This is a genomic window from Bacteroides luti, assembly GCF_900128905.1.
GTDB lineage: Bacteria > Bacteroidota > Bacteroidia > Bacteroidales > Bacteroidaceae > Bacteroides > Bacteroides luti.
Genome location: NZ_FQTV01000012.1, coordinates 1 through 57671 on the forward strand (window position 1 = coordinate 1; position 57671 = coordinate 57671).

Annotated in this window: 49 protein-coding genes and 1 CRISPR repeat array (1 of these 50 running past the window's edge); of the genes, 23 read left to right on the plus strand and 26 right to left on the minus strand. The window is 37.3% G+C overall.

The features are described from left to right. The 7 genes from BUC21_RS11485 to BUC21_RS11515 all read left to right on the plus strand — a co-directional run. The coding region (locus BUC21_RS11485) for a GH92 family glycosyl hydrolase (protein ID WP_073402535.1) at positions 1–1842 on the plus strand (1842 nt) is incomplete at its 5' end. 17 nt (positions 1843–1859) lie between these two features. Beyond that, entirely contained in the window at positions 1860–5018 is a 3159-nt protein-coding gene (locus BUC21_RS11490; protein ID WP_073402538.1) for an alpha-mannosidase, read from the plus strand. A 323-nt stretch (positions 5019–5341) separates the two neighbouring features. Next, positions 5342–5905 (plus strand): hypothetical protein, encoded by a 564-nt coding sequence (locus BUC21_RS11495; protein ID WP_073402540.1) that lies wholly within the window; start codon positions 5342–5344, stop codon positions 5903–5905. A gap of 222 nt (positions 5906–6127) precedes the next feature. Beyond that, positions 6128–6340, plus strand: a complete 213-nt coding sequence (locus BUC21_RS11500) for a DUF2442 domain-containing protein (RefSeq protein ID WP_073402713.1) — start codon at positions 6128–6130, stop codon at positions 6338–6340. Between the two features lie 249 nt (positions 6341–6589). Beyond that, a complete protein-coding gene (locus BUC21_RS11505) occupies positions 6590–8011 on the plus strand; it encodes a hypothetical protein (RefSeq protein WP_073402542.1) in 1422 nt (473 codons plus the stop codon). A 200-nt stretch (positions 8012–8211) separates the two neighbouring features. After that, a complete protein-coding gene (locus tag BUC21_RS11510) occupies positions 8212–9156 on the plus strand; it encodes an AlbA family DNA-binding domain-containing protein (RefSeq protein WP_073402544.1) in 945 nt (314 codons plus the stop codon). 11 nt (positions 9157–9167) lie between these two features. Beyond that, positions 9168–9500, plus strand: a complete 333-nt coding sequence (locus BUC21_RS11515) for a hypothetical protein (protein ID WP_139261420.1) — start codon at positions 9168–9170, stop codon at positions 9498–9500. 98 nt (positions 9501–9598) lie between these two features. Here BUC21_RS11515 and BUC21_RS11520 read toward each other — a convergent pair whose 3' ends face one another. The 4 genes from BUC21_RS11520 to BUC21_RS11535 form a co-directional block, all read right to left on the minus strand. Further along, positions 9599–10045 carry an N-acetylmuramoyl-L-alanine amidase gene (locus BUC21_RS11520; protein WP_073402548.1) on the minus strand — a complete coding sequence of 149 codons (447 nt, stop codon included), beginning with the start codon at positions 10043–10045 and terminating at the stop codon, positions 9599–9601. Between the two features lie 17 nt (positions 10046–10062). Beyond that, complete coding sequence (locus tag BUC21_RS11525; RefSeq protein ID WP_073402550.1) at positions 10063–10326, minus strand: hypothetical protein; 264 nt, start codon at positions 10324–10326, stop codon at positions 10063–10065. Positions 10327–10473: 147 nt separating this feature from the next. Beyond that, positions 10474–10743: a hypothetical protein gene (locus BUC21_RS11530; protein WP_083547531.1), complete on the minus strand. Its 270-nt coding sequence runs from the start codon at positions 10741–10743 to the stop codon at positions 10474–10476. 309 nt (positions 10744–11052) lie between these two features. Further along, positions 11053–11478, minus strand: coding sequence for an HU family DNA-binding protein (locus BUC21_RS11535; RefSeq protein WP_073402552.1), 426 nt, complete (start codon positions 11476–11478; stop codon positions 11053–11055). Between the two features lie 219 nt (positions 11479–11697). Between BUC21_RS11535 and BUC21_RS11540 the strand changes: the two genes are divergently transcribed. Beyond that, on the plus strand, positions 11698–11928 hold the full coding sequence (locus tag BUC21_RS11540) for a DUF4248 domain-containing protein (RefSeq protein WP_073402714.1): 231 nt from the start codon (positions 11698–11700) through the stop codon (positions 11926–11928). A gap of 286 nt (positions 11929–12214) precedes the next feature. On the opposite strand, the gene dnaB is transcribed toward BUC21_RS11540, so the two are convergent. The 3 genes from dnaB to BUC21_RS11555 all read right to left on the minus strand — a co-directional run bounded on the left by dnaB (position 12215) and on the right by BUC21_RS11555 (position 14985). Continuing rightward, entirely contained in the window at positions 12215–13606 is a 1392-nt protein-coding gene (dnaB, locus tag BUC21_RS11545) for a replicative DNA helicase (RefSeq protein WP_245797095.1), read from the minus strand. 8 nt (positions 13607–13614) lie between these two features. Beyond that, positions 13615–14418, minus strand: coding sequence for a hypothetical protein (locus BUC21_RS11550; protein WP_073402554.1), 804 nt, complete (start codon positions 14416–14418; stop codon positions 13615–13617). A 267-nt stretch (positions 14419–14685) separates the two neighbouring features. Next, positions 14686–14985: a DUF4248 domain-containing protein gene (locus BUC21_RS11555; protein ID WP_073402556.1), complete on the minus strand. Its 300-nt coding sequence runs from the start codon at positions 14983–14985 to the stop codon at positions 14686–14688. 530 nt (positions 14986–15515) lie between these two features. Here BUC21_RS11555 and BUC21_RS11560 point away from each other — a divergent pair. The 7 genes from BUC21_RS11560 to cas2 are packed head-to-tail and all read left to right on the plus strand — an operon-like array spanning position 15516 to position 23125. After that, positions 15516–17759 (plus strand): CRISPR-associated helicase/endonuclease Cas3, encoded by a 2244-nt coding sequence (locus tag BUC21_RS11560; RefSeq protein WP_073402558.1) that lies wholly within the window; start codon positions 15516–15518, stop codon positions 17757–17759. A 21-nt stretch (positions 17760–17780) separates the two neighbouring features. Further along, positions 17781–18491, plus strand: a complete 711-nt coding sequence (gene cas5c / locus BUC21_RS11565) for a type I-C CRISPR-associated protein Cas5c (protein WP_073402560.1) — start codon at positions 17781–17783, stop codon at positions 18489–18491. Next, positions 18488–20230 carry a type I-C CRISPR-associated protein Cas8c/Csd1 gene (gene cas8c / locus BUC21_RS11570; protein WP_073402562.1) on the plus strand — a complete coding sequence of 581 codons (1743 nt, stop codon included), beginning with the start codon at positions 18488–18490 and terminating at the stop codon, positions 20228–20230. Before cas5c ends, cas8c begins: the two co-directional genes overlap by 4 nt. Positions 20231–20258: 28 nt before the next feature. Beyond that, a complete protein-coding gene (gene cas7c / locus BUC21_RS11575; RefSeq protein ID WP_073402716.1) occupies positions 20259–21122 on the plus strand; it encodes a type I-C CRISPR-associated protein Cas7/Csd2 in 864 nt (287 codons plus the stop codon). A 13-nt stretch (positions 21123–21135) separates the two neighbouring features. Continuing rightward, entirely contained in the window at positions 21136–21804 is a 669-nt protein-coding gene (gene cas4 / locus BUC21_RS11580) for a CRISPR-associated protein Cas4 (protein ID WP_073402564.1), read from the plus strand. Between the two features lie 2 nt (positions 21805–21806). Further along, positions 21807–22832 carry a type I-C CRISPR-associated endonuclease Cas1c gene (gene cas1c, locus BUC21_RS11585; RefSeq protein WP_073402566.1) on the plus strand — a complete coding sequence of 342 codons (1026 nt, stop codon included), beginning with the start codon at positions 21807–21809 and terminating at the stop codon, positions 22830–22832. A gap of 2 nt (positions 22833–22834) precedes the next feature. After that, complete coding sequence (gene cas2, locus BUC21_RS11590; RefSeq protein ID WP_073402568.1) at positions 22835–23125, plus strand: CRISPR-associated endonuclease Cas2; 291 nt, start codon at positions 22835–22837, stop codon at positions 23123–23125. A 168-nt stretch (positions 23126–23293) separates the two neighbouring features. Beyond that, positions 23294–25977: direct repeats of the CRISPR family, unit length 32 nt; unit sequence GTCGCACCTTGTACGGGTGCGTGGATTGAAAC. 631 nt (positions 25978–26608) lie between these two features. Here cas2 and clpB read toward each other — a convergent pair. Continuing rightward, complete coding sequence (gene clpB / locus BUC21_RS11595) at positions 26609–29197, minus strand: ATP-dependent chaperone ClpB (RefSeq protein ID WP_073402570.1); 2589 nt, start codon at positions 29195–29197, stop codon at positions 26609–26611. A 321-nt stretch (positions 29198–29518) separates the two neighbouring features. On the opposite strand from clpB, the gene BUC21_RS11600 reads away from it, so the two are divergent. The 3 genes from BUC21_RS11600 to BUC21_RS11610 all read left to right on the plus strand — a co-directional run bounded on the left by BUC21_RS11600 (position 29519) and on the right by BUC21_RS11610 (position 32040). Next, the gene (locus tag BUC21_RS11600; protein WP_073402572.1) at positions 29519–30100 is read left to right on the plus strand and encodes a DUF6621 family protein; all 582 of its coding nucleotides are present in this window, start codon (positions 29519–29521) and stop codon (positions 30098–30100) included. A 24-nt stretch (positions 30101–30124) separates the two neighbouring features. Beyond that, positions 30125–31021, plus strand: a complete 897-nt coding sequence (locus BUC21_RS11605; RefSeq protein ID WP_073402574.1) for a LysR family transcriptional regulator — start codon at positions 30125–30127, stop codon at positions 31019–31021. 74 nt (positions 31022–31095) lie between these two features. Continuing rightward, entirely contained in the window at positions 31096–32040 is a 945-nt protein-coding gene (locus tag BUC21_RS11610) for a YeiH family protein (RefSeq protein WP_073402576.1), read from the plus strand. A 428-nt stretch (positions 32041–32468) separates the two neighbouring features. Here BUC21_RS11610 and BUC21_RS11615 read toward each other — a convergent pair whose 3' ends face one another. From BUC21_RS11615 to BUC21_RS11665, 11 genes are all read right to left on the minus strand, one after another. Then, on the minus strand, positions 32469–33062 hold the full coding sequence (locus BUC21_RS11615; RefSeq protein ID WP_073402578.1) for a TetR/AcrR family transcriptional regulator: 594 nt from the start codon (positions 33060–33062) through the stop codon (positions 32469–32471). A 512-nt stretch (positions 33063–33574) separates the two neighbouring features. Next, positions 33575–34039: a DUF4252 domain-containing protein gene (locus tag BUC21_RS11620; protein WP_073402580.1), complete on the minus strand. Its 465-nt coding sequence runs from the start codon at positions 34037–34039 to the stop codon at positions 33575–33577. A gap of 11 nt (positions 34040–34050) precedes the next feature. Continuing rightward, positions 34051–34584, minus strand: coding sequence for a hypothetical protein (locus BUC21_RS11625; RefSeq protein WP_083547684.1), 534 nt, complete (start codon positions 34582–34584; stop codon positions 34051–34053). Further along, positions 34581–35081, minus strand: coding sequence for an RNA polymerase sigma factor (locus BUC21_RS11630; protein ID WP_073402582.1), 501 nt, complete (start codon positions 35079–35081; stop codon positions 34581–34583). The genes BUC21_RS11625 and BUC21_RS11630 overlap by 4 nt, the downstream gene beginning before the upstream one ends. 1 nt (position 35082) lies before the next feature. Then, complete coding sequence (locus BUC21_RS11635; RefSeq protein ID WP_073402584.1) at positions 35083–35541, minus strand: DUF4252 domain-containing protein; 459 nt, start codon at positions 35539–35541, stop codon at positions 35083–35085. 236 nt (positions 35542–35777) lie between these two features. After that, positions 35778–36818, minus strand: a complete 1041-nt coding sequence (gene recA / locus BUC21_RS11640) for a recombinase RecA (protein WP_073402586.1) — start codon at positions 36816–36818, stop codon at positions 35778–35780. A 31-nt stretch (positions 36819–36849) separates the two neighbouring features. Continuing rightward, entirely contained in the window at positions 36850–37296 is a 447-nt protein-coding gene (bcp, locus tag BUC21_RS11645; RefSeq protein WP_073402587.1) for a thioredoxin-dependent thiol peroxidase, read from the minus strand. A gap of 78 nt (positions 37297–37374) precedes the next feature. Further along, the gene (locus BUC21_RS11650; RefSeq protein ID WP_073402589.1) at positions 37375–38391 is read right to left on the minus strand and encodes a radical SAM protein; all 1017 of its coding nucleotides are present in this window, start codon (positions 38389–38391) and stop codon (positions 37375–37377) included. Positions 38392–38445: 54 nt separating this feature from the next. Then, positions 38446–39639, minus strand: a complete 1194-nt coding sequence (locus BUC21_RS11655) for a saccharopine dehydrogenase family protein (protein ID WP_073402591.1) — start codon at positions 39637–39639, stop codon at positions 38446–38448. Positions 39640–39764: 125 nt separating this feature from the next. After that, positions 39765–40763, minus strand: coding sequence for a FecCD family ABC transporter permease (locus BUC21_RS11660; RefSeq protein WP_073402593.1), 999 nt, complete (start codon positions 40761–40763; stop codon positions 39765–39767). Next, a complete protein-coding gene (locus BUC21_RS11665; RefSeq protein WP_073402595.1) occupies positions 40760–41884 on the minus strand; it encodes an ABC transporter substrate-binding protein in 1125 nt (374 codons plus the stop codon). The genes BUC21_RS11660 and BUC21_RS11665 overlap by 4 nt, the downstream gene beginning before the upstream one ends. 509 nt (positions 41885–42393) lie before the next feature. On the opposite strand from BUC21_RS11665, the gene dnaK reads away from it, so the two are divergent. Continuing rightward, the gene (dnaK, locus tag BUC21_RS11670; RefSeq protein ID WP_073402597.1) at positions 42394–44316 is read left to right on the plus strand and encodes a molecular chaperone DnaK; all 1923 of its coding nucleotides are present in this window, start codon (positions 42394–42396) and stop codon (positions 44314–44316) included. 145 nt (positions 44317–44461) lie between these two features. Beyond that, positions 44462–45511 carry a glycosyltransferase family 9 protein gene (locus BUC21_RS11675; RefSeq protein ID WP_073402718.1) on the plus strand — a complete coding sequence of 350 codons (1050 nt, stop codon included), beginning with the start codon at positions 44462–44464 and terminating at the stop codon, positions 45509–45511. Between the two features lie 382 nt (positions 45512–45893). Here the strand turns inward: BUC21_RS11675 and BUC21_RS11680 are convergent, their stop codons facing one another. The 7 genes from BUC21_RS11680 to BUC21_RS11710 all read right to left on the minus strand — a co-directional run bounded on the left by BUC21_RS11680 (position 45894) and on the right by BUC21_RS11710 (position 54641). Then, complete coding sequence (locus tag BUC21_RS11680; protein ID WP_073402599.1) at positions 45894–47117, minus strand: DUF3570 domain-containing protein; 1224 nt, start codon at positions 47115–47117, stop codon at positions 45894–45896. Positions 47118–47131: 14 nt separating this feature from the next. Then, positions 47132–47350 carry a DUF4266 domain-containing protein gene (locus BUC21_RS11685; protein WP_073402601.1) on the minus strand — a complete coding sequence of 73 codons (219 nt, stop codon included), beginning with the start codon at positions 47348–47350 and terminating at the stop codon, positions 47132–47134. Continuing rightward, the gene (locus tag BUC21_RS11690; RefSeq protein ID WP_073402603.1) at positions 47347–48273 is read right to left on the minus strand and encodes an FAD:protein FMN transferase; all 927 of its coding nucleotides are present in this window, start codon (positions 48271–48273) and stop codon (positions 47347–47349) included. The genes BUC21_RS11685 and BUC21_RS11690 overlap by 4 nt, the downstream gene beginning before the upstream one ends. A 7-nt stretch (positions 48274–48280) precedes the next feature. Then, positions 48281–48721, minus strand: coding sequence for a thioredoxin family protein (locus tag BUC21_RS11695; protein ID WP_073402605.1), 441 nt, complete (start codon positions 48719–48721; stop codon positions 48281–48283). Positions 48722–49040: 319 nt separating this feature from the next. After that, a complete protein-coding gene (locus BUC21_RS11700) occupies positions 49041–52001 on the minus strand; it encodes a DUF4982 domain-containing protein (protein WP_073402607.1) in 2961 nt (986 codons plus the stop codon). A 175-nt stretch (positions 52002–52176) separates the two neighbouring features. Further along, positions 52177–53016, minus strand: a complete 840-nt coding sequence (gene nfo, locus BUC21_RS11705; RefSeq protein WP_073402609.1) for a deoxyribonuclease IV — start codon at positions 53014–53016, stop codon at positions 52177–52179. Between the two features lie 257 nt (positions 53017–53273). Further along, positions 53274–54641, minus strand: a complete 1368-nt coding sequence (locus BUC21_RS11710) for a TrpB-like pyridoxal phosphate-dependent enzyme (RefSeq protein WP_073402612.1) — start codon at positions 54639–54641, stop codon at positions 53274–53276. Positions 54642–55085: 444 nt separating this feature from the next. Here BUC21_RS11710 and BUC21_RS11715 point away from each other — a divergent pair, with 444 nt between their 5' ends. The 3 genes from BUC21_RS11715 to BUC21_RS11725 all read left to right on the plus strand — a co-directional run. Then, positions 55086–55643, plus strand: coding sequence for a DUF4738 domain-containing protein (locus tag BUC21_RS11715; protein WP_073402614.1), 558 nt, complete (start codon positions 55086–55088; stop codon positions 55641–55643). Between the two features lie 504 nt (positions 55644–56147). Then, positions 56148–56948, plus strand: coding sequence for a polysaccharide biosynthesis/export family protein (locus BUC21_RS11720; RefSeq protein ID WP_073402615.1), 801 nt, complete (start codon positions 56148–56150; stop codon positions 56946–56948). A 31-nt stretch (positions 56949–56979) separates the two neighbouring features. After that, positions 56980–57671, plus strand: the 5' portion of a protein-coding gene (locus BUC21_RS11725) for a GumC family protein (protein ID WP_073402617.1). Its footprint extends 1720 nt past the window's final position; 692 of the gene's 2412 nt are visible here — the first part of the coding sequence; the start codon lies at positions 56980–56982; its stop codon lies off the right edge, out of view.

Sequence of the window (57671 nt, forward strand, 5' to 3'; positions counted from 1 at the left end):
CGCGCAGCAATGTTCCGTTTCACCTTTCCTCAGAACGACAGTTCTTTTGTGGTGATCGATGCTTTCGATAAAGGCTCGTACATCCGGATTATCCCCGGAGAGAATAAGATTATCGGTTATACAACCAAGAACAGTGGGGGAGTGCCCGATAACTTTAAGAACTACTTTGTCATTACGTTCGATAAACCGTTTACTTACAAATACACTTTTGCCGATGGTGCTTTAAAAACAGCCCAGGAGCAAACTGCCGACCATGTAGGAGCTGTCATCGGATTTAAAACCACCAAAGGTGAACTTGTTCACGCCAAAGTAGCCTCTTCCTTTATCAGCTTCGAGCAAGCTTCGCTTAATTTAAAGGAACTGGGTAATGACAACTTTGATCAGGTTGCTGCCAAAGGCAAAGCCGCATGGAATAAAGTGCTGAGCAAAATAGAAGTAGAAGGTGGCTCACTCGACCAATACCGCACGTTCTATTCCTGCATGTACCGCTCTTTGCTTTTCCCTCGTAAGTTTTATGAGCTGGATGCAACCGGAAAAATAGTACATTACAGTCCGTTTAATGGTCAGGTGCTTCCCGGATATCTGTATACTGATTCCGGTTTCTGGGATACTTTCCGTTGCCTGTTCCCATTCCTTAATTTAATGTATCCATCAACAAATAAGGAAATTCAGGAAGGACTTATCAATGTGTACAAAGAAAGCGGATTCTTCCCCGAATGGGCCAGCCCCGGTCATCGTGGATGTATGGTGGGAAACAACTCAGCTTCCATCTTGGTAGACGCTTATATGAAAGGCGTTAAGGTAGCCGATCTTGAAACCCTGTACAAAGGACTTATTCATGGAACAGAGAATGTTCATCCAACAGTATCTTCAACCGGTCGTTTGGGATATGAGTATTACAACAAACTGGGCTATGTTCCTTACGATGTAAAGATCAAAGAGAATGCAGCACGTACGCTGGAGTATGCTTATGACGACTGGTGTATCTATAAACTTGCCAAAGAACTGAAACGTCCAAAGAAGGAAATAGACTTGTTTGCCAAACGTGCCATGAATTATAAAAACCTTTTCGACAAAGAAACCAAACTGATGCGCGGCAAGAATGCCGATGGTAAGTTTATGGCTCCTTTCTCTCCGCTGAAGTGGGGAGATGCTTTCACCGAAGGAAACAGCTGGCATTACACCTGGTCGGTATTCCATGACCCACAAGGCCTGATAGACCTGATGGGTGGTAAGGATGTCTTTGTGAATATGCTCGATTCTGTGTTTGCTGTACCACCAGTGTTCGATGCAAGCTACTACGGTCAGGTAATTCATGAAATCCGTGAAATGCAGATTATGAATATGGGTAATTACGCTCACGGTAATCAACCCATTCAGCACATGATCTACATGTACAGCTATGCCGGTCAGCCATGGAAAGCACAATACTGGTTGCGCGAAGTGATGAACCGCATGTACACCTGCAATTCGGATGGCTATTGTGGTGACGAGGACAACGGACAAACCTCTGCCTGGTATGTCTTCTCTTCTTTGGGATTCTATCCTGTATGCCCCGGAACAGACGAGTATGTATTAGGTGCACCGTTATTCAAGAAAGCAACCGTTAAGTTTGATAATGGAAACAAGCTTGTTATCAATGCTCCGGAAAACAGTGATAAGAACCGTTATATCGAAACAATGACGCTCAATGGTAAAACCTATACAAAGAATTACCTGAAGCATGCCGATTTACAAAACGGAGGAGAGATCAATATCCGTATGAGTGAAACACCCAATAAGCAACGCGGTACTCAGAAGGAAGATTTTCCTTATTCGTTTTCAGTTAATGAAAAGAAATAACCAATTTAATTAATTATATGAAAAAACTATTATTAACCGCATTTGTAGCCATGAGTCTGGGATCTGTCCATGCTCAGCAGGAATACAAAGCTTACGTTGTATCGAATGCCCATTTCGATTCCCAATGGAACTGGACAGTGCAAACATCTATCAACGAGTATGTTTATAACACATTGGTTCAGAACCTTTGGCTGCTCGACAATTATCCCGATTATGTGTTTAACTTCGAAGGTGGAGTTAAATATCAGTGGATGAAGGAATACTATCCGCTTGAGTATGAAAAAATAAAGAAATCCATTGCTCAGGGCAGGTGGAATATTGCAGGAAGTAGCTGGGATGCTACCGATCCTAACATGCCTTCACCCGAATCGTTTTTCCGTAATATTCTGTTAGGACAGGACTTTTATAAAAATGAATTTGGTGTAAAATCAAAAGATATATTCCTGCCGGACTGTTTCGGATTCGGATATGCCCTTCCTACAATTGCTGCTCATGCCGGATTAATAGGATTCTCTACACAGAAACTGCAATGGAGACATAAACCATTTCATGGAGATGCTAAATACCCTTTCAATTTCGGTTTGTGGCAGGGAGTAGACGGATCGCGCATCATGGCTGCACTCAATGCAATGAATTACACTTCAAGATGGCAGAATGAAGACATCAGCAACAACAAAGAGCTTATTGATTTAGCCAAGAGTAGTGTGAACAATACAGCATACAGATATTACGGAACCGGCGATATGGGAGGTTCACCAACCATCTCTTCAGTAGCTTCACTGGAAAAAGGAATGAAAAGCAATGGTCCTGTAAAGATCATTAGCTCACGTTCTTACCAGTTGTTCGAAGATTACCTTCCTTTCGATAAGCATCCTGAACTGCCTGTCTATAAAGGAGAATTGCTAATGGATGTTCATGGTACGGGATGCTACACATCACAAGCTGCAATGAAACGTTTTAACCGCCGTAATGAGCAGTTGGGCGATGCAGCAGAGAGATCATCTGTTATGGCAGACTTTCTGGGTGGTGTTGCATATCCTGCAGCTACGCTCGACGAATCGTGGAAACGATTTATCTGGCATCAGTTCCATGACGATTTAACAGGAACAAGTATCCCTAAAGCATATACTTTTTCATGGAATGACGAGCTAATTGCTCAAAGTCGTTTTGCTGATATAATTAAAACCGCTACAGGATCTGTTTCACAAGCGCTCGACACAAAAGTTAAAGGTACAGCGGTAGTGGTGTATAATTCCTTATCGTCAGCACATAAAGATGTTGTTACGGCAAATATTCCGGTAGCAAGTAAGCCATCCGGTGTAAGAGTGTTCAACAATAAAGGTAAGGAAATGCCGGCTCAGCTGGTATCTTATGCCAACGGTGTAGCTGCCATTACATTTGCTGCAGATGCTGCTCCGGTAAGCTATTCTGTTTACGATGTTCGCTTCGGTAAAGCAAATGCAGGTAAAAGCAGTCTGAAGGTTACAGCAAATATACTTGAGAATAGCGTATATAAAATTACGCTGAATGCCGATGGAGATATCTCCTCTATTGTAGACAAACGAGTTAACCGCGAATTGATTAAAAATGGAGCAGCCATTCGTCTGGCCTTTTTCCCTTCAAATGAATCGTTCGAATGGCCGGCATGGGAAGTAATGAAGAAAGCAGTCGATGGAACACCTGTTTCAGTGAACGAAAATGTACGTATTTCAGTAGAAGAAAACGGTCCGCTTTGTGCCACATTAAAGGTAGAAAGAAAGCATGCCAATTCTACTTTCGTGCAACACATCCGTTTAACTGAAGGAGCTGCTGACGATCGTATCGATATCATAAACGATGTTGACTGGGCATCACAGAATGCACTGCTCAAAGCTGAATTCCCACTCAACCTTTCCAACTCAAAAGCTACGTACGATTTAGGACTAGGCTCTGTTGAAAGAGGTAACAATACCGATACTGCTTATGAAGTATGTGCACAGCAATGGGCCGATTTAACCGACAAGGACGGAAGCTACGGCGTTTCTATTCTGAATAACTGCAAGTATGGCTGGGATAAACCAAATGACAACACCTTGCGTCTTACTTTGCTGCATACACCTAAAACAGACAAGTCATATACTTATCAGGATAAGCAGGACTTAGGTCATCATGTATTTACATATTCCATAGTAGGCCACGTGGCATCTGCCGATCAGAAAGAGAAAACTGCATGGAAAGCCGATGCATTGAATAATCCAATGATTTCGTTCATCTCACCTAAGCATGCCGGTAAACTGGGTTCAGAGTTCTCGTTCGTAAAAACAAGTACCCCTCAGGTTGCTGTAAAAGCGTTGAAAAGATCAGAAGATGGCCAGTCGTATGTTGTTCGTTTATACGAGTTAAACGGTCAGGCAGCCAATAATGTGGAGATTGAATTCCCAACAGCTATCGAGTCGGCTCAGGAACTGAATGGTATTGAAGAAGCCATTGGCGAAGCAACCATAAAAGGAAACAAACTCATATTCAGCACCACAGCCTACAAACCTAAAACATTCGGTGTAAAACTGAAAAAAGGAGCTATCGAATTACCTCAGTCGCTCAATATCCCTGTTGCGCTTGATTACAATGACCAAGCCTTTACGCCCGATGCATTCCGTAATACAGGACGATTTGACAAGGAAGGAAATTCATATTCGGCAGACCTTATCGGTAAATCAGTAGTAAGTGATGGAATAACCTTCAATATTGCAGCTGTTGATGTAAACAACGTAGTTAAGTGCAAAAAGAACATTGTCCGTTTGCCGGAGAATAATCAGTGCACCAAGCTCTATATACTTGCATCATCTGTTGATAAAGACCGTAAAGCAACCTTCAATGTAGATGGAAAACAGTACACCTTCCAGGTGCCATACTATTCAGGATTCTTCGGACAATGGGGACAAACAGGTTTCAGCGAAGGATATGTAAAAGATGCTACCCTGGCTTATGTAGGTTCTCACCGTCATACCCGCAAAGGAAACGAAGCTTATACATTTACCTATATGTTTAAGTTCTGCATTTCCTTACCACAAGGAGCCAAAGAACTGGAACTTCCTGATGATGAAAACATAGCAGTATTTGCTGCAACTCTGTCCAATAACAGTAATGATGATGTTAAGCCTGCATGCGAAATGAGAGCTTTACCTCTTCAAAAATAACAGAAACAGTATAACAGATACCAAGATATATAATGAAGAAAATATTAATAACTCTCGTCGGTCGCCAGAGAGGTTTCCAGGCACGTTCCGTTGTTGGCGGATACTACATGCTTCTGTTAAAAGATAAGATGCTAGGGAAATAAGCCCCCCTTATATTTTTAGGTTAGGTACGTAGATCAGTATGCCTTTTTCGTATTCCGGAGTTCATTGTAATCCTGAGATACGAAAACAGGCATACTTTTTTTTGTTTTTTCGCTTCTTTATAAACTAACTTTCATTAAGTATTGTTTTAAATAAGTAATAAAGAAACTTATTGATATACAATGAAAAAGAATTTATCATTTTTTCTTTTAATCGTTTTCGGCCTTTTGATTCTTATCTATTCAAAAGGCTGTAGCAATACTGCTACCATCCCCTTAAAAAGAAATGCGAAACTGGAAGATTCAATAAGAACTTATAATTACGACACAATAAAATTTGCCCGTTCCAGTTCCAAAAACTCAATTCCCATTGTAAAACTGTATTTAGGATTTTACGGCAAAAAATATTTCATTATAGACACAGGTGCCACGGTTTCAATTATCGATTCGGGATGGATTAACGATCATGAGGACCTGATAGAGTATATCCGCAAAACCGATTTTATGAGATTGCAATCCTTCTCGGAAAAAACCAGCAGTAATATATCCTACATCATGGGGCTCCCTATAAATGGGGTTTTACACGAGTTTGTTATGCTCGATATTCAGTCCTTAAGAGAAAACTGCCGACTTTCCGGTTATGACATCATAGGAATTCTCGGGTCCGACTTCCTGTCTAAAAACAAGTATATAATAGACTATAACAAAAGATGCCTTTACCGGTCTACTACTTCGGTAAAGAACTAACAGAGCCTTCTGTTTTTACAAGTTTAACAGCCATTTCCATATAGGGAGGACTTCTATTTTGTTTTATGGACAGAATAAAAACAGCTTGTTATTGTTTTATGAACAAAACAATAATGGAGGACTATTTTATGAAAATAAAACATATTCTGTTTGTATAATATACAACTGTTTCGTATAATTGTAAAAATAGAATCACAGATCTATACTGAAAATATAAAGCTTATGAAAATAGATGTTGTAAAAGCGTGGGTTGATGATGAAAAAGTCTATATCCAAACAAAACAAGGGCAGGTAAGAAGCTTAGATATTGCTTCTTTTCGTTTGTTGAAGAAAGCCACTCCCGCACAAAGACAGATGTTTGAAGTTGGCAAATATGGCCTTCACTGGCCAGAACTTGACGAAGATCTATCTTTTGAAGGATTTTTTAGTAATTAAAAAATGCACTAGATGTTATAGCCAATGAAATAGAAGATGCCGCATTAAAACTTTCATGTTAAATATCTGAATAATGTACATTATATTAGCAGAGCTTCTCTTCAAGATAAGAAGAGAAGCTCTGCTGGTTTTTATATTGACTAATGTTGTTTATTCTGATTCCAAATCATTTTTTGAATAAAAAGCTAGAAAATTTGTAACATATTTTTATATATATTTATAAGTTTGTAGCCAATCAATTGAAATAAGATGGAATCATATAAAATAAAATTAGTTTCTTTAAATGAGAAGCGTGAAAAGCACTTTGAAAAGCCCTCAAATGAATTTGACAGACTTGATTGGAATAGTGAAATAAGTGATTGTCACAACATATCTCGTGAAATTGTAGATCTTGCTATAAATTACAAAGATAATAAGAGTATGTTTGACGATTGTCATTTGTTCTTTTCTAAGTTTAAGAGCTGGTATTATGACTATTTTATGTATAATCAAAAAAATGGCTATATAAAGGAACAAGGGCTTAGTAATAACTCTCTATGGAAAGGAACTATAGAAATAGATGATAATTGTAATATAACCGGTTTTGATTCGAGGTTATATTCTTTGAAGATGATTTATGCTGAATTTAGTATTTTAGAGGATGCGTTTCAGACAAAAGATACAAAAGAATTATTGCAAAATATTGATATTAATTATGCTTTACATTACTATGTTTTACAATTGGTAAAATATTCATTAGCACCACCAATTAAAAGGAACGATTTTTATAAAAAAAGTAATAATGCATACATTAAGTTAATCGAATTATTGTGCAACCTTCATAGTGCTGAATTAGATGCAAAGTACAAAGACTTAATAGAACCTTCATTATTCCCAGTATTAAATAAATATTGTTATTCAGAAGGAATGGGTGACTATGTTTTTGACCTTAATGTTTTAAAATATATAGGGATTTCTACATTTTGTGACATAGATAAATTAAAAAAAGAAATAGAATATCATAGGAAAAAAGATGAAATAGAAGAAGCAGTCAAGAACGAGAATAAAAAGGAGGATGAGAATGAATCACCAGATAAATCTTTAATGGAGACTGTGTCAAATAATGAATTGCCTAAAAATTCTCAAATAGCTGAACGAGCTGAGATTGATGATTTTTTAGAAGGACTGAAAGGTGAAATTTGGGAAGGGGATAGTGATGCTGATTCTGATTCTATTTGGAATATAATAGCAGATGCGATAAAAGAAAACTGTAAAAAAACAAAAAAACTTCCTATAAACACTCGTTTGATTCATTATTTTCTTACTAACCTATATGATTTAGATATAATTAATTCTTTAAAATATGATAAATATATTGGTACCTGTGGTTCTAATGGTCAAAATGGTTTACCGTATAGGATCTTTTTGTACTTTAATCTTTTAAATAGGAATTATTCTAATTTTAGTTCTCTAAATGATGAAAAAAGATTTCCAAATTATTCAGATATTCTTAATATGGGTATTGATGATTTGAGGAAACGTGAAGAGGAAAAAGAATATAAAAATTTAGATCAATATTTGACAGGTGGAAAATATGTAAAACCGACTAAAAGAACTAAAGAAATAGACTCTATTACAAGTCGATTAGGGGCATATATACGAGATGAAAATAAATCGAAAAATCGAAAATAATAAATCGAAAAATCGATCATATTTATCGAAAAAAAGCATTCTATTTTTGTAGCTGTGATTAAGAAACAATGAAGTTCTTAATCACAGCTTTTTTGTTTTCTTAGATTAAGGGCCCGGATCTATAAAGCAAGAAGTCTATAAATTATATTAATTTGATCTTTTTCGCATTTAAAAATGGAAGATCTTTAAACTCGAATAATATGGAACGTATTCAATTAGTTCTTAAAGAAAAAAATAACGGGAATCTAAAAGTTGATGTAGTAAAAGCAAATGGCAGAATCTTTGAATCAATCATTCCGTTGAGTAAATTATCAGGGTTTCGTTTTAATGAAAGGATAAGTGATGAAGATGGGTTACCTTCTGTGGGAATGGAACTTCCAGGGGTATTAAAAGAAGATGATACAACTGTATATCTGGATAGATCAAATACTTTGTTTTGGCAATACGATGGTACGAAAATATTATACTGTTTACGAAAAAATGATAAGCCAGATGATGTTTACTTTTATATTCAGCGGTTATTAGAATTGAATAGAATAGGGGGACTTACTCCTGAAACTACCGAAGAATTATTATCTCTTTGCAAGGACAATAAGTATGAAGAAATGAAGCATCGCTTGAATGAAGTATGTGGACTTTTCTCATACATTTTTGATGATGAAAGTTATGTTCTGGAAAGGAAAAGTTCATTGGCACATCCAGCTGGATATAATCTACAAGGTTTTAATAAAGAATTGCGTGATAAACAAATGGACGAGCTATTTCAAACAATAGTAGGAGCGGCAAACGCAAAGAATGATAAAGACTTTCATCTTGTGATTGGAATGACAGACGATGGAGATCTGACGGATAATGTTCTAAAAGATATAAACATATATTGGAATGGTAAGGAAAAACAGTTTATTGATGATTTTATAAATAGGATAGGACAAATGATTAATGCCGAGTTTGCTGCTAAAATAAGGCTCAATTTCATTACTATTAAAGAGCATCGAATATTAGATGTTGTAGTTCCGAAATGGGAAGGACAGATTCTCTATTTTAAAAACAAACCATTTCTCCGTGTGAACGCTTCTACCCGCATTTTAGAAGGAATAGAGTTCGAAAACTTTGTATTAAATTCAAATAATAGATTGTATAACTAAAAAAAATGATTATGAAATATGATTTAAGTCAGTTTCCCAAACGTTGGGATGAAGAATTAGAAGAATATCTTTATGAATTTGAAGGAGAATGGCTTCCAAAAGATGACGTTTTGAGGATATTAAATGATATGAATGCTGCTGTGACTATGGGAGATGTTGTTTATAGAATGCATGGTGATGCAGATGATATAAATACAGACTTTGATGATGAATACTATGAAGATGATGAAGATGATGACAGTGATGAAGAAGACGATTGTGAGTCTGCTGAAAACTATATCGATAACGATGAAGCCGAGGCAGTTCGCATAGCTAGAGAAATATTTAAGAAATATGGATATTAAGAACTTATATTTTATGGTATAGTATTGTGTTATTGTATAAAAGCAAGAGGGTGTATCACATATCATAATGTGATTCCACCCTCTCTGAAATATTCTTTTTATTTCCAAACTTCATCGGCTGTATTAAAATTGGGACATTCCTTCACCCTCTCCCAAGGATCAATAATACCGTTATAGTTTTTGTCCGGACTCAAATCCCGATGGCCTACAACCTTGCTGCCGGGAAACTCCTTGAGTAACTTGCTGACGAGGGCGTGCAGTGCAATCTGCTGAGAGAGTGTGCGGGTATCAGCCGGTTTGCCGTTGGAGTCCAGTCCGCCTTCGTAGCAGATGCCCAGAGATTTTGCATTGTATCCTCGAGCGTGTGCTCCAACTTCATCGTGGCTCCGCATTGGTTCCACTTTGCCGTTTTTACGAATGTAGTAGTGATAACCCCACGAACTGAACCCTCTTACTTTGTGTGCCGCGTTAATGTCTTGTGCCGTAATATCTCTATCAATTCTCGTTGCCGAGCAGTGAATTACAATTAAATTTATTTCTCTCATGTTGTTTTGCCGTAATTTTATTTAAAATGCCGTAATTTGTATTTCATTCCCGTAAATAATTTACCAATGCCGTAATCTTGTTTTTGGAATCCCATAAACAGGGCTTTCTGAATCCTCAAATGCCGTAATTTGTATTTCATTCCCGTAAATAATTTACCAATGCCGTAATCTTGTTTTTGGAATCCCATAAACAGGGCTTTCTGAATCCTCAAATGCCGTAATTTGTATTTCATTCCCGTAAATAATTTACCAATGCCGTAATCTTGTTTTTGGAATCCCATAAACGAGTCTTTCTAGAAACTTAAATGCCGTAATTTCTATTTCGTTCCCGTGAATAATTTCCCAAATGCCGTAATCTTGATTTGGGAACCCTATAAACAACGGCATTCAGATTCCCGAATGCCGTAATTTTGTTTTTAGTGCCGTAACTATTGCCTGTCCTTGCAGCTGGTTACCAAACATTGGCCTTTAAGAGCGGTGTTTAGTTGCGCGTTCAACGTAATCATCTCCTGATACATTTGCCTCACTTTCTCGGAAAGCTCGAAGTAATCCTTCTCAAAACGGGTTACCTGCTCCATCAGGTAGTCGAACTGACTCTTTACCAGTTCGGTGAAATCCTGCACCTGCTTAGCATCCTTCTTTTTCAGAAAAGGAAGTACCATTTGCAGAATGTTTATTATGCCATCTAAAATTTTCATTTTTCTTGTTTTTGTTGATTAATAAATGATTTGAGGTAGGAGAGGCTCTCTCTTGTACGAGAGAAACCTCTCCGGTTTGCTTGTTTGCTGTGCTTATTGTGCGTTACAAAAGCAGCTACAAGGTATACAACCTTTTTGCTTCACCTATTTACTGTGCTTATTTGCTTTGCAATGGATGGTAGCAAGATTCTATAGCCTCCCTGGTTTACCGATTTGCTGCTTTTTTATTTGCCCCGCTTTTAGGAAGAGTCCCGGAATTTACCGGATGTTCTTTATCAATGCGGACTTAACGAGCACCAGTGTACCTGACTATCCCACCTCGTTACCGCCGTTGGTAACCTTTACCGGAAGCTTGGCTACCTGCGTATATGCAAGCGTTTTTTGCATATTGGTGAGCAACTTACCGGGACGGAAACTGATTCTGGTTCCGCGAATCATGGAAGATGCAAACTCATCTTCGGTAGTGGCACCATTACTTCTCACCCCAATCTGGAAGCTACCGAAGTTACCCAGGCGAACAATTCTACCCTCGGCCAATGCCTTTTTCATCGATTCCAGAATTGCTTCCACTGATGCTGCCACATCGGCACGGGTTACGGTACATCGTCCGTTTACCTCTTCGCAAAGCGAATCAAAATCCATTTCACCATACGCCTGTGCGTGTGCGTAATACTTTCCCGGTTCCGAAATTTTAGACGGGTTCTTTCTCATAACTACTGAATACTTTACACTCATTTTCTTTACATTTTTAGTTGATTAATACTGTGGTAAAGAGCTCTTATCCTTTCTTGTTAACATTACAAAGATAGGGTATGGAGGGGGAGCGGAAACAGTAGAGCGTATTAGGTATAATTGGTGTGAATTGATTACAATTAGCAGGTGTTTTATTGCCTTAAAAACTTGTTTAAACGGGCAAAAATTGGTAAATTTACAGGAAGTAAAACAAGAAAGACTATGATAAAAACAGCAGAAGAATTTAAAATCCGGGCATATACCAAGGTGGAACTGGCTTGCCTTTACAATCCGTACATGACCATTCCCGGAGCCTTGCGCACACTTGCCCGGTGGATAGCCGGCAACAGTGGGCTAACAGCCGAGCTTTCCGCTTTGGATTACAATCATCGTAACAGGATTTATACGCCACGCCAGGTTAAGGCTATTGTAGATTATTTGGGTGAGCCTTAGAAATTTATCTCTTGGTGATATTGCTTTGTTTTATTTGTGTTTGCATTTATATACACAAGGTAAATAAAAAATGTATTATATATTATTGCAAGTGATATTCGGTGGTAATGGAGGGTTGATGTAAAAAAATAGAAGAGTGATAACACTCTTCTATTCATTACTGGTTAGGGATAATAGGGAATTTATAACACCTTTAATGGTATTTTGTTTCGTTTGTTATGCAAATATATCTATTTATTTTTTATTTGCAAAAAAATTACATCCTATTTTATAAATAATATTACAATTATTTTGCTTGTTTCATCAACCACTCCATAGGCGGTGTGTAATCGCCAATCTTCGTCATACTCTTGTTGTGTGAGAAATATACATTGCCCGTTTCCCCGTTACGATGCTTGGCGATGTTTAACACACCAAGTCCTTCGGTGGGATAGCCGCTGTCCTTGTCGGTAGGAATGTTGTAAAGAGCCGGACGATAGAGCATCACTACAATGTCGGCATCCTGTTCTATGGCACCACTCTCGCGTAGATCGCTCAGTTGTGGCTTTCCTCCGTAACGATTTTCTGCTTCGCGATTTAGCTGACTCAGCAAAATCACCGGACAATCCATCTCTTTGGCCAGCAGCTTTGCCTTTCGGGCAGCAGTGGCAACTTCCTGTTCTCGGTTTCGGTTCTCCTTAACGCTTCCTTTCATATCACTCAGCTGTAGGTAGTCAATGAAGATGATGTCGCACTTACCCCGGCTTTTTAGCATTCTAGATTGAGCGCGGATATAATCCATGCTCATAGACGGACTGTCGTCTACAATGATAGGTAGTTCTGCCAGTGATTCTGCTGTACTGAAAGCCTCGTTCCATTCCTTATCGTCCGTCATTCCCGTTCGCCATCGGTAAGGGCTTACATCGCTCTCCATCAGAATTAGTCGGTCACCCAGTCGTTCCCCTTGCATCTCGATGCTGAAAAACACCGCATTGATGCCCGTCTTTGCCGCTATTCGTGCAAGGAATAGTGAGAACATGGTTTTTCCTGTGGCCGGACGTGCAGCAATAACCACCAAATCGCCACGTTGCCATCCGCCGGTAATCTTGTTCAGGTCGGTAAGCCCCGTATCGGTACCCGTTACCCCGTTTGCCGAATTTTCTATACGTCCCTTCGCCTGGGTAAGCGTGTCGTTCATAAGTGTCTCCATGTTGCGCAGGTTGTCCGCCTTCACCGCATCTTTCTCTACCCGCGTTGCCAACTCTTGCATTTCGCAAACCACATCTGCAATATCCATCGACATGTCCTGAGCTGAGCCCAGTAGTTGAGTGAGTCCTTTTATTATTTCGCGGCGCAGATACAGTTCTTTCACAATGAGGCAGTGCTCCTTAAGGTGAACTGTGCTGACCACCTGACTGCATAATTTGGTGATGTAATACGGACCTTCTACTTTCTCGAGCTCATTGTTTCGGCGCAGCTCATCGGCAACAGTGATGAGGTCTATATCTCTACGTCCGTTGTACATGCGCATCAGGGCGGCGAAGATAATACGGTGATTATCATAATAAAACATATCTGCCCGAAGATGCTGAGCCACCTCGGGCATGGCTTTCTTTTCCAGTATTGCGCTACCTAAAACTACACTTTCGGCATCAAAATCAAATGGAGATGATATATTCTTGTTCATATCAGTTTTCATCGCTAAATTTATAATCGTTCGTTAAAGAAACATTTCGCTTTCAGGTAATTCACGGCTGTTTTGTAAAACTGCTTGTTGTTTATCCTGCGGCAATACGGTTCAATTTTGGTTATAGCCAGTTCCTTTTCCTCTTTTGTCAGCCTTTTCCATATAAGGATAGCCAGACCGATATCATTAGCTTCCAATCCGGTAGCCTGGTGAAACTTGTTCCAGAACAGATAGAACTTCTGATCCTTCCTGGCAATTATTTCTGCTTTGGATAGTTCAGGATTACCCGCTTCTTCCTCTACCTTCTTTTTGGTGGTTTTACGTTTGCCCGTAAGCTCGTCGTAGTTTATTACCTGCACAATTTTTACCCCATACTTAACCGGGATAATAGCAATAAGATTTTCCCTGACCATTTTCCTGAAGAAGCAACGCGTTTTCCCCACAGTCCAGTTGAATAATTTTGCCCACGAAGGATACGAAAGGAGTGATTGGCCACGTTTGCATATTAGTTTATCTCCATTTATTGCAACCTCTCTATCCGCAAAATTTACAGTAGCCAATACAGTAAGAAAAGCCTCCATGTATGACATGTTAGTGTCTCTGTTATTGAAATTATGCGTAAGCAACTTTTTAGGGATAAGCACATACCCACTTGTAAGAGCCTCGAAAGGTAGATGGTTATTTTTCATAAGTGTAATTTTGGTATTAAAATTTGTAATAGTTAAAACATTGTTGTTTGTTTTTCGTGGGGCAAAAGTAAGAGCCGATTCAATAGCCTCCAAATAGCTGATACCGTTTTGAGCGAAAAATGCACTTTTATGCATAAAATTCATATTTTGTCACTATTTTACTTTTTTTTATTGGTGAATAACAGCTTGTATATGTCTTGATTTAGCAAAAATAAATATGCCGATAAAAGTACCGATGGTCAAGGCTTGTAAGTGGCTGTTTTGTAGAGAGGTATAAAAGCAAATATGTTTCTTTGGTGCCGATTAAAGCGCACCAAAGAAACACATTAGAATTAGATTTATATTACATATAAATCCTGTGGTGTTTTGTTTTTTAGAGAAAAGAAAAAGGCATATATAGCATTAAAAATTCTTTCTGTCTACAGTTCTTTTGTTTCTGTAGCTATTAATCAGAAAATCATCCGGATATCCCCAATTATTGACTATCACTGTAATCTGTTTGGGTATAAAAATATCGTTATCAAATGAGAACCCTGCTTCCAGAAGTTCTGCATGCAGTTTTTTATCTTCTTTTATTGCAGTAATAAACATTTTTTTTGCCATGTTGGCACGTGAACAGTTTCGGAAATACATAGCAGCTATTTTGGTTATACGAACACATCCTTTGAGCTTATGCTCATAAGCACTATTTGTTATAGTCATTAAGTATTTGATTTTTATTATTAATAAATTGATATTTGTTTAAAAGTGTAAATCGATTTAACTTGTGCAAATGTAAGTATAATTATTCATTCCTGAAACATAAATTCAATATATTTTTAACATTGTTATGCTCAATATACAAGATTTTCAATTAGTTTTTGCTGCCCACAAAGTGACTTGTTTTTAATCGCTTTTTTATACGGATTATTTACCTTAAAATTTGTTGGCGAATGGATGATGGTTTATTGGTGAATGGTTCTGCAATTGTTGGTGAATGGATTTTTTTTATTGGCGAATGGACTTTTTTTGTTGGAAGGGTGGGTTGGAGTAAATAGTGAATATTGAACAATGCTTTACGATATTATTTTATTCATTTTGGCATAATCGATATTAATAGTATATTTCTTAATATATTTTTATTATATTAATTATATTTGATTATATTTGTATGAAATAATCTAATGCTAATTTGAGGTTGTATTTTAGTATAACTCTTAAATTAATAATGAATTACATACAAAAATCAGATAATGATTAATACAAATACAACCAAAATCGAACAAGAAAACCCTGTTATTGCTCATATAAAAATAAACGATAATGGTGAATTTGAAATTCAAAAATTAGAAGAACATTTAGTAGGTACTGCAGAAATGGCTAAACAATTCTGTAAAGAAATTGATTGTTATTTATGGGGCTATCAGATTGGTATATGGCATGATATAGGGAAATATAATTCTTATTTTCAGAAATATATTAAGATTAATTCAGGCTATTTGGGCGACGAAGGCACGATGAATAAAACCGACCATTCATCGGCTGGAGCAATCTATGCGAAAGAATGTTTTCCACGAATCTGGCAACCGTTAGCTTATATTATTTCCGGCCATCATTCTGGTTTATTAAACTGGGACAATGAATTAGGTATTACAGGCGATTTACAATCTAGATTACAAAAAAAAATATCAGAGGATATAAGATTATTTCTTCCAGATAAATATAAGCAACCACTAGAGTTACCAATACCATTTGATGGAAAATTGAATGAGAAAAATATTCATTTATGGATTAGAATGATGTTTTCATGTTTAGTTGACTCAGACTACCTGGATACTGAGAGATTTATGAATCCAGACTCTTTTTATAAGCGAGGACATTATTCTTCTATCCCAGACTTGAAAAATAAGTTTGATGCCTATATGGAAAGTCTAAATGAAAGTGCCTCAAATACGTTTGTTAATACTTTAAGATCCGAAATATATTCTGCGTGTATAAATTCAGGTGAAAGTGAAAATGGATTCTTTACACTCAATGTTCCTACAGGTGGTGGTAAAACATTATCTTCAATGGGATTTTCTCTTACTCATGCAGTCAAAAATAGTAAAAAACGAATTATTGTAGTTATTCCATATACAAGTATAATTGTTCAAACAGCTCAGACTTTTCGAGATATATTTGGAGAAGAAAATGTTATTGAACATCATAGTAATTTGGATAATGATAAATGTTCTGAAGAACATAAACTAGCCATTGAAAACTGGGATGCTCCAATTATTGTGACAACTAACGTGCAATTTTTTGAATCGTTATATTCAAACAGAACATCTAGTTGTAGAAAATTGCATAACATAGCAAACAGCATTATTATATTGGATGAAGCACAAATGCTTCCTCCTGAGTTTCTAAAACCCATACTTTCAGTTTTAAATGAACTCAATAAACTTTTTAATGTATCTGTCCTTTTTACGACAGCTACTCTTCCTGTTCTTACAGGAAAGATTGGAACTGGTGAATCTACTTTCAAAGGGATAGAAGCACCTGTAACTAACATAATAAAAAATACAGATGAAATTGAGACTTGTTTAAAACGGGTATCAATAGAAATGCCCGAGAAGAATGAACAGATATCATATACTGATTTAGCTCAGGAGCTACTAAATTACAATCAAGTACTATGTATTTTAAATACACGTAATGAATGTAGTGAACTGTATAAAAGCATGCCAACTGATACGTTGCATCTGTCACGCATGATGTGCTCTGCACATATAATGAATACAATTAAAGAAATTAAAAGGAAATTGCTCAGTTCAGAGAGCGTTCGTGTTGTAAGTACCCAACTTATAGAGGCTGGAGTAGATATGGATTTTCCTGTTGTTTACAGAGTATTTGCAGGATTAGATTCAATAGCCCAGGCTGCAGGTAGGTGTAACAGAGAAGGTAAACTAAATAAAGAGGGCAAACTCGGAAAGGTAAAAGTGTTCTATTCTGAGAAAGGAGCACCTCGGGGATTTATAAGGAAAGGTGCAGATGCATTAACTGATCTGTTATATTCAAATCAATCAAATGATTATCTGTGCAGTAGCACGTTTAGAAATTATTTTATCAGGTTTTACAGCAAAATAAACTCTTTTGATAAAGCTAAGATAAAAGAGAATCTTTGGGACGGGGCACGTGAAATGAAGTTCCAGTTTGCAACTGCAGCGAATAATTTCAGGTTAATTGACGATAACGGTAAAAGTATTATTGTTTGGTATAATGAAAGTACTGAGCTAATTGACTTGCTGAAAAGAAAAGGCCCGGAACCTTGGCTGATGAGAAAACTTCAGCAGTATTCAGTAAGTGTACGTGATGCAGATTTTATTCAATTAGCAAAAGAAGGTCGCATAGAAAAGTATCATGATATATGGGTGCAGGCAGATCCTTATCTGTACAATACAAAGGTAGGCTTGGTTCGTGATAATCATTGGTTAAATGAAATATTTATAGTATAGTAACTTATTAAAATATAATATATGGAGTATTCTAATAAAGAGTTCTGTTTAGAAGTGTGGGGAGACTTTGCTTGTTTCACTCGTCCGGAAATGAAAGTTGAGCGTGTAAGTTATGATGTTATTACGCCATCATCTGCACGATCTATTTTTGAAGCAATATTTTGGAAACCAGCAATTAAATGGCAGGTTACAAAAATAGAGGTTCTTAATCCTATTAACTGGATTTCAATACGAAGAAATGAAGTAGGAGCCCTTATGAGCGAACGTGTATCTAATCTTTTTATTGAAGACAACAGGCAACAGCGAGCAGGATTATTGCTTAAGGATGTAAGATATCGTATTTATGCAGAACTGATATTTATCCGTCCAAGCGAAAGAATTCAAACAACCAGAATTGTTTCTGATGAGTTGGCTGATAAAGAAGAAAAAGAACTTTATAAGAAAGATGAAAATCCCGGTAAATACAATGCTATGTTTGAGCGAAGAGCCAGGAAGGGGCAATGTTTTAATCAACCTTATTTGGGCTGTAGAGAGTTCTCTGCAAACTTTAAACTTGTAGATACAGGCTTGTCTTTAAAAGAACCTATTAACGAATCAAGAGATATGGGATTTATGCTTTATGATATGGATTTTACCAATGTTAAAGATCCACAGGCTATGTTTTACAGAGCACAAATGCAGAATGGTGTTATAACTGTTCCACCAATAGATAGTGAGGAGGTACGCAAATGATTCTACAAGCTTTATATGAATATTATCAAAGAAAAGTTGCCGATGAAGAAAGCAATATAGCACCTCTAGGCTTTGAGAGAAAGGAAATACCTTTTATCATTGTTATTGATGAAGAAGGCAATTTTATTAATTTAGAAGATACTCGTGAAGGTGAAAATAAGAGAGCTAAACGTTTTCTGGTTTTAAAAACAAAAGGTAGACCTGGATCAAACAGCTGGCAAACAGCAAATGTATTATGGGATCATTACGGCTATGTTTTAGCTCAATCAAAAGATGAAACAGATAAGGCTATTGATAGTGCAAAAAAGCAAAATGAAACTTTTATTAAAGAAGTAAAGAATATCTCGAACAAGTTTTCTGATAATAAAAGTTTTAAAGCGATATTGAAGTTTTATGAAAATCCTGACTCTTTAGAGCTCGTAAAGGCTCATGAACTTTTTGCTGATTGTATAAAAATAGCAGGATGTAATATATCTTTCAGGATTATTTCGGAAACAGAGCTTGTAGCAGAAAATGAGGATCTTAAAAAACTTGTAACAGATTCTATAAAAGAAGATGAGGAAAATGTTTCAAAAGGAGTTTGTCTTATAACAGGCGAAAATACTTTAATAGCTAAACTACATACAGCAACCGCCATACCCGGAGGTAAAAGTGGAGCTAAGCTTGTTGGCTTTCAAAAAAAATCAGGATATGATTCCTATTACAAGGAACAAGGAATGAATGCGCCTGTTTCACTAGAGGCCGAAGATGCTTATACAACAGCTTTAAATACGCTTTTAGGAAAAGATTCTCAAAACAAAATGAGACTTAACGATATGACGATTCTGTTTTGGGCAGAGAAGGATAATGATATGGAGCATTATTTCAATGCTTTTTTTATTTCTCCACCAAAAGACGATCCTGATAAAAATATTCGGGAAATTAGGTCTTTTATGGAATCTATATATACAGGAAAATTAAATCTCGATGGTAGTACACGATTCTATATATTAGGACTTGCTCCTAATGCAGCACGTATTTCCATTCGTTTCTGGAAAGTAGGAAAGGTTAGTGATTTAGCTGGCAATATAGTTACCCATTTCAACGACTTAATGATAATTAGAAATAAAAATGATGAGAGAGAATTCTTCTCTTTATTTAATTTGCTTACGCAGGTGGCTGCTCAATTTAAAATGGATAATTTGCCTCCTAATCTGGTTAGTTCAGTTATGGTAAGTATTATAAATGGAACCCCATACCCATCTACATTACAACAGCAGTGTATTTGTAGAATACGGGCTGAACAGGAAGTTGGTTATATACGAGCTGCTATATTAAAAGCTTATATTAACAGAAAAACAAGATTTAATAAGAATATAAATGAAAAAGAAATCACTATGGCACTAGACATTGAAAACAAGAATCAAGGCTATTTGTGTGGGCGTCTTTTCGCTATCCTTGAAAAAATTCAGGAAGATGCACAACCTGGTATTAACACAACCATAAAAGACCGTTTCTATGGTGCAGCATCAAGTACACCGGTGGCTGTTTTTAGCAGACTACTTAATATGAGTAATCATCACCTGGAAAAACTAAATTCAGGTAAAAAAATCTATTACGAAAAAATAATTCAGGGAATAATGGCGGGAATTAGTAGTGATGGTTTGCCTACTAATCTTTCTCTCGACGATCAATCTCGTTTTGCTATTGGATATTATCACCAAAGGCAAGATTTGTTTATCAGTAAAAAAGAAAATTAATTTATTAAATATGGAAAGGAACAATATTATGTCAGACATTATTAAAAATCGCTACGACTTTATACTACTATTTGATGTACAGGATGGGAATCCGAATGGAGATCCCGATGCAGGTAATTTACCAAGAGTTGATGCAGAAACAGGCATGGGGCTTGTAACAGACGTTTGTTTAAAGAGAAAGGTTCGCAATTATGTTCAAATAAAAAATGAGAATAAAAAACCTTATGATATTTTTATAAAAGAAAAAGCAATATTAAATAACTTAATAAAAGAAGCTACAGAGCAGGAAATAAACAAAGGCAAGGAAAAAGGAGATAAAACCGAAAGCGCAAGAAAGTGGATGTGTGAAAACTATTATGATGTAAGAACATTTGGTGCTGTTATGACTACCGGAGAAAATGCTGGTCAAGTACGCGGCCCAATACAATTTACTTTTGCTCGCTCAATTGATCCAATTATTGCATTGGAACACAGCATTACACGTATGGCTGTTGCAACCGAAAAGGAAGCCGAGGCTCAAAATGGTGATAACCGAACTATGGGACGTAAAAGTACAGTACCTTATGGCTTATATTGTACTCATGGATTTATTTCTGCTCACTTAGCAAATCAAACAGGGTTTAATGAAAATGACTTGGATCTGTTTTGGGAAGCGTTAAAGAATATGTTTGATCAAGATCACTCTGCTGCCAGAGGAATGATGAGTACAAGAAAGCTAGTTGTGTTTAAACATAATACAGCTCTAGGAAATGCTCCAGCTCATCAGCTTTTTGATTTAGTAAAAGTGGAACGCAATGATAAAACTAAATCATCGCGTGCATTCAGCGATTATTCAGTTAAAATTGATCGTTCAAAATTACCTGAAGGGGTTGAACTAATAGAAATGGTGTAATAAATATCTGTTTATGATAGAATATGATGATGAAGACCTATTGATGCTTTCAGGAATACAGCACATAGCCTTTTGCGAAAGACAATGGGCCTTCATCCATTTGGAACAACAATGGGCAGAAAATAGATTAACCATAGAAGGACAATTCTTACATGAAAAAGTAGATGATCCTTTATACATGAACCTTAGTAGAGGTGCTGTGATTTTACGGTCGGTCTCTATTTCATCACGGATATTGGGACTTTATGGCTTTTCTGATGCGATTGAACTTTTACCATCTAAAACACAAACTAATAGCATTACATGTAAAAAATATCCGGGATATTGGTTACCTGTTCCAATTGAATATAAACATGGAAAGCCAAAGATGGATTCTATTGATGAAGTTCAGTTATGTGCACAAGCAATTTGTCTGGAAGAAATGTATTCAATTTCTATTGAAAAAGGATATTTATATTATGGTGAAATACGTCATAGAACAGAGGTGCAATTCACCAAAGAATTAAGAGAGTTAACCTTCAGATTATCAGATAGAATGCACGAATTATACAAAAATAATATTACGCCACCACCTCATTACGAAAAGAAATGTAAGGCTTGCTCATTACATGATATTTGTATGCCGGAGACTTTCTCAAAAAAAAGAAGTGTGAATTCATATTTGAAAGAAATATTAGAATAATAATGCGGAAACTATTAAATACCTTATATGTTACAACTCCCGATTCCTTCTTGTCAAAAGAAGGCGATAATGTAGTTGTGATGGTGAAAGGAACAGAAAAATTTCGAATTCCAATTTATAACATCGAAGGAATTGTGAGTTTTGGATATACAGGAGCAAGCCCTGCTCTTATGAAAATGTGTGCAGATAAAAATATTGGATTATGTTTCCTTACTGAGCATGGTGAATTTTTAGGAAGAGTATCTGGGCCAATAAAAGGTAATGTACTTCTTAGAAGACAACAATATAGAATAGCAGATGAAAAAGAGGCTTCTTTGAATCTGAGTCGCATTTTTATTGCTGGTAAGATAGCAAATTGTCGAAACGTTGTACAAAGATCGATTCGTGATCATGGAGATGAATTAAATATTCTTGATGCTGCTTCTAAAAATTTACTTTTAAAAAGTAGACAGTCATTTAATGCTATAGACTCAAATCAGTTAAGAGGCATAGAAGGAGAAGCTGCAACTTCATATTTCGGAGTATTCAATCAATTGATAAAAAACAGTGACTCTAGTTTTTATTTTGGAGGACGAACCCGTCGTCCTCCAAAAGATAATGTAAATGCATTATTATCATTTATATATATGCTTCTTGCCCATGAAGTACAATCAGCATTAGAATCAGTAGGGTTGGATCCTTATGTAGGTTTTTTGCATACAGATAGACCGGGAAGAGCAAGCCTGGCACTAGATATTATGGAAGAGTTCAGACCATATCTTGCAGATAGGCTTGTGCTTTCGCTAATTAACAGAAGACAAGTTTCAGGAAAAGGATTTGTTCAACAAGGTGAAAAAGGCATTATAATGACGGATGAAACAAAAAAAGAGATACTTTTGACGTGGCAAAAACGCAAAAAGGAAAGTATACAGCATCCTTTTTTAGGTGAAACAGTAAATATTGGTTTGTTACCATATATTCAAGCAATGCTTCTTGCAAGGTATATTCGTGGAGATATTGATAATTATCCGGTCTTTGTAATGAAATAGTTATGATGGTTTTAATAACATACGATGTGGGTACTGATTCTCCAGAAGGCAAGAAAAGGTTAAGAAAGGTAGCAAAACAGTGTGTTAATTATGGACAACGTGTACAAAATTCTGTTTTTGAATGTCTACTCGACCCTGCACAGTTTTCGGTTCTAAAACATAAGCTTGATAAGATTATAGATAAAGAGAAAGATAGCATTCGTTTTTATTTTTTAGGAAATAAATGGGAAAAGCATATAGAATATATTGGAAAACTTACTTCATTTAATATGGAAGATGAATTAATAATATGATATGCGAACCTAGAGTGATTTCGTTTTTGTAGAATAATCGCATGTGCTGAAAATGAATGCCTTAACTTAAAATTGTTATTTTTTTAGTTGTTTAATTATAGATTATTTATGTTGTTCGCATAATTGTATGTTTAACAAGCTAGTTTTTAGCTTGTTAAATGTTGTGCAGTCGCACCTTGTACGGGTGCGTGGATTGAAACTCTTATGCCAACTTTAGAAACTACATAAATCATGGTCGCACCTTGTACGGGTGCGTGGATTGAAACCAATTGACTATAAAATATCCAGTACCAGCTATTGTGTCGCACCTTGTACGGGTGCGTGGATTGAAACCTTTTATCGGATTTGTTTATATGAGCCTATATCTGTCGCACCTTGTACGGGTGCGTGGATTGAAACATGGAGTTACAGCAAGGTAACTTCTTTCGCTCGAAGTCGCACCTTGTACGGGTGCGTGGATTGAAACAGCAAAAGTATAACCTGGTTTAGTCGATGCTTTCGTCGCACCTTGTACGGGTGCGTGGATTGAAACTTAAGCCCAGTTACGATATTGGCGCCTACAGAAGTCGCACCTTGTACGGGTGCGTGGATTGAAACATAAAACCATTGGTAATCCCGAAAAGTCTTTCTTTGTCGCACCTTGTACGGGTGCGTGGATTGAAACTTATCAAGTACTATTATGCAAGTTGCAACTGATGGTCGCACCTTGTACGGGTGCGTGGATTGAAACAAAGTATCGAATACGGCCTTTTCTTCATCCGTCCGTCGCACCTTGTACGGGTGCGTGGATTGAAACCCAAAATCAACGCCAAGAAGTGCTTATACACAGCGTCGCACCTTGTACGGGTGCGTGGATTGAAACACCTTAGCTTCGAATTTGGTAAACTCTTCTATTCGTCGCACCTTGTACGGGTGCGTGGATTGAAACTTAATACTTTTGCGTTATCTTCACCAAAAGCAATGTCGCACCTTGTACGGGTGCGTGGATTGAAACTTATCGATACGGTTCAGCGTCTCACGGAACTCCTCGTCGCACCTTGTACGGGTGCGTGGATTGAAACCTGATTCTAAACCTATCTTGTAAAGATCACAAAAGCGTCGCACCTTGTACGGGTGCGTGGATTGAAACTTTTTGCCGTTCCAAATGGCGGCAGCCGTAACAGTCGCACCTTGTACGGGTGCGTGGATTGAAACAAAAGCTGAAAAGGAAATGAGACACAGAACGATTGTCGCACCTTGTACGGGTGCGTGGATTGAAACATGATTAATTTAGCATAAACGCATTCAATATTATGTCGCACCTTGTACGGGTGCGTGGATTGAAACTCAATAAACCAAACTTCATCAACCCTAACTCCTGGTCGCACCTTGTACGGGTGCGTGGATTGAAACTCTAAGGCCTGAATTATCTATCCCGGTAGCGAAAGTCGCACCTTGTACGGGTGCGTGGATTGAAACTGTATTGGCAATTGAGTGAAGTAAAAACGGAAAGTCGCACCTTGTACGGGTGCGTGGATTGAAACATTTACTACCTTTTTAGCTCAATGTATTGCGTGTGTCGCACCTTGTACGGGTGCGTGGATTGAAACAAATAAGCAAGCTACGCCCATACAGATAGCAGCAGTCGCACCTTGTACGGGTGCGTGGATTGAAACTATTTTCTCCTGGCAAACTGCTATGATAGTTGGTATGTCGCACCTTGTACGGGTGCGTGGATTGAAACTAGCTGAAATGGATAAAGAAAAAAAAGAAAACGCTAAGTCGCACCTTGTACGGGTGCGTGGATTGAAACATAAATAGTTTTAAGTCCAGCGTTTACACTATCGTCGCACCTTGTACGGGTGCGTGGATTGAAACTTGGATGAAACGCTATTGAGGTGCACCTCAATAGTCGCACCTTGTACGGGTGCGTGGATTGAAACCCGGATTTAGAACTAATGGGAAGGATGCCTATATAGGTCGCACCTTGTACGGGTGCGTGGATTGAAACACGTATATATCGTAATACTGAGGAAGAGCGTTTCCGTCGCACCTTGTACGGGTGCGTGGATTGAAACTGTGTTTCGTCATCCGTAGTATTAGATGCGTTATGTCGCACCTTGTACGGGTGCGTGGATTGAAACAATACATGGCCGTGGGGCAGAGTATGGAAAGCTTAAGTCGCACCTTGTACGGGTGCGTGGATTGAAACACTCCGTAATAGTAGAAGATGGCATAAGTTACAGTCGCACCTTGTACGGGTGCGTGGATTGAAACACCAACGATTTAACTTATACATTTTCAACAAAAGTCGCACCTTGTACGGGTGCGTGGATTGAAACTGCACTCGTATAATCACCCGTAAAGCCGGTATTGTCGCACCTTGTACGGGTGCGTGGATTGAAACATGTTCACAGGATGGCATCCACACTGCAGATGCGTCGCACCTTGTACGGGTGCGTGGATTGAAACAAGACCGATCTTATACAGATCGCAGAAGTCCATGCGTCGCACCTTGTACGGGTGCGTGGATTGAAACTCCATTAAGGTGCGCGTAATAAAATGTATAAGTAGTCGCACCTTGTACGGGTGCGTGGATTGAAACATCCAGAGCTGGAATGAATCCTCACGTTCGCCAAAGTCGCACCTTGTACGGGTGCGTGGATTGAAACCTCACCTGGCAACCGCAGATTAAGCCGGTTACTTAGTCGCACCTTGTACGGGTGCGTGGATTGAAACGCAGAGTGATGTTCGACTTTATGAACAAGCTCATTGTCGCACCTTATACGGGTGCGTGGATTGAAACAAAACAGCACGTGAGTTATTCACAGGGTCATAGTGTCGCACCTTATACGGGTGCGTGGATTGAAACTTTACTCTTACTTATGACAGTGAGCATATACCTAGTCGCATTCTTTATGGGTGTGTGAATTGAAACTCTGATCGCCAGTGGTTACTTGCTTTTAGCGATTGTCGCACCCCTCGTGAGTGCGTGAATTGAAACCTTGGTCGGAATGGGGAGGCGATAGCCCTCTTTAGTCGCACCCTTTACGGGTGTGTGGATTGAAACGCGTTTGCATTTGAGGCAACGTTGTTCGAATTCAGTCGCATCCTTTACGGGTGCGTGAATTGAAACGCAGTTAAAGCTTCTCAGATTATTGCTGATACTGGTCGTACCCCTTGCTGGTACGTGAATTGAAACAAAATGACTGATTGCTTTGCAACAAAGTTAATTAGTCGTACCCTTTACGGGTGTGTGAATTGAAACTTGCAAGAAAGTAAAGCTGTACATAGCCATACCAGAGTCGCACTTTATACAGGTGCGTGGATTGAAACAATGAGCAGGGAGAACAAACGCTTCCTCTTGATAGTCGTACTCTTTACGGGTGCATGAATTGAAACCTCAATTGGTAAAGTGCCAACACCTGATTTAAACAAAAACAAAAAGCACAGCAAAATAAAAAAAATATTCGCTGTGCTTTTATTGTTATCCTGAAACAAATCTTAATTCCTGAAAACTAATCCATCACCTAATGTGTCTACTATAATTGGTTTTTCTCTTTCAACCTCCTGCGCAAGTAACTTCTTAGACAAGTCGTTGAGCAGGTAACGCTGGATAGCTCTTTTCACCGGACGGGCACCAAACTCCGGATCGTATCCGGCTCTTGCGATGAAGTCTGTTGCGGAATCGGTTAACTCGAGCGTTACTCCGTTGCCGGCAAGCATCTTCTGGATGCCTTTTATCTGCAGACCCACGATCTGCCTGATCTCGCTCTCGGAGAGTGGAAGGAACATAATGGTTTCGTCTATACGGTTAAGGAACTCCGGACGGATGGTCTTTTTCAGCATTGACATTACTTCCTTCTTAGTTTCCTCGATGATGCGCTCTCTGTTGTCGTTGTTCAGATTCTCGAACTGACTTTGTATGTACGAGCTTCCCATGTTGGAGGTCATAATGATGATGGTATTCTTGAAGTTTACCACCCTGCCTTTGTTATCGGTCAGTCGGCCGTCATCCAGTACCTGCAGCAGGATGTTGAATACATCCGGATGTGCTTTCTCTATTTCATCGAACAGCACTACTGAGTATGGCTTGTGGCGAATGGCTTCGGTAAGCTGACCGCCTTCATCGTAACCTACGTATCCCGGAGGCGCTCCAACAAGTCGGGATACGGAATGTTTCTCCTGATACTCACTCATATCTATACGAGTCATCATTGTTTCGTCGTCGAACAGGAACTCGGCAAGGGCTTTTGCCAGCTCGGTTTTACCTACACCGGTGGTGCCCAGGAAGATGAAACTTCCGATAGGGCGCCTTGGATCTTGTAACCCGGAGCGACTTCTTCTCACTGCATCGGCCACTGCCTCGATGGCTTCGTCCTGACCAATTACCCGCTTGTGGAGCTCATCTTCCAGGTGAAGCAGTTTCTCTGATTCACTCTTCAGCATCTTCTTAACCGGAATACCGGTCCAGCGTGATACTACATCGGCAATGTCTTCGGCTTCTACCTCTTCCTTTATCATGGCACTGCCGCCTTGCATTTGACGCAGCTCTTTTTGAGTAGCCTCAATGTCGGTATTCAATGCCTGAAGCTTGCCGTATCTTATCTCGGCTACTTTGCCATAATCGCCTTCGCGCTCGGCTTTCTCGGCTTCGAACTTCAGGTTTTCTATCTCAACCTTATCTTGCTGAATCTTCTCTACCAGGGTTTTTTCACTTTGCCATTTGGCTTTGAATGAATTTTCCTGTTCCTTGAGTTCGGCAATCTCCTTGTTGAGCAGTTGAAGTTTGTCTTCGTCCTTTTCACGTTTGATGGCTTCGCGCTCAATTTCCAGCTGTTTGATTTTACGGCTTATCTCATCAAGCTCCTCGGGCACGGAGTTTACCTCCATACGCAACTTCGCAGCAGCTTCGTCCATAAGGTCGATGGCCTTGTCCGGAAGGAAACGGTTGGTGATGTAGCGGTTTGAAAGTTCTACGGCAGCTATGATAGCATCGTCTTTAATACGCACGTGATGGTGATTCTCATAGCGCTCTTTCAGTCCACGAAGGATTGAAATGGTGCTTAGAATATCGGGCTCATCTACCTGTACTACCTGGAATCTTCTCTCCAGCGCTTTATCTTTCTCGAAATACTTCTGATACTCATTGTAAGTCGTGGCTCCGATAGAACGTAACTCACCACGGGCTAGGGCAGGCTTTAGTATGTTTGCCGCATCCATTGCACCTTCTCCCTTACCGGCACCCACAAGCGTGTGAATCTCGTCGATGAAAAGGATAATGTTTCCGTCGGATTTTATCACTTCGTTGATTACCGATTTCAGTCGTTCCTCGAATTCTCCTTTATACTTGGCTCCGGCCACCAGGGCACCCATGTCTAGCGAATAAATCTGTTTGTCTTTCAGATTCTCGGGCACGTCGCCCCGAAGAATACGATGCGCCAAGCCTTCAACAATAGCTGTTTTACCGGTACCCGGTTCGCCGATAAGTATCGGGTTGTTCTTGGTACGCCGGCTAAGGATTTGCAGTACTCTACGAATCTCTTCATCACGACCAATTACAGGATCGAGCTTACCTGTACGGGCTTCTTCGTTAAGGTTAATGGCATATTTGTTTAATGACTGATATGTGTCCTCGCTGGTTTGTGAGGTAACCTTTTCGCCTTTACGCAATTCGTTAATGGCTGCACGAAGTTCCTTTTCGTTCATTCCGGCATCCTTCAAAATATTTGCAACGGTACTTTTTACCGTAAGTAGAGCCAGCAACAGATGTTCCAGAGAAACAAACTCGTCGCCCATCTCTTTAGAATACTGAGTAGCTTTTTGGAAGACCTCATTAGTTTCCCTGCCCAGGTATGGTTCGCCACCGGTTACCTTAGGGAAAGAATCGATCTGCTTGTCGAGCACGAGCGCTATCTGCTGCCCGTTCATTCCCAGTTTCTGGAAGATAAAATTGGTTACATTTTCGCCAACCTTCATCACTCCATGCAGCACATGTGCGGTTTCAATTGTTTGCTGACCGCGACTCTGTGCCAGGTTTACGGCCTCCTGAACCGCTTCCTGTGATTTAATTGTAAAATTGTTGAAGTTCATATATTTATGTCTCCTATTGAAATTTCTGCTTTTAATAACTAACACCTAAGAAGCACCAAAAGATTTGCCAATATTCTTTTTACTTATATTGTAGACACATTTGCTTTACAGTGAAGACAATTTGACATTTTAAGTTTGTTTCAGTGTGACAATCTGTCTTTATTCTGCATTCTTTTAGTGTGGATATTAGAATCATATTCTAAGAATAGGAAGCAATTTATACCGGGTTCATTTAGTGGAATCACCCAAAATAACTTCTGAAATGATATATTCAATTAATAATTTAATAGTATCTTTATCCCATTAAACAAAGAAAAACCCATGGAAGAAGAAATAAAAATGGCTGAAACAGTGATGCTGATTGATGCATCCTTTCTAAACTTCGTAACCGAAGATATTAAAAAGAATTTTGAAAGAATGCTGAACAGAGAGCTGCAAGAAATGGATCTTTCTCATCTGTTTACTTATCTTGCTCTGGATGCAGGTATTGTTGAAGGACAAAATGAAATTCAGATATTTTTTATATACGATAAGAATTCGGCTCAGCTGGTACATGCTCAGCCATCCGATTTGGAACAGGAACTGAACAGTGTGGCTTTCAGTAATGAGTTTGGCGAGTTCTGCTTTAATACTTTCCAACCTGAAGATATGGCTTCTCGCGAAGATCTGTTTTTAGAGTCGATGAAAGTTGTTGCTGATGCTAAGGGTGTGAAAAGAATGATAGTTCTTTCTTTTAATGAGGAATATGGTGATAAGGTAAATGATATTCTTAAAGACGTAAAAGAAAGGGAAATAATTCAATTCCGCATGAATGAACCTGAAGACGATATTAATTATCGCTGGGAAATGCTTGCTTATCCGGTTATGCAGGCTTTGGGTATTCGTGGAGATGAGTTGCAATAATAATTAGAAAATAGTTCCGGTTCTATGTCCGACTTCCGACTAAAGGTATTTCTGTGTGTGGCGCGAAATCTTAGTTTTACTAAGGCTTCGCGAGAGCTGTTTATTACTCAGCCTGCCATAACTAAGCATATACAAGAACTGGAGAGCCTTTATAAAACCCGTCTTTTTGAACGGTTAGGAAATAAAATATCCTTGACTCCCGCTGGTGAGTTATTGATGGAGCATAGTGAACGGATTCTTGATGATTACAAACGGCTGGATTATGAAATGCATCTGCTGCATAACGAATGCTCGGGAGAACTCCGTCTGGGGGCAAGCACTACGATATCGCAATATGTATTGCCTCCGTTCCTGGCTCGATTTATTGAAAAGTTTCCTCATGTATCCTTGTCGTTGCTCAATGGCAATTCTCGTGATGTGGAAAATGCGTTGCTGGAGCATCGTATAGATGTAGGTATGGTGGAGGGAATTATCCGTTTGCCCAACCTGAAATATGCTACTTTCCAGAAAGATGAATTGGTTGCAGTGGTGCACACTCGCAGCAAGTTGGCGAAGCTTGATGAGATATCTGTATACGATCTTTATAATATTCCTCTGGTATTGAGGGAAAGAGGATCGGGCACACTGGATGTGTTAGAAACGGCTTTGCTGGCTAATAACATCAGATTATCAGATCTTAATGTTCGTATGTATCTTGGCAGTACGGAGAGCATCAAGTTGTTTCTCGAGAACTCGGAATGTATGGGAATTGTTTCCGTAAGGTCTATTGCTCGTGAACTGGCTGCAGGACTATTTAAAGTGATAGATATACGTTATCTGGAAATGCAACGGGAATTCTCCTTTGCCCGTTTGCAGGGAGAGGAGAGTGGACTGTCTCAGGTATTTATGCAATTTGCGGCTCATTATAATAAGAAGTTATAAGGCATTAAAAAAAACGATTGGCACCTTTCGTTTATATACTGTACTTTTGCATCATAATAATTAAGTTATAGAATATGGATGCACTTGTTAAGTTTTTGAAGGATAACAATAAGGTTATCTATGTAGCACTGCTTGTTTTTTGTTTTTTACCATTCGTAACTCCTCCTGTAGCTTTATTGACAGGTTTGGTTTTTGCATTGGTCTGTGGTAAGGCTTTTCCTAAGTTCAATAAACAATCGTCAAAGTATCTTTTGCAGTTTTCAGTGGTAGGTCTGGGTTTTGGCATGAATCTTCATCAGGCTATAGCTTCTGGAAAAGATGGGATGATATTTACTATTATATCTGTTGTAGGTACATTACTCTTGGGAACCTTTATTGCCAGACGGATGAGGGTTGACAAGAAAACCGGTTATCTTATCAGCTCGGGAACTGCTATTTGCGGAGGAAGTGCTATAGCGGCAGTGGCTCCGGTTATAAAAGCAGATGACGGACAGATTTCGGTTTCGTTGGGTACGGTATTTATTCTGAATGCGATAGCTCTTTTCCTTTTTCCGGTACTGGGTCATTTATTAGGTCTTACACAGCATCAGTTTGGTTTATGGTCGGCCATTGCTATTCATGACACAAGTTCTGTGGTTGGAGCGGGTGCTGCTTATGGTCAGGAAGCATTGCAAGTAGCTACTACAGTGAAATTAACAAGAGCTTTGTGGATTATCCCAGTATCTATTGTTACTTCTTTTATCTTTAAAAGTAAGTCCGAAAAGATGTATACTCCATGGTTTATTTTCTTTTTTATTCTGGCTATGCTTGCTAATACATTCTTCTCTTTACCGGCAGCTCTCACTACAAGTCTGGTGTGGCTGGCTAGGAAAGGATTAACATTGACTCTTTTCTTTATTGGTGCATCACTTTCAAGAGATGTATTAAAGAGCGTAGGCTTTCGTCCGATGCTTCAAGGTGTTTTCCTTTGGATTGTGATAAGTATTTCTTCTTTGACCTATATTCTTTTTGTAGGGTAGATTGCTTGTTTACATTACATATAGATATGATTCATTCTTATTTAATAGAACTTTAGTTTATAGAATGAAAAAAGGTTATCATCGCGATAACCTTTTTCACCCTAACCATTTTTATCAATGTAATGAGTAAAATTTACTCAGTTTTCTCTTTTTTATTCTATGCAAAGATAATTATACCAACTGTACGGTATGTTAAATCTATCTTTTTTAACACAAATAAAATGAATATTTATATATTTTCTACATAATATATATTCTTTTTCACAAGAAAAGGTCGACTTCAATAATGGAGGGAATATGAATATTATTTTTAATTCATTATTAGTGCAGATAAATAAGAAGCAATGCAGAATATTTGCAGCACATTTTGGGCAAATAATTATTGGGCGGAAAGGTATTTAAAATAAGATTAAGCTTGATTTTTGTGTTTATGCTTTAATCTCATTATAGTATTTTATAAATATATCTTTCAAGAGGGTAGTGTCCAGCCCGTTCTTTAAACACATTTCAAATGATAGTCCCGAATAGATATATCTGAAATGCATAGCAACATAATCAACATCGTATTCCGGTCTAATCTCTCCCGATTTTAGTGCGTTGCTGATGACTCTTTTCCACAATTCCAGTTCACTGTCGAAGACTTTAGCTATAAGTGTACCGAAATCAGGATAGTATTGTATTGCCTGAAATATAAGATTAAAATAACATCTGCTCAGATTCTTAACACCACAAGACTCTATTGATTTCATAGTTCTATTGATTCCTTCAATATAGAAATCTATAAAGTTAATAAGACTGGAATCTTTAAATGCTGCAAATTTGGTTTCAATATTATGAGGAGATAAAACGTATCTATCAACAACTTTTATAAAAAGTTCTTCCTTATTTTTCATGTAGTAAAAGATGGCTCCACGACTTAATCCTAGGGCTTTTTCCAAATCTGCGATTGTGACTTTCTCGAAGTTTTTAGTGAGAAAAAGTTTGAATGCACCAAATAGTATTTTGTCTTCTGTATCTTTCACGTGTTATTACAGGTAAATAATGTGGATAAAAGTAGATACAATTTATTAATTAGTAACTCTTTTCGTAGGTGCTATTATTGTTATTTAACAATATTAACATCCTTCGTTTGCATAGCTGTCTATTTAGACTTATCTGTAGTGAATGGAAAATACAATAAGTTGACTGTTTAAAATGCAAAATAGGATTGGGATTCAGACTCTCGACTAGATTCTAATTTGAATTGTTGTTCACACAAAAGAACGGATTGTTTTGCAAACTCAGATAAATGAGCAGAAGAAAATGGATAAAAAAATGGGATTGTCCCGGTTAAGAACAATCCCATTAAGAATAACCCCATTGAAAACTTAATTAAGCTATTTGTCTGTAGTATATTTGAAATATTCAATAATTAATAATAGAGGGTATTTGATTTTTCTTCCCAGAACATCATCTTTTTCTTCCAGAATATCATTTTTTTCTTTCAGATAATGTATCGGTGGGAGTTTATTTCTCTATTGATTCTAGAAGATCTTTACTTTTTGCCTTTGGTAATATTCTGAATATCCTGAAGCGTCATATCACCGGTAATCAGTATAAATACAAACTCAGGTTTTTCATCTACAAACATTACCAGTTCGCCAATTTTGTTATTCGGTTTCTTTTTAATGTAAAAAGTAACATGAGAACCTTCTTCTCTTACACGCATTAGCTCTTCATATCTTTTATTACTGGCATAATTACGGATCTCGCCTTTCATCATATTTGAAATAGAAGCTTTTTCACTGGTCAATATTACTATTGACTCAAGTTTTCCTGCAATTCCACCTATATCCAGTCCTTCAGTTTTCATATTAGGCATCATCTGAAGCATAGTCTTAGATATAAAAACGGAAGTTACTCCATCCATATCGGCATATTTGTCGATGAGTTTATTCTGCGCAAATGTAATGCTGGTGCAGCACATTAATATTGCAAATAATACATGTTTTATTTTCATCGCTATATTTATTATTGACTGATTTGTTTATTAATAATTTCATTCACTTTATTCATATCTTCCTGGGCACTTTCTAATTGAGAAACTCCTTTATTCAGATTGTTGGAGACCAATAGTAATGCCTTTTGAGCTTCTTTGTAAGCATCCTGAGGATTTGAATAAGTATCTGCTAGTACCGGCTTTGGCTGTTCAAGATATGGATAGATTCCTATACTCAGGATTAAACATATACTTGCTGCTATACCGCTTATCAATTGCCAGTTTATTATTCTTCTTTCCAGACGAGGCTTTTTTATTTTCTCTTTTTCTTCCCACGTGTCGATAAGAAGACTTAATTTCTTTTCTAAATGAGCCGGAACCTCAATATCGTTGTCTATATCTTTACAACTGCTGTACATCTCCAGAAACAGCTCTTTTTCTGCCAGTAAATGAGGAGGCACTTCCTGAGTCTCAAAAAAATGCATAATTTCCTTTTCCTGGTCAACCGATGTTTTACCTTCATAAAAATCGGCTATTAATTTCTCTATTTCAAAGATTGTCATCATTGTCTCAATATATTAAATTGTTCGCGTATCGTTTTTCTGGCTCTTGATATCAGAACTCTTATGTTGATGGCATTAAGTCCGGTTATCTGTTCTATCTCTTCAATAGAACATTCGCTCAGATGTCTTAATTTCATCACCTCCTGTTGCTTTCCCGGCAATTGTGTGATGAGCTGTTTTACACAGTTTAGCTCGTCTTTAATTTCTATCTCGTTAATCAGAGATGTTTCATTTGATTTACTTACCACTTCTATATCCTGAGTCTCGCTCTCATTTTTAGTTGAGCGAAGATAATCAAAACATATATTTTTAAGTAATATAACGCTAAATGATTCCGGATTTCTGATTTCTGCGAGCTCTTCCCGTTTATTCCATAGCTTTAGATACGCTTCTTGTACCATATCTTCCGCATCGCACTGGTTTCCCAAAAGCTTATAGGCAATCCTGTAAAGCTTTTGATGATGTGGAAGATATTGTTTTTTGAAGCTTTCGGCATCCATGTCATTGCTTATTAGTAAGTTTGGATATATCCGATTTATTAAATTTACCTTTAATCTTAACTAAAGCAGCTTCTTTGCCGGTTGTAACAACTACCAATTCGCTGATGTCTTCGTTGTTCATCTTAACCAATACTCTTACATTTTCGCCGTTTTCATTTGAGCGAACTAATGTTTCATATCCTTCAGCATTCAAGGTTTTTACCATTTCGGCAAATTTATCTTTAATCTCTGATGAACATTTGCTCAGATCAAGTACCTGTAAAGAGTCGATGTCTTTTACTCCGCCCAAATCATCACCTTTAGAAAAAGATTTTGCCAGCGTCATCATAGACTTATCTAATTTTACATTCTCAACGTTAGGTGCATCAGAAAACTCTTTAAACAACTTTTCTATATTCTGGCCAAGGCTCAATTGAGCTACCAGGAAAAGTGAGATACACAAAAAATACTTCTTTACCATAATTCTGTAGATTTTTAGATGATTACTTTGTACTAATTAACGCGTTATCGATGTAAATACATTAATTAGACGTAACGAAACAGAATGTTGTTACAAATAAAATAAAAAAAAGAGCGAAAAGAAAAGATTTTTATTTCTTTCCTCTTCGCTCCTCAATATTTTTCTGAATATATTATGCTTTATTCTATCTTCAGATTGCTGGTCATCTTTTGATTTATCTATATTTTCGGAATATATTATGCTTTATTCTCTTTCAGCTTTTCAAAGATTAAGCCTTCCAGTTCGTCGGCTAGTTCAGGATTATCATTGACAACCTGTTTTGCACCGTCTCTTCCCTGAGCAAGCTTAGTATCATTGTAGCTATACCATGAACCGCTCTTCTTGATAATACCAAGTTCGGCACCAAGGTCGATTATTTCTCCTGAACGAGAGATACCTTCGCCAAACATGATATCGAACTCTGCTTTGCGGAAAGGAGGAGCAACCTTGTTCTTTACAATCTTCACGCGAGTTTGGTTACCAATTACTTCATCACCATCTTTTAGTTGGCTGGTACGACGGATATCCAAACGTACAGAAGCATAAAACTTCAATGCGTTACCACCGGTTGTAGTTTCAGGGTTACCAAACATAACACCAATCTTTTCACGCAACTGGTTGATGAAGATACAAGTTGTTTTTGTCTTGCTGATAGTAGCAGTTAGCTTACGTAAAGCCTGAGACATTAAACGAGCCTGAAGTCCTAACTTGTTTTCTCCCATGTCGCCTTCTATTTCGGCTTTTGGAGTAAGTGCAGCAACAGAGTCGATAACAACAATATCAACAGCAGATGAACGGATAAGCTGATCTGCAATTTCCAAAGCCTGTTCACCGTTATCAGGTTGTGAAATTAAAAGGTTATCAATATCTACACCCAGTTTCGCAGCATAGAAGCGGTCGAAAGCATGCTCTGCATCAATGATTGCAGCAATACCTCCGGCTTTCTGAGCCTGAGCAATAGCATGGATTGCAAGTGTTGTTTTACCAGAAGATTCAGGACCATAGATTTCAATAACTCTTCCTTTAGGATATCCACCAACTCCTAATGCTACATTTAACGCAATAGAACCGGTAGGGATTACTTCTACTTCCTGCACATTATCATCGCCGAGTTTCATGATAGAACCTTTGCCGTAGCTTTTTTCTATCTTATCCATGGCAGCCTGTAAGGCTTTTAATTTTTCGCTTGATGCCATATTTGTTTCAAAATTTAATTCATCGCTTTCTTTCTTTGCCATAAATTAGTTAAAAGTTTTACTTGTTTATACTTTATAAAATTTGTTGAGCATGATTCTTTGTGCTCACTTCTTTAGGTGTAATAATGCGCTCAATAATTCCTTCTTCATTAATAATAAAGGTGGTTCTTAATGTTCCCATGTACGATCTGCCATACATTTTCTTTTCGGCCCATACACCAAATTGTTCTACCAGTTTCTTTTCTGTGTCGGCTATCAAAGTAAATGGAAGCTCGTTCTTTTGGATAAATTTCTGATGAGATTTCTCATCGTCTACGCTTACACCAATTACTTCATATCCGGCTTTTCTTAGTTCGGTATAATTATCTCTGAGGCTGCAAGCCTGAGCTGTACATCCCGAAGTATTATCTTTTGGATAGAAGTATAATACCACTTTTTTCCCTCTGTAATTGCTAAGGCTAATTTCTTCGCCTTTTTCGTTTATTCCCAGTATATCAGGGGCTTTATCTCCTACATTCATAATTCTTAATTGTTAGATTTAATGTTTACAAAGATAAAAATAAAAAGTTAAGTACGGCAATAATTGTTGCAAATCTGCTTACTTAATAGAATAATTCAATTTGGTTGTAACATCTTTTTTTCCCTTTTTTGGTGTTATAAAGATGCTTTTAAATAATTGCAGACTTACTCTTTTTCGTTTAGAGTAAGATTCAAAATTATCGCTCTTGTAGTCAAAGTCTTTTTGCCAACATGTAGTAGGGGAAACATAACAGTAGGTAGCTTCCTCAATTGAATTATCAGATTCTTTTGCCTTTTCGGCTACGAGAATGTTTTTCTTAGAAGGAGCTATACATATAATGCCTTTTCTTTTGCATTCATTAATTATTGGCGCAATTATACATTCGTAGTTGTCAACAATTGTTTGGGTAGAAAAATTGTTATAAACAGAATTACCTATTTTTTGGATGGGCCTTAATTGAATGATATCTAAAGGAACTTTGTTGAACAGATTATTGAACTCAACTAAATCAAATAAATTATCCTGGTTAATTGTATAATTAATCCGCAACTTAAGATCGGGATATGTATGCTTTACTTCGGCAATATTTTTAAGTAGTTCAGGGATATGTTCAAATTTGCCATTAGTCATGAAGAAATCGTAGGTCTCTTTCTTAAGACCATGCAAGGATAACGTGATCTCATTTAATCCCGCTTCGGCATATTTGTTTAGGAGTTCTTTGGTTATAAGAGCTCCGTTTGTAGTTATTGAAATATATGGAATGTGATGTTGCTTTCCCAAAGATATAATTCTCAGTATACCTTTGTATAAGGTAGGTTCGGCTCCACAACCAATTTGCAGTTTTAGTGCCCGGTGAAATATTGAATCAGCAATCAATTCAATATCTTCAATATCTATCTTTTGGTGTCCTTTTGTTTTTGATTCGGAATCGCTGAAATAGCACATCCGGCATCGGAAATTACATGCAATGACAGGGTCTAGAAAAATTCCTATATATCTTTTGTTGAAGATATGTAGAAGATAAATTCCTAGTAATTTAATCCTTCTATTCTTAATTTTGCCAAACAGGCTTAAAAGGTGATAGACGTTTTTCATGCATATAGATAAAAGAAGAGGGAAATAATATTATTTCCCTCCAAACTTTTTATTTTAAAGTTCCAAATCTCCGTCGAACACCTCTACCCAAGGTAAGCCTTGTTTGTTTAGTTGTTCCATGAATGGATCCGGATTAAAGTCTTCTACGTTGTTTACTCCAGGATTTTTCCATTCGCCTTTAAGGAACATCATAGCTCCAATCATTGCAGGAACACCTGTTGTGTAACTTACGCCCTGAGCACCTGTTTCTTTGTAAGCTGCTTCGTGACTACAGTTGTTATATACGTAATATGTACGTTCTTTACCATCTTTGATACCGCGGATACGGCAACCGATAGAAGTTTCTCCTGTATAGTTTTCACCAAGATCTCCCGGATTAGGAAGAACTGCCTTAAGGAACTGAATAGGAACAATCTTTTGTCCGTTGTAATCTATCTCATCAATACGAGCCATACCAATGTTTTGGATAACACGTAAGTGAGTAAGATATTCCTGACCGAAAGTCATCCAGAAACGAGCACGCTTCAATGTTGGATAGTTCTTAACCAGAGATTCAAGCTCTTCGTGGTAAATTACATAAGATTCTTTAGGACCGATATTTGGATAATTCAATGGCTTATGGATCTGATGAGGTTCAGTGATAACCCATTCACCATTTTCGTAATATTTTCCTTTCTGAGTAACCTCACGGATATTGATTTCCGGATTGAAGTTAGTAGCAAATGCTTTGTGATGATCGCCTGCATTGCAGTCTACGATATCCAGATAATGAATTTCGTCGAAGTGATGTTTAGCTGCATAAGCAGTATATACTCCACTTACTCCCGGGTCGAAACCACATCCTAAGATAGCAGTCAGTCCGGCTTCTTTAAACTTATCCTGATATGCCCATTGCCAGCTATATTCAAAGTGAGCTTCATCTTTTGGTTCGTAGTTAGCTGTGTCAAGGTAGTTAACTCCTGCAATCAGACAGGCATCCATAATGGTAAGGTCCTGATAAGGAAGGGCTACGTTGATTACGATTTCAGGTTTGAAATCATTGAATAAAGCAACCAGTTCATCTACATTATCGGCATCAACCTGAGCCGTTTTTATTCTGTTTCCACCTATAGCTTTAGCTATGGCATCACATTTCGATTTTGTACGGCTAGCCAACATGATATCTGTAAATACGTCAGCATTTTGTGCCACTTTATGTGCAACAACGGTTCCAACACCGCCGGCACCAATAATTAGAACTCTACCCATTTAAGTGTAATTTAATTGTTTTAATATTGATAACTCGGCAAAGATAAATAAATTAATTGAAGTGGGGAATAATCTTATAATATTTATGTGTCCGTAATAATGGATCTTTACCGTGTTTTGAAAGACTATTTACCCATCCCGCCATTTTTGGCAATTATCCATATAATAATGGGTGCTCCAAAGAGTGCGGTAACTGAATTAATAGGCAGTGTTCCCTGACTGCCGGGCATTTGTGAGATAAGGTCGCATACCAGCATAATGCCACTTCCGCAAAGGATGGAGGCAGGAATAATCATTTTATGATCGGATGTATGAAAAATGCCTCGGGCAATATGTGGAATGGTTACGCCGATAAAGGCAATTGGTCCGGTAAAGGCGGTGGATGTTCCTGCCAATAGTGCAGTAGCCAGAATAATCCACAAGCGAGTACGAGAAACAGATACTCCAAGTCCGGTGGCATACTTTTCGCCCAGCAATAAAACATTGAGCTTTTTCTGCATAATGAAGGCCAAGAGTGTACCTACGATTATAATTGGTGCCATGATTGACATGTAATCCCAGCTCACAGCCGAAAGACTTCCAAAAGTCCAAGAAATGAATAGCTTCAATGTATCCGGGTTACTGGTGCTTTGCAGAATGCTGACTATGGCTCCGGCAAAGTTACCGAACATCATTCCTATAATTAATAAGGATATAGTCTGCGGAACTTTCACAGATACAATAATTATCAGCAGCAATACCCCAACAGCTCCCAGAACAGCAGCGGTAACCTGTCCCCATCCGGCTATTACAAACCAGGGAAGCGATGAGGCGCCCAAAGTAAGCAAGGCTACTCCAAGACTAGCTCCCGAAGTAACACCCAGTACATCCGGGCCGGCAAGCGGGTTGCGGAATAGAGTCTGCATCAGCACACCTGCCACGGATAGTGCTGCGCCTGTAAGAATGGCAGTAAGGGCTTTAGGCAAGCGATAATTGATAATTATTTCCCTATATAAATCGTCTCCGCCACTTCCTGTAAGTGAAGACCATACATCTTTTAGCGAAAGGTTTACACTTCCAAAAGCTATGTCGCAGGTAAATGCAACAAAGAAAAGGAGTATCAGTAATAGAAATCTTGTTCTCATTTCAGCTTTTGCATGTAGGTGAATTCATAATTGGGCAGCAATTCCGGGTGAAGCGCTTTTATCATGTCACTAAGAATGAGGTAGGGGCGGGCAACAGCACTTTCCCAGTAGTCGTTACCTCCGGTGGCATTCATCCGTTTATTGTAATTATATACATTTCCTTCTTTGTATGCCTTGAATAGCTTGTATTTAGCATCTATTTTACCCAGTTCATCCAATGAGTTAGCCTGAGAGCCTACCCACACATCTGCCTTGCTGAAATTAATCAAAGCCGATTCTATATTGGAAGATATGCTGCCACTGGTGGTATCATTCTCATAGAAATAGGAGCCCCCCGCATCGCGGAACATCTTTGCATTAAAACTTCTTCCGGCCGGCATTGTCCATGTACCGCGGAAGTCTTGTCCGGATACCAGGGTAGGGCGATCTTTTACTTTCTGAGCCAATGCAGATACATCTTTATATCTTTTCTCAACATCATTGAACAGACTGTCTGCCAAGTCCGATTTATCGAAGAATGCTCCTATAAACTTTATCCATTCTGCGCGCGCCAGTAACGAAGTCTCTTGCCATTCAATATTATAGATAACCGACAGTCCGCTTTGAGTGAGTCTTCTAGAATTCTCATCTTCTGCATTGTAAGCCGAAGTCATTACTGCTTGCGGATGGAGCACCAGAAGGTTCTCGATATCCAGATTGAAAGCATCTCCCAAATCCTTTACTCTGCCTTCTTTAACTCCCTTCAATATCTCCGGATTATAAACCCATGCAGCACTGCATACCCCGGTCACTTTGTCGAGTTCGCCCAGCATTTGCAGAAACTCAAAGTAAGTTGCCGAATTGGCAACGAGCGATTTCAAAGGAATCTGAATCTTTTTCCCATCCTGTGGAACGCTTGTCTTTACATCTTTCACCAGGTAATATCTGGCATATATTTCTCCTTTTTTCCAGGGATTAAAGACTGTTACGCAAGTATAACTGTCAGCCTTTCCAATGGAAAAGCCTTCTGCGTATTTTATTTTAAGAGGTTCTCCTGTAGCCTCACTTTTATTTTTTTGTTTATTGGTGCAACCAGTAAAAAGTATCAGTGTAAAAAGAAGTATATAATGTAGATGTTTCATCGGTTTATTGTTTTACTTAGACAAAGGTAATAAAATGCAGAAAGAAAGAAGTTATTTGGCAATCTTTTCTTTCGAGGAACCTAAGCTGTTATACTGAGGCTGATAAACAAATTATATTATATAAGTTTTAAATTAGCAGTACGGCTAATTATAAAATAGTCTACACTATTTGTATTTAAAGTCTAGGTTTAATTATAAAAAGGTGTACTGCTATTTAAGAATATGTTTCGAACAATAGATCTAGCTTATTCTTTATCTATACTAAGCACCGGGGAATGTTTTTTCTGTCAAACGGATGACGCACTCTGACATAACGGCAGTAATTCTGTCAGAATCTCCAATAAAATAGCAAACATAACTGTCATACCATAAAAGTTTCTATAAGATTTTAGTTTTTGGCACGACGTTTGTTTCTTAATTGGCGTATGGTTGCTCCATATACGAAAACAACGTTAGAGAGCAATCGACAACATTAAATAGAATAATAATTAAAAAACAAAATAACAATCATGGGAAAAATTATTGGAATTGACTTAGGAACAACAAACTCTTGTGTTTCTGTATTCGAAGGAAACGAGCCTGTAGTAATAGCAAATAGCGAAGGTAAACGTACAACTCCTTCAATTGTTGCATTTGTAGACGGCGGCGAACGTAAAGTAGGTGATCCTGCAAAACGTCAGGCTGTAACAAACGCAAAGCGTACGGTATTCTCTATCAAACGTTTTATGGGTGAGAACTGGGATCAGGTACAAAAAGAAGTTGCACGTGTTCCTTACAACGTTGTAAAAGGCGACAATAATACTCCACGTGTTGATATTGACGGACGTCTTTATACTCCACAGGAAATTTCTGCAATGATTCTTCAGAAAATGAAAAAAACTGCAGAAGATTATCTTGGACAAGAAGTTACTGAAGCTGTTATCACAGTTCCTGCATACTTTAGCGACTCTCAACGTCAGGCTACAAAAGAAGCCGGACAGATTGCCGGTCTTGAAGTTAAACGTATTGTAAACGAACCAACTGCTGCAGCTTTGGCTTACGGTCTTGATAAAGCTCACAAAGATATGAAGATCGCCGTATTCGACTTAGGTGGTGGTACATTCGATATCTCTATCCTTGAATTCGGTGGCGGTGTATTCGAAGTTCTTTCAACTAACGGTGATACTCACCTTGGTGGTGACGACTTCGACCAGGTTATTATCGACTGGTTGGCTGATGAATTTAAGAATGATGAAGGTGTAGACTTGCGTCAGGATCCAATGGCTCTTCAACGTTTGAAGGAAGCTGCTGAAAAAGCAAAAATTGAACTTTCTTCAACTACAACAACTGAAATCAACTTGCCATACATTATGCCAGTTGCAGGTGTGCCAAAGCACTTGGTTAAGACATTGAGTCGTGCTAAATTCGAATCACTTGCACATAACTTGATTCAGGCTTGTGTTGAACCTTGTCGTAAAGCAATGGATGCTGCAGGATTAAGCAACTCAGATATCGACGAAGTTATCCTAGTAGGTGGTTCTACTCGTATTCCAGCTGTTCAGGATCTTGTTGAGAAATTCTTCGGAAAGACTCCTTCTAAAGGTGTAAACCCAGACGAAGTAGTTGCTATTGGTGCAGCAGTTCAAGGTGCTGTATTAACAGACGAAATTAAAGGTGTGGTTCTTTTGGATGTTACTCCACTTTCAATGGGTATTGAAACATTAGGTGGTGTAATGACTAAATTGATCGATGCAAATACAACTATCCCTTGCAAGAAGAGTGAAGTATTCTCTACTGCTGCCGATAACCAAAGTGAAGTAACTATCCACGTACTTCAGGGAGAACGTCCAATGGCAAGTCAGAACAAGTCAATTGGTCAGTTCAACCTTTCAGGTATCGCTCCGGCTCGTCGTGGAATTCCTCAGATTGAAGTATCTTTCGATATCGATGCAAATGGTATCCTGAAAGTAACTGCTAAAGATAAAGCTACAGGTAAGGAACAAACAATCCGTATTGAAGCTTCAAGTGGTCTGAGCAAAGAAGAAATTGATCGTATGAAAGCTGAAGCAGAAGCTAACGCTGAAGCAGATAAGCAAGAACGTGAAAAGATTGACAAGTTGAATCAGGCAGATAGCATGATCTTCCAGACTGAAAAACAACTTGAAGAACTTGGCGATAAACTTCCTGCTGACAAGAAAGCTCCTATTGAAGCTGCTCTTGCTAAGCTGAAAGAAGCTCACAAGGCTCAGGATATTGCCGGTATCGACGCTGCAACAGCAGAGTTGAACAAAGTATTCCAGGCTGCAAGTGAACAAATGTATGCTCAGGGTGCTGGTCAACCAGGTGCTGGACAAGCTGGTCCTGATATGAATGCCGGTGCAGGTGCACAAGGTGGTTCTGACAAACATCAGGGAGACAATGTTCAGGATGCTGATTTTGAAGAAGTAAAATAATAACTGCTCTACAGAGCAATATGCATTCATAAATTAAGCCGCTGTAAATGGTGAATTTACAGCGGCTTTTTGTTTCTATATAAGAAATTATTCATTAGCTTTGGCGCTGAAAATAAAATATACAACACAATCAATAAATAGAAAAATGAGTGTTTTAAAAAACATCAACAACGTAAAAAGAACAGTTTTGCAGGCATTAACAAAGAATGTTGGTGCTTCTTTGAATGCAAATGGAGGTAAATTGAATAAGGCTGATATAAAGAGGGTGCTCATTGTCCGACCTAACCATCGACTGGGTAATCAGTTATTAATAACTCCTATTGTTGAAGATGTAACCAATTTCTTTCCGGATGCAAAAATAGATTTGTTCGTAAAGGGAAATGTGGCTCCTATTATATTCCAGAACTATAAAAACATAGATCATATTCTTCGATTACCTAAACAGCATTTCAAACAACTGCTTCAATACATAAAGGGTTGGCTGAGCATTAGAAAAGAATATTATGATATCGTTATAAATGTAGTTCCAAATTCATCATCAGGACGATTGCTTACTAAATTTGCCAGAGGTAAATATAAATTTTACGGTGACGATGTGGAAGAGTTACAGCAGAAGTATAGCGATTATCAGCATATAGCAAAGAATCCGGTTTATAATTTCCGTTATTGTTTGTCAAAGCTGGGAGTTAGTTGTGATTACAATGAAATACCATCTTTAAATATTAAACTAAGTTCTTCGGAAATTGCCACTGGTAAAGAATTGCTTGATAAGCTGGTTACTGATAAAAATAAGAAAACAATTAGTATATATACTTATGCTACCGGCGCAAAGTGCTATGACGAAACATGGTGGCTGGAATTTCATAAACGATTAAAATCAGAATATCCTAATCACAATATTCTTGAAATACTTCCAGTAGAGAATGTTTCACAGATATTATTTAAAGAGCCTTCGCTATACAGTAAAGATATTCGTGAAATGGCTGCTGTTATAGCAAATACCGAAGTCTTTATCAGTGCGGATGGTGGTGTAATGCACTTGGCTAGTGCTGCACAAACTCCTGTTATTGGTTTGTTCTCTGTTACAAGTATAGGTAGGTATGAACCATATAATGGTAAAAGCAAAGGATTGGATACAAACAATCTGACCAATGATGAAATTATCAGTGAAATAAATAAGAATATTCTGGCGTAAGCAGTGAGGTAGTTCTTTATCTCATAAGGAATTAAAATAATCAGAATGAAGGCTGTTCCCGATAATAAGGATGCAGCCTTCTTTTTGTTTATAGGATGGAAGGCTTGAAAAGGTGAGGGATGACCTGAAAAGTGATAGATGGAGTGACTGATGAGTGAGGGATGATTTCTGTTTTATAGAGAATAACTATTTTGATATTCAAATAGTTATACGTTTGCTGGTGAGGGGTGATGGATGACATTAGCTTTTATTATTCTTGGTGTTGATCATTAGATGCGATTTAAATGAAATAGCAAAGGCTGCTTCCTTTTGTATATCTGGAAGCAGCCTTATATATTGATTTCTGTTTTGTGTTAATTACTGGAGAAGTCTTTATTAAGCGTTACTTAAATTTAAGAGCCAGACTTATTGAATGAGATGTTAGTTTAGTGCTACGGTCGTAGTAACTATACCTCATCTCGATAGTATTAAGTTGTTTAATTCCAAATATTCCGTTGGCCGATGTTACACGAAAGTTTACCCCGAAAAGATTACTTGTAAATTTAGATAAGTCGAAATCACTTGTGTAATATAACTCATTATCAGCTAACATGTGCTCCTTGTAAGGCTTGAAATATTCAATACCCGACTGGCGATAATATCTATAGAACGGAGCGATAGAAATAAACGGAGTTATTTTGTATGGAATCTCTAGCTCTGCTGTGTGAGCAGTGAGTTTCCAACTGTCTGTATAGTAACGATAGAATCCCCGCAAAATAACTTTATCTCCTAAAAAGTAATTAGCCCGCAGGCCAATAGGCAACTTAAATCTGTTATCGGGTAATTTCTCAGAATAAGCATTGTCTCCGTTGTCTCCAAAGTAAACACGTTGGTAGGCAGTTCCCAGTAATCCTTTCTGGTAACCGATATCTGTAAGCAACGACATTTGCAGTCGCTGATTTACGACCTGAGCCAGTCCCAATGAAAGATTATACGAATTACGCGGAGCATTATCTCCCTGATTGTATTTAAGATTTGGACTGGTAGGACGTAGTTCCGCAGGTAATATTACCTTCCAGGTATCCAGAAAGACTGAGGCTTTAGCCGAAAATTCTGTATTCTTATCTTGTGTACTCTTTGAAAACAGAATATTACCTCCTATAGAAGTATAGTCGAACTCATTTGAAAAGGAAAGTCCCCCTCCAAGTGAATAATTATGTTTTGTGTTTTCAAATAAATAACTTACCGAAGGAGAAACGCGTACATCACCACTAGATGCATGAGAAACAGCATGTGAAGATGCAGATGTAACAATGGTGTTTAAGTCGATCTGATCTGAAGAAGCAGAGCTATAAACATCGACTCCCAATTCGATTCCAAAAATATGTTTATTATTTCTTTTGTCGAATTTGCTCAGTTGAAGGTCAATTGAATTACCCGATTCGTCAAGTCTTTCACTACCAATACCACCGGTAACGGCCGAATTATTTCCGTTCTGGTGATAATAACTAGTTAAGAAGTTAACCTCATCAATCTTTAATTTTCTATACTTCGTGCTATCTGTTTGTGCCTTTGTAATATTCATAAACAGCATTAGTGCTGCTACTGTCATAACAATCTTTTTCATTTTACCTCCTTCTGTTAATTACAACCACAACCGCCACCTGTTCTGCCTCCATTACCACCTGATGCACCTTCTCTATAAAGCAAGAAGTTACTTTCATATTTCTCAATTTTGCGGCTTGAAAGACTCATTTCTGCATCATTGATTCTTGATTTCTGAAAAGGTTTTACCGTTTTACAGGATGGAAATATTAATGTGCTACACACTAATACTAAAAAGAATAGTTTCTTTTTCATTCTACAATTTTAATATTTTTAGAGAGAAATAGCTTATTATTATCATCAACCAGAATACATTCAATGCCGTTTAACTGGTTGATAAGATTTAATCCCTGATTAACCCCTAGAATGCTTACCGGTGTAGCCATTGCATCAGCCAATTCAGCATTTGAAGTTATTATTGTTACACTTTTTATTCCTTTTATTGGATATCCGGTTTTGGGATTTATAGTATGAGAATATAGTTGATTATCGATCATTACGAATTTCTCATAATTCCCAGATGTTGCAATAGACTTATTAGTAATATTGAGTGTGGGGAAATATGTCTGCTTTAGATTAGGATTAGCTATACCTACTGTCCACGGAGAACCATCTTCCTGATACCCCCAGGCGTTTAAGTCGCCGGAAGCGCTGACAATACCATCATTAACACCAGCTTCCAGCATTACGCGCTTGGCACAATCGGCAGCATATCCTTTACCAATTCCGCCAAAACCAATACGCATACCTTTATTTTTAAGAAATACTGTTTTGGCATTATTATCGAGCAATATATTTCTGTAATCTATAAGATGTACCGATTTTTTGGCTTCCTGCATACTTGGTAACTTAGTCATTGATTCATTAAAGTTCCAGAAATTTTTATCAAGAGAACCATAAGACAGATCAAAGTATCCCTGAGTAAGTGTTGATATTTTTTGTGCTCTGTATACCAAATTAAAAAACTCATCAGGAACTTCAACCGGTTTTATTCCGGCGTTTCGGTTTACTTCATTCGTTATGCTGTCGTCACTATAAGTAGTAAGCAGTCGTTCTATACGTTTTACTTCGTCAATGCCACAAGCTATCTGTTCATTTCCCAGCTTTTCATTTGCACTCAATGCCAGAAATTCGAACTGATTACCCATTAGTTTGGTCTGTACCTTTACAAGAATCATTCTCTGATTATTTTAAATAGCAACTAATGTCTTTTATATAATCGTTCACCGTGTTTTTCTTATCAAATCCATTCCAGTTTTTTAAGCTCTTCCCATTTGCATCAGTCAATACCAGGAAGGGAAAAGATCCTTCTGGATCATACGTTTCAGCCAATTTATCATTCAACTCCTGTTGCTCTTTTGGCAGTTGATTTTTTTTCTGACGAGGAAAGTCAGCAATAAGTAATACTAAATTCTTATCGGCAAATGATTGAAACTCGGGAGTATCGAAAATTGTTTTCTTAAACAAGATACATGGACCACACCAATCGGATCCCGAGAACTTTATCAAGATAAGCTTGTTTTCCTTTTTTGCTAAAGTCTCAGCTTCATTAATGTTATATACTTGCGCTTTAGCATAGGTTGATACAAGTATTATGCCTAGAATGAGAAATATCTTTTTAACCATAACTTAAAAAATTTATATAGATGTACTAGAGAAGATAATAATAAAACCGGAATTTATTTTACTTGGTAACTATTTTCCGACGGACACAAATCTATATTATTTTATGAAGATAATAAGCGATATCATGTTAAAAGAGATTTCTAATAGAAAATAATTGAGAATAAAATAGTTTATTTTTTGAAAAGACTCTTAATTAATAGGGAAATGATAGAATTTTTATCTGTTTTTAATTATGTACCCTAAAAAAATACGCGGAAAAGTATTCAACTACTTTTCCGCGTAAATTCAGAAATGATTTAAAATATTATTTCCCCCAAAGTTATTTTTTATATACTTCAACTTCAATGATGCCTAATCTGTTGCTTGATTTTCCTTGTTCTTTAATTTCTTTCTTTCCGGTAATCTCTACAATATTATATGCATCTTGTTCTTTGTTTTCTCCGGTAAGTTCAACTTTAACCACTTTCCCGTAAGTAGGATTAATAGGAATTGTTATATAGCCAAGACTTTTCTCGGTGTCTCCCTTAAATACTTCTTTTCCATCAATAGTAATGCGAATAGGGTAGGTCTTGTTTCTCCAGCCATTCAATTTGAATACCAGCTCGGAAATAGTATCATTACGTTCCAATTCATACGCAATCCAGTTTTCTCCTTGTTTGCCGCTACTTACCCATTCTGATTCTTCATTATCATCATAGCAGAAATTTGCTTTATCTTCGTTACTTCCGGCAGTAGCCTTCACAATGTGAATAGGAATTCTGCTTACGGTAAATGAAGGAGTAGAAGGAGTTTCTCCTCTTTCAAGGTAGGAGGGGAGCTTTTCTCCCTGGAAATATGCTGATAGACCATTCTCTTGTTTCATTGCTTTAGAGGCTAAAGCAATAGAAGCAGCTTGTAATCCGGCTGATGAGGCTGTGATATTTATCTGACCAGCATCTGTTAATGTGCGGATTAAAACACGATTCACTCCACATTCTACAGGAAGTTCTTTTGCCAGAATATAATTGTCTTTACCTTGTGCAATACCTCCTCGCCATTCAGCAGGACCATTCATGTTGAAAGAAATAAGGTTGTTGGCAGTAGGACATCTGTTACCATCTTTGTCTACAACTTCAAATTCTACTAAAGCCATGTCGGCTCCGTTCGCAATTAGTCCGTCGGGACTTTGATAACTCTTCATACGGATAGCATAAGGAGCACCTGCTGTGTGAAGTTCATCACGACTGATTTCTTTTCCATCTTTGTCATAAGAGATAGCAATCAAGTTACCTGCTTCCCATTGTACATTCTTAAATGTGAAAAGGAATTGATAGCTTTGTTCGCCATAGCCCAAAGATTTACCATTCAGAATCAATTCTACCTTGTTTCCGGAAGAAGCAACATAAATATCTTTTTTAACCTGTGGAGTATAATTCCAATGACCAATAATGTGTGTGTGAGGTTTTTCTACATCAACCCATCCATCCCACATAACCTGATGCACAAAGAAACCATCTTTAGGTAATCTCATGGCATCTACTTCACCGCTTCGACGATAATTCTCTTCTCCGCGGAAGTGAGTGTTAGTGTCAGAGAAAACAATATTTACCCCACCAGAGCTTACCCGTTCGCCAGTGCCTGGTCGTTCGCGGTAATAATCATACCAGCGAATAATATCTTCTATTGCATGAGAGTCTTGATTTCTGTTGTAGTCGAAAGCACTTGCACCTCTGTATAATGGTCCGTCTCCGTTTTTATGAAAAGGAGCGGTATACTCATCCCAATATTTGCGTAATCCTTCATCACGAGAATACTCCATTGCCCACATAGGGTGACGAGCACTCTTATTTATATAAAGCATTTCTCCACCATATTCAGCAGTTTTGCTGCTTAGCATTTCGCGTGAACCAATAGCTCTGCCACCACATGGATCATAGAGATTTCTGATAGCCAGCATCTCTTTCATGTGATCTTCAGAAATGTTTTCGTTGCCACATTCATAAAATAAGATACTTGGATTATTACGGTTATATATAATAGCATCTCTCATTACTTCTGTTCGTTGTTCCCATTTTCTTCCGGTGATATCACTTTCTGCATCTCCGGCAGGCATAGCCTGAATCAAACCAACTCTATCACATGATTCTACATCTTGTTTCCAGGGAGTAATATGCATCCAACGGACTAAATTACCGTTACTTTTTACCATAAGTGAATTGCTGAAATCACTTAACCATGCAGGAACCGACATACCAACTGCCGGCCATTCATTGCTGGTTCTTTGCGCATAACCTTTCATTTGAATAATGCGGTCGTTCAGCCAAATCATTCCTTTTTCATATTTTGTTTTGCGGAATCCGGTTCTTGTTTTTACTACATCGGTTGCTTTACCGTTTACGCGTACAACGGTATATACATTATATAGATAACCATATCCCCAGCTCCAGAAATGTAATCCGTCAACTTTTTCGTTGGCTTTAATAATACCCTTTTCTCCAGCAGCTAAAGTTTTAGTTTCTCCTTTTATTTCTTTTACTATATTTCCATCCATATCCTCAACGAAAGCTTCGAAAGATATTTCCTGAGGTTTTTGAGTTTCATTCTTTACTTCAGATTCGGCACAAATTATAGCCGATTTCTTTTTGATATCAATATCCTTGGCATAAACGTATGTTCCCGTTGTTTGCAGATTGCTATAAAGCGGAAGTGTTTGATACACTTTTGGTGTTATATGAAGATTTACATTTTTAGGTAAACCACCATAGTTGGCATTAAAATTCTTGTTACTCCACTGGAAAGTAGTTCCACTTTTTTTCTCTTTATAATCCCACGAATTATCTATTCTTACTGCAATAACATTTTCCTTTTTTCCGAAATTTACTAAATCGGAGATATCGAATCCACAAGCCATCACTCCATTCTCATGAATACCTATAGCCTTGCCATTCACGTAAAATTCACCAGCCTGACGAACTCCCTCAAATTCCAAAAAGACTTTTTTACCTTTATCGGAAGAAGACAATTTAAAGTGTTTTCTATACCATACAATTCCAGTAGTATGATTATCAATTGCTACTTTAAAAGCATCATCCTCATTAAAAGCATGAGGTAGAGTAACCTTTTTCCAGGAGCTGTCATCAAATTTTTGTTGCGATGCTTCTGAGGCGTCACCAATAAATAGCAACCAACCTGGATTGAAGTTGTACTTAGCTCTTTCGTTCTCATTAAATGTTTGCTTACTGGCAAAACTTTGTATGGGCAATAGCAGGGCTATTAAGAGATAAAGAAAAATGTGTTTCATTGGTTTTATAAGATAAATGTTTGTGTAGCAAAGATAAAAAGGATTATAAAATTCTATTTGTAAGAAAATTCTTTTGCATGTTGTTTTGTACAGATTAAATGGAAAAAAAGAAGAGAGGCTGTGTTATCGTACACAATCTCTCTTTCAATAATAAGTTAATTATAAATTTTGGTATTTATTCAAAGCTTCTTAGTAGCGCAATCTCTTCTTTCCAAAGTGTTTCATCAGGAGTTTCAAGAATGATAGGTATGTTATCAAAGCGAGGATCTTTCATTATTCGTTGGAAGAATTCGAGCCCGATAAATCCTTTCCCAATATTATCATGCCTGTCTACTCGTGTACCTAACGCTTTTTTTGAGTCATTCAAGTGAATCGCCCGCAGATAACTAAAACCAACTATTTCATCAAAATCTCTGAATACTTTATCATAATTTTCTTCATCAAGAAAATCGTAGCCGGCAGTAAATGTGTGACATGTGTCAAGACATACTCCTACGCGTTCTTTATCTTCTACTCGATCAATAATGTATTTTAAATGCCAGAATTCATTACCCATATTGGTTCCTTGTCCGGCTGTGTTTTCTATAACAGCTGTAACTCCTTTAGTTTTGTTTAAAGCAATATTGATAGATTCGGCAATTCTGTCCAGACATTCTTCAGGAGTCTCTTTGCTTAGGTGACTTCCCGGGTGGAAATTTAGCAACTTTAATCCAAGTTGTTCACAGCGTTGCATCTCATCAAGAAAAGCTGCACGACTTTTTTGTAGACCTTCTTCCTCTGGATGACCAAGATTAATTAAATAACTGTCGTGAGGCAAGATGTATTCAGCTTGTAAGTTGTATTTCTCACAGTTCTCCTTGAATAAATTAATATTTTCAGGGGTAAGTGGTTTTGATACCCATTGACGTTGATTCTTTGTAAAAAGAGCAAAAGCATTTGCTCCGATTTCATGTGCATTTACAGGAGCGAATTCTACTCCGCCAGATGCACTAACATGTGCTCCTATATATTTCATACTGTTTATATTATTAAGATCTTTATTCTTAAATGTTGTTGTTCAGGCAAACATAAGAGCTTTGAACAACAATTTGAAGATAAAGATAGTAATAATTACGTTCGGAAGTACATCTTTATTATATAGTTGATATTTTTTTTGGAAAAGAATATTTGATATCAGATAAAAACAATGATAATAATACAAATAAAAAGTGGGCAAATAATACTATTTAGATGTATTATTTGCCCACAATATTTATGTTATAAGTCTCCTAATTATGCAAGGCTGCCAATCTTTTCAAGATTTTCAGCAATTTCTTCATCGGAAAGACTATAGTTAATCAGATCACCTTGAAGATATTTATCGTATGATGCCATATCAATTAGTCCATGACCGGAAAGATTGAACAGAATAACCTTTGCTTCACCTGTTTCTTTGCATTTGTTTGCTTCGTTTATAGTTGCTGCAATAGCATGACAAGATTCAGGAGCTGGAATAATACCTTCAGCTTGAGCAAATAAACAACCAGCTTTAAATGTATCAAGTTGTTGCAAGTCAACCGCTTCCATTAGTCCGTCCTTTATCAGCTGAGAAACAATTGTTCCTGCACCATGATAACGAAGTCCTCCTGCATGAATATTTGCCGGAGTGAAGTCGTGTCCTAGTGTAAACATTGGTAATAAAGGAGTGTATCCCGCTTCATCACCGAAATCGTATTGGAACTTACCTCTTGTTAGTTTAGGGCAAGAAGCAGGTTCTGCAGCAATAAATCTTGTTTTCTTTCCTTCAAGAATATTATGACGCATGAAAGGGAAAGTGATTCCACCGAAATTAGATCCACCACCAAAACAAGCAATAACCATGTCCGGGTATTCTCCCGCCATTTCCATCTGCTTTTCAGCCTCCAGACCAATAATTGTTTGGTGTAGAGAAACCTGGTTTAATACAGATCCAAGTACATATTTACAGTTAGGAGTTGTTGTTGCCAGCTCAATAGCTTCTGAAATAGCCGTACCAAGAGATCCCGGATGATTAGGGAACTGAGTTAGAATATCTTTTCCTGCACGAGTTGACATTGATGGAGAAGCTGTTACCTGAGCTCCGAAAGTCTGCATAATTGAGCGACGGTAAGGCTTTTGCTCATAGCTGATTTTAACCATATATACAGCTAGTTCAAGTCCGAATGCTTTTGCTGCATAAGAAAGAGCAGCTCCCCATTGTCCTGCACCCGTTTCAGTAGTAATGTTGGTAACACCTTGTTTCTTGCAGTAGTATGCCTGAGCAAGTGCAGAATTTAATTTGTGTGAACCAACAGGACTAACGCTTTCATTTTTGAAATATATATGAGCAGGTGTTCCAAGTGCTTTTTCCAATCCATAAGCACGTACCAAAGGCGTACTACGATAGTTTTTATAAAGCTCACGTACTTCTTCAGGTATTTCAATCCATGCATCGGTTGTATTTAATTCTTGTTTGCAGAGTTCTTCTGCAAAAATAGGGTATAAATCTTCAGCTTTTAGTGGTTGTTTTGTTGCTGGATGAAGAAGTGGCAGTGGTTTATTTACCATGTCTGCCTGAATATTGTACCAGTAATGTGGAATTTCATCTTCAGGAAGTATGAATTTTTTTTGTCTATCACTCATAATGTCTTCTTTAATAGGTTTAATGCTTACAAAATTATATATTATTTTTGTATATGCCGAATAAATGTTTCTTTTTTCTGCTTATTTATTTGTATTTGTGAATTATGAATGGAAATTCCTAAGTATTCTTTTTGATTGATAATTCACTATATAAATAAAATGTATTAAAGTAGAATATGAAGTATAGTCTATTTTTTGATTTTAAATGAAATGCGACTTGTGTAGTATCATTACCTGTTTGTATAATTAATATAATTGTTTTTTATATTGAATAAATAGATCATTATAAATGAAGTTGTATATTTTTAAATGATCTTGGTTTAATACGCTTTATTTTAATAGTTTAGGTTGTGAATTTGGATTCTGAAGAATAAAATTAGACAGTTTTTATTTGTATATTTCCTATCCTTTTTGTTCCTTTGTTGCTAGTAAAAGCATAAACAAATGAAAAAAATAATTCCCTATTTCCTTTTGCCGATTTTTATTTTATGTTTCTCGGCATGTAACAATAAAAGCAATAAGCAAGAAAAAAAGGAAACTATAGTGAAAGATAGCGTTGATTCTGCTGGAGTTCAACGAATGCAGGAGTCAAAAAGCGAACAAATCGTTAAATTAAAGGGCAAATCCTATCATATAGCGCTTCATCGTTTAGCATGTGATTCTCTTACTCGTGTGAAAACTGAAGCTGGAGATTGGTTCTTAGATAACAAAATATCCCTTCAAATAACGCTTGACAATGGAACAAAAGTTTTTAGCAGAACTTTTACGAAGAAAAGTTTTGCTTCAATAGTACCAGACGATTTCCTTTCTAAGTCAATTCTTGAAGGAATGGTCTTTGATAAAATTGTCGATAATAAATTTAGTTTTGCTGCCAGCGTTTGTTATCCTCAAACCGATCTTTATTTCCCAATGCAAATTACTATATCCTCTGATGGGTCTGTAAGCATGGCAAAAGAAGAACTTATGGAAGAAGCCTATTCTGATTCAGAGGATAAGGATTAAACGTCGTATAGCTGCTAAAAAAGTTTTTTCACCTACAAGCATTGAAGAATCTAAACTTGCTTCTTGTTCTTTTTTTATAAGTAAAGGAGAAGTTAAGGTTCTTCTCGGCAAGAGAGTGTAGCGTATATTTATATTATAGATAGAAGTCTTATCTCTTTCACTAAAATGCAGAAAATATCTTTTTATTATTATTTTAATCTTGTATTTTTATTGTTAAAGTGTTAGTAAACAATAGTGTACTTGTTGTTGAAAAACACATTCAATAGAAGATTGTTTTTTCATAACTTTCATTCATAAATTCATTTATTTGTATATTGTTTTTTAATTTGTATTTATGAATAAACATTTATTTTGTTAAACTGTTGTTATTTTATGGATTAAGATAATTTTTTATCTAAATAGTGAATATTTTGTTAAAATGACGAGATATGCCAGATATAATAATTATCTTTGCCTCCCGAATATAAAAATACTGAAAAAACTAGAAAAACTAGAATTATAACCATGAACCAAAGAAATTACATTTTTCTTTTATTGTTAGCTATAGTATGTTTTTCTTCATGCTCTTCTTATAAGAATGTACCTTATTTGAAAGAATCGGAAAAGTTTACTGCAGAGGATTATGCAAAAAGTGCAGTTCTTTATGATGCACGAATTATGCCGAAAGACTTGCTAACAATAACAGTTAGTACTATAACTAATCCAGAAGATGCTTATCCATTTAATCTAACAGTTCCGTCTCCAATTTCTGCAGCTAAGAATATTACAACTCAGCCTGCAATGCAAACATATTTGGTAGATAATGACGGTAAGGTTAATTTCCCGGTTCTTGGACTAATGAAGTTAGGTGGATTAACAAAGACTGAAGCTGAAAACTTACTTAAATCCAAACTTAAAGAATATCTAAAAGAAGATCCAATAGTTACTGTTCGCCTAACAAACTATAAAGTATCAGTAATTGGAGAAGTTAATCGTCCCAATACTTATACCGTAGAGAATGAAAAAATAAATATATTTGAGGCCCTGGCTTTAGCTGGTGATCTTACCGTGTATGGAAAAAGAGAGAATGTTAAGATTATCCGTGAGATGGAAGATGGACAGAAAAAAGTTGTAGTGCTTAGCTTGAATGATAAGAATATAATATTTTCCCCATATTTTTATCTGCAACAGAATGATGTTGTATATGTACAACCAAATAAAGCCAAAGCTCAAGGATCTGATATTGGCTCTATGACAAGCATTTTAATATCCACGACTTCAATACTAGTGTCATTAGCCGGATTGATAGTTACTATTCTTAAATAATGTATAATAAGCTAATAAATATAAAAGTTTTATGTCTGAAGAATTTAATAAAGTAGGTGACGAAAATCAATCTGAGGAAATTAATATTCAAGAGATCATTTTCAAATACCTATCGTATTGGAAATGGTTTGTTATTTCAATCATTGTTTGTTTAGCTATTGCTTTTCTTTACTTAAGATATGCAACTCCTGTTTATAATGTTTCTGCTGCTATTATTATCAAAGATGATAAGAAAGGAGGAAATGGTACTAGCGAACTTTCTGTTTTTGAAGGTATGGGATTATTAGGTGGTTCTAATAATGTTGATAATGAAATAGAAGTTTTAAAGTCAAAATCTACAATAAAGTCTGTTGTTAATGCTTTAGGGTTACATACATCTTATAGACTAAAAGGGGCTATTTCTTCTAGTGAACTTTACTTGAATAGTCCTTTAGAGGTAAGAATGGATCAACAAGCTTTAGATACACTGTCTTCTGGGATTGTTTTGAATCTAACAATTAATCCAGATAGAAGTATTCAGGTTAAGGGACTTGTTAACCAGGAAGAAATTAGCCAAACGTTATCTACTCTTCCTTCAATATTAAGAACATCTGTTGGAGACTTGACAATCTCTTATCGTCCTAATATTCCATCGGTTGTTAATAAAGAAATTGAAGTAACCATTAACAGACCAATAAGTGTCGCAAAAAGTTATTTGAGTAGACTTGCTATTGCCCCAACCTC

Excerpts from the sequence above, each read along its gene's own strand:
- BUC21_RS11490 (WP_073402538.1), top strand. The coding sequence starts at position 1,860 with ATGAAAAAACTATTATTAACCGCATTTGTAGCCATGAGTCTGGGATCT.
- BUC21_RS11495 (WP_073402540.1), top strand. The coding sequence starts at position 5,342 with ATGAAAAAGAATTTATCATTTTTTCTTTTAATCGTTTTCGGCCTTTTG.
- BUC21_RS11500 (WP_073402713.1), top strand. The coding sequence starts at position 6,128 with ATGAAAATAGATGTTGTAAAAGCGTGGGTTGATGATGAAAAAGTCTAT.
- BUC21_RS11505 (WP_073402542.1), top strand. The coding sequence starts at position 6,590 with ATGGAATCATATAAAATAAAATTAGTTTCTTTAAATGAGAAGCGTGAA.
- BUC21_RS11510 (WP_073402544.1), top strand. The coding sequence starts at position 8,212 with ATGGAACGTATTCAATTAGTTCTTAAAGAAAAAAATAACGGGAATCTA.
- BUC21_RS11515 (WP_139261420.1), top strand. The coding sequence starts at position 9,168 with ATGAAATATGATTTAAGTCAGTTTCCCAAACGTTGGGATGAAGAATTA.
- BUC21_RS11520 (WP_073402548.1), bottom strand. The coding sequence starts at position 10,045 with ATGAGAGAAATAAATTTAATTGTAATTCACTGCTCGGCAACGAGAATT.
- BUC21_RS11525 (WP_073402550.1), bottom strand. The coding sequence starts at position 10,326 with ATGGGATTCCAAAAACAAGATTACGGCATTGGTAAATTATTTACGGGA.
- BUC21_RS11530 (WP_083547531.1), bottom strand. The coding sequence starts at position 10,743 with ATGAAAATTTTAGATGGCATAATAAACATTCTGCAAATGGTACTTCCT.
- BUC21_RS11535 (WP_073402552.1), bottom strand. The coding sequence starts at position 11,478 with ATGAGTGTAAAGTATTCAGTAGTTATGAGAAAGAACCCGTCTAAAATT.
- BUC21_RS11540 (WP_073402714.1), top strand. The coding sequence starts at position 11,698 with ATGATAAAAACAGCAGAAGAATTTAAAATCCGGGCATATACCAAGGTG.
- dnaB (WP_245797095.1), bottom strand. The coding sequence starts at position 13,606 with ATGAAAACTGATATGAACAAGAATATATCATCTCCATTTGATTTTGAT.
- BUC21_RS11550 (WP_073402554.1), bottom strand. The coding sequence starts at position 14,418 with ATGCATAAAAGTGCATTTTTCGCTCAAAACGGTATCAGCTATTTGGAG.
- BUC21_RS11555 (WP_073402556.1), bottom strand. The coding sequence starts at position 14,985 with ATGACTATAACAAATAGTGCTTATGAGCATAAGCTCAAAGGATGTGTT.
- BUC21_RS11560 (WP_073402558.1), top strand. The coding sequence starts at position 15,516 with ATGATTAATACAAATACAACCAAAATCGAACAAGAAAACCCTGTTATT.
- cas5c (WP_073402560.1), top strand. The coding sequence starts at position 17,781 with ATGGAGTATTCTAATAAAGAGTTCTGTTTAGAAGTGTGGGGAGACTTT.
- cas8c (WP_073402562.1), top strand. The coding sequence starts at position 18,488 with ATGATTCTACAAGCTTTATATGAATATTATCAAAGAAAAGTTGCCGAT.
- cas7c (WP_073402716.1), top strand. The coding sequence starts at position 20,259 with ATGTCAGACATTATTAAAAATCGCTACGACTTTATACTACTATTTGAT.
- cas4 (WP_073402564.1), top strand. The coding sequence starts at position 21,136 with ATGATAGAATATGATGATGAAGACCTATTGATGCTTTCAGGAATACAG.
- cas1c (WP_073402566.1), top strand. The coding sequence starts at position 21,807 with ATGCGGAAACTATTAAATACCTTATATGTTACAACTCCCGATTCCTTC.
- cas2 (WP_073402568.1), top strand. The coding sequence starts at position 22,835 with ATGATGGTTTTAATAACATACGATGTGGGTACTGATTCTCCAGAAGGC.
- clpB (WP_073402570.1), bottom strand. The coding sequence starts at position 29,197 with ATGAACTTCAACAATTTTACAATTAAATCACAGGAAGCGGTTCAGGAG.
- BUC21_RS11600 (WP_073402572.1), top strand. The coding sequence starts at position 29,519 with ATGGAAGAAGAAATAAAAATGGCTGAAACAGTGATGCTGATTGATGCA.
- BUC21_RS11605 (WP_073402574.1), top strand. The coding sequence starts at position 30,125 with ATGTCCGACTTCCGACTAAAGGTATTTCTGTGTGTGGCGCGAAATCTT.
- BUC21_RS11610 (WP_073402576.1), top strand. The coding sequence starts at position 31,096 with ATGGATGCACTTGTTAAGTTTTTGAAGGATAACAATAAGGTTATCTAT.
- BUC21_RS11620 (WP_073402580.1), bottom strand. The coding sequence starts at position 34,039 with ATGAAAATAAAACATGTATTATTTGCAATATTAATGTGCTGCACCAGC.
- BUC21_RS11625 (WP_083547684.1), bottom strand. The coding sequence starts at position 34,584 with ATGATGACAATCTTTGAAATAGAGAAATTAATAGCCGATTTTTATGAA.
- BUC21_RS11630 (WP_073402582.1), bottom strand. The coding sequence starts at position 35,081 with ATGGATGCCGAAAGCTTCAAAAAACAATATCTTCCACATCATCAAAAG.
- BUC21_RS11635 (WP_073402584.1), bottom strand. The coding sequence starts at position 35,541 with ATGGTAAAGAAGTATTTTTTGTGTATCTCACTTTTCCTGGTAGCTCAA.
- recA (WP_073402586.1), bottom strand. The coding sequence starts at position 36,818 with ATGGCAAAGAAAGAAAGCGATGAATTAAATTTTGAAACAAATATGGCA.
- bcp (WP_073402587.1), bottom strand. The coding sequence starts at position 37,296 with ATGAATGTAGGAGATAAAGCCCCTGATATACTGGGAATAAACGAAAAA.
- BUC21_RS11650 (WP_073402589.1), bottom strand. The coding sequence starts at position 38,391 with ATGAAAAACGTCTATCACCTTTTAAGCCTGTTTGGCAAAATTAAGAAT.
- BUC21_RS11655 (WP_073402591.1), bottom strand. The coding sequence starts at position 39,639 with ATGGGTAGAGTTCTAATTATTGGTGCCGGCGGTGTTGGAACCGTTGTT.
- BUC21_RS11660 (WP_073402593.1), bottom strand. The coding sequence starts at position 40,763 with ATGAGAACAAGATTTCTATTACTGATACTCCTTTTCTTTGTTGCATTT.
- BUC21_RS11665 (WP_073402595.1), bottom strand. The coding sequence starts at position 41,884 with ATGAAACATCTACATTATATACTTCTTTTTACACTGATACTTTTTACT.
- dnaK (WP_073402597.1), top strand. The coding sequence starts at position 42,394 with ATGGGAAAAATTATTGGAATTGACTTAGGAACAACAAACTCTTGTGTT.
- BUC21_RS11675 (WP_073402718.1), top strand. The coding sequence starts at position 44,462 with ATGAGTGTTTTAAAAAACATCAACAACGTAAAAAGAACAGTTTTGCAG.
- BUC21_RS11680 (WP_073402599.1), bottom strand. The coding sequence starts at position 47,117 with ATGAAAAAGATTGTTATGACAGTAGCAGCACTAATGCTGTTTATGAAT.
- BUC21_RS11685 (WP_073402601.1), bottom strand. The coding sequence starts at position 47,350 with ATGAAAAAGAAACTATTCTTTTTAGTATTAGTGTGTAGCACATTAATA.
- BUC21_RS11690 (WP_073402603.1), bottom strand. The coding sequence starts at position 48,273 with ATGATTCTTGTAAAGGTACAGACCAAACTAATGGGTAATCAGTTCGAA.
- BUC21_RS11695 (WP_073402605.1), bottom strand. The coding sequence starts at position 48,721 with ATGGTTAAAAAGATATTTCTCATTCTAGGCATAATACTTGTATCAACC.
- BUC21_RS11700 (WP_073402607.1), bottom strand. The coding sequence starts at position 52,001 with ATGAAACACATTTTTCTTTATCTCTTAATAGCCCTGCTATTGCCCATA.
- nfo (WP_073402609.1), bottom strand. The coding sequence starts at position 53,016 with ATGAAATATATAGGAGCACATGTTAGTGCATCTGGCGGAGTAGAATTC.
- BUC21_RS11710 (WP_073402612.1), bottom strand. The coding sequence starts at position 54,641 with ATGAGTGATAGACAAAAAAAATTCATACTTCCTGAAGATGAAATTCCA.
- BUC21_RS11715 (WP_073402614.1), top strand. The coding sequence starts at position 55,086 with ATGAAAAAAATAATTCCCTATTTCCTTTTGCCGATTTTTATTTTATGT.
- BUC21_RS11720 (WP_073402615.1), top strand. The coding sequence starts at position 56,148 with ATGAACCAAAGAAATTACATTTTTCTTTTATTGTTAGCTATAGTATGT.